The organism is Halomonas cupida, from assembly GCF_900142755.1.
Taxonomy (GTDB): domain Bacteria; phylum Pseudomonadota; class Gammaproteobacteria; order Pseudomonadales; family Halomonadaceae; genus Halomonas; species Halomonas cupida.
Genome location: NZ_FRCA01000014.1, coordinates 1 through 57,671 on the forward strand (window position 1 = coordinate 1; position 57,671 = coordinate 57,671).

Sequence of the window (57,671 nt, forward strand, 5' to 3'; positions counted from 1 at the left end):
CAGTAGCGACTCCGCCCATTGCTGATCGATGCCATTGCGGAATCTTTCCCATTCGGCAGGCAGAATCAAATGACCATAGCCGATCGTTGCACCGCGCCGCCATTCCTCAACAGGTTGCCCGGTGCCATCATCGTAGGGCATCAGCCGCAGTCCTTCGATCGCCTTCAGCCATTTCCTGCCGGAAGCGCTGAGACGATGCGCCAGCGGCCTGGGCTCCGTCGCGACCTCGTTCAGAAGGTGAAATTCCTGATTACCCAGTTTCCCATCATCATCCATGACCCACTCCTCTAGACCGCAGAAAACAGCCTTGAGTCCTGAGCACTGACCCGATACCACTCAGGGCTCTCATCAATCACCAGGATGACAGGACTCGACGAGGGACGTCACGATCCAGGACAAGGTATGGCACAGTGAAGCCAACGATACTCACCACGACATTACCTATCCTGGCATTGCCCACCTTGGCATTACCTTCCCTGGCACTGTACGTAAGCCGGTCCGGGTACATGTCCCACATCACAGGTCCCTATTCGCACGTCCGCAACAGAAACGGCACCCGCAGGTGCCGTTCGTCGATTCGTACAGTGGCTTCAGGTCAGGACCGATCCACGGAAAGCCAGGTCAGGGCCCCTGCTGCCATCGCCTTGATTCCCGTCGCCATGGTGACCGGGTTACCAGGGAAATAGTACGGCGAATGGGGCATCTCGAGATGGGCCATCTTCTCCGCCACACTGGCACCCGGGGTATCACCCCAGCGCTCGGCAGGCGTGGCACCGATAAACCAGTACACGCAGGGAATGTCTTCACCACCGAAGCCTCCTGCCTCGGCATTGCCGAAGTAGGGAAAATCCTCGCTGCCGTTGAGCGGTCGCATATCGAACAGCGCCGACTCCTCCAGCCACTGCGCATGACCGGCACGCACCCGCGCCACACTGGCCGGGTCATTGTGCAAGGCAATCGTCTGGGACAACACCTCGAACTCCGCGGGCTTCGGCGAACGCCCCGCCTCACATTCCGCATTCACGACACGCTTGATCGCCTCGATGACTTGCTGGTGCAAGGCATCGTCGAAGGTACGTATATTGATCTCCATATCCGAATGATGAGGAATGATGTTGCCCTGAGTACCGGCATGCAGTTTGCCTACAGTGACAACAGCAGTCTGCTCCGGTGGGACTTCCCGGGAAACGATGGTCTGGAGGCGTGTGACGATATGCGCGGCAATGACAACCGGATCGACCGTTTGCGCCGGCATCGAGCCGTGGCCACCTGCGCCATGCACGCGTACCGCCAGCGTCGTGGCCGCCGCCATCGCCTTGCCATCGAGATGGCCAACGGTTCCCGCCAGAGCGGGCATATTATGCTGACCAAGCACTACATCAGGACGCCCGAATCGTTGATAGAGGCCATCGTTGAGCATGGCCTGGGCTCCGCCGAAGATCTCCTCCGCCGGCTGGGCAATCAGCACTGCCGTGCCACGCCAATGCTCTCTCAGCGCCACCAGTACACCAGCCGCTCCCACCAGACAGCTCGAATGCAGGTCATGTCCACAGGCATGCATCACCGGGACCTGGCGGCCATCCGCGGTCTTCCCGGTGTCATCACTGGCAAAGGCCAGCCCGGTTTCCTCCTTGATCGGCAAGGCATCCAGATCGCTGCGCATCATGACCTGTGGGCCTTCACCATTTCGAAGCACCGCCACAACACCGGTTCCTCCGACACCACGCGTCACCTCGAGGCCGAGCTCCTCCAGCGCATCCGCCACAGCCGCACTGGTCTCGAACTCCTGAAACGGCAACTCCGGATGTTGATGCAGCCGCTGGTAGAGCGCACCTACCCGTTCCATCTGCCGAGTCGTTGCCTCCTCCAGCAATGACTGCAGATCTGTCTGATCAATGGCTGCCTGATGGGTCGCTTGTGTCACGATGACATCTCCTGTATCTGGCTTCTCTTCTTGTCTGTCGAAACGGGTCTGTCAAAACGGCCTGTCGAAACGTCTTGCCTACTGGAACGCCTCCTGCCTGGGCCCGGTCTGCTCATGTCACACTCCGAGAGTGCGTCACCGCCCGGCCCTCGCCGTAGCGTTGCCACACCATCAGCACCACGGCATTCACCAGTAGTCCCCAGAAGCCCGGGTGCCAGCCCAGTGGGCTCTCGACCGCGAACTGGAAGGCCAGGAACACCGTGCTGCCCGCCAGAGCGCCCAGCGATACCGCTCGCCGCGTCCAGCCAGGGATGAACAGAGCTCCGATCACCATCGGCAACAGCTGTACGATCAGACCATAGGCTCCAAGCAGCAGCGTCACCAATGACGACGGATTGATCAGTGCGACCAGATAGGCCACCAGCGAAATCACCAGTACGCAGATGCGTGTGGCCATCACGGCCTGCTGCTCACTGGCCTTGCGCATCATGGTCGGGCCGAGGACATCGCGGGTCAGCACCACCGCCGCGGTATGGGCCAGGTTGGCGCCAGTGGACATGGCAGCAGCCAGCGCACCGGACAACATCAGCCCCACCACCCAGGGCGGAAAGTCCGACACATTGATCACCAGCTCGAGCAGAACTCGATCCGCGCTTGCCAACGGTGACTCGGCAAACGTCAGAATGCCGGCGAAACCAATCAGCATCAGCGGCACGAGAAGGTACGCATACAGGGGATAGAAGACACTGACCTTACGCAGACTGCGGCCGCTGTCCGCGCTGTAGAATTTCATGAACAGATGAGGCCACATGGCACCACCGAAGGCACTGACCAGTACAGCGGTACTGAAGGCGCCCCATCCCATGCCGCCTCCTGCCCCAGGCATGGTCAAATATTCCGGTGCCTGGCTGGCAATCTCGGTGAACATCTCCTGTACGCCGCCATAGATATGTTCAGGGATCGCCAGGCCCAGAAACCAGGCGATCGCGATCATCATGATGCCCTGCACCAGGTTGGTCCAACCGATGCCGTTGAGCCCACTGGTGAAGACATAGGCCGCCACCACGATGAAAGCCAGCAAGGCACCCAGCCAGAATGGCACCAGCGAATTGGTCGCCGCCTGAAACAGCATGCCTGCCCCGGCAATCTGCACCGTCAGATACGGCACCATAGCCAGCACACCGATCAGTCCGGCCAGCAACCCCAGAGGAGTACTACGGTAATGATCGGAGATCAGGTCACCCTGAGTGAGATAACCGCGTTCGCGGCCGACTCGTGCCACCTTCGGCCCCAGCACCCATATCGTGACCGGTACCAGTCCCAGATAGGCAATGATGTAGAACGCCGGCGCGCCCCTGGAGTAGGCCCAACCCGGGCCACCGAGAAAGGAGAACGCCGAGAATATTTCAGCGCCGAGGATGAAGAACAGGATCAGCACTCCGATATGGCGCCCACCAGCGACATAATTCTCCAGTGTCGAGGGGCCATCGCCACGGGCCCGTATCCCGACCCACAGCACCACCGCCAGATACGCGAGGGTGATTACCGTCACCAGCACGGAATCATTCATCGCGCTGTCTCCCGTGGCGAATGGCGTAGGCAATCCATAGTCCCAGGAACAGCACCGCCATCCACAGCACATACCAGAAGAACAGGAAGGGAAGCCCCATCACATAGGGCTCGATACGGTTGGCAATCAGCGCGCCAGGCCAGATCATCGCCAGCACACAGACAGCGAAATGGGCGGCCACCCCATAGTGATACGTCTTGCTCATGGCTAACCTCGGTTTGGTGTTGTTGTCGGAGGTATCCATTTCACTATGGTCGGTAGCTCGCAATACCAAAAATATCTATATTGAATAGATCCACAAACATTTTGATATGGGTAGAACCGCGGAATCTGGCGCAGCACCGCGGTTCACGCAGAAACATCAACAGGTCCCTGGATGGAATTTCGACAGCTTCGTTACTTTCTCGCCATCGTTGATGCCGGCTCGGTGTCTGCTGCCAGCCGCCGCATCCACATTGCACAGCCCGCCCTCACTCGCCAGATGAAGCTGCTGGAACAAGACCTCGAGACCCAGCTGTTCGAGCGCCATTCACGGGGTATCTCGCTGACCATGACCGGACGTGCGCTGGTCGAATACGCCGAGGAGTTGCTCGGGCGGCACGATGAGCTCAAGGGAAGACTGACGGCACTGGGCCGAGGGATGACAGGCCGCCTGAGCCTGGCCGTGACGGTGACCCATCTATGGATGCCGCAAGTCAGTGCGCTGTTGCGAGACTTTCGCCAACGTTATCCATCAGTGGCGATGGAAGTGGCGCCACTGCTGTCAGGTCCACAGCTGGAGAGACTCCGGGAAGGAACGCTTGATGCCGGGCTGTTGTATCTGGATCACGATGACTCATCCGAGATTGCCAGCCTGAAGGTCCGCGATGATCGGCTTCTGCTGGCCCTTCCCACAGACTCACATTGGGTCAGGCATCCGCCAGAGCGGCTGTCCCAGATCGAGCAGACCGATTTCGTATGGGGTTTCCGTCACATCTCCCCAGAATACCATGATCGTGTCGCCCGACACTTCCGGCGACTGAACTTTCATCCACGGGTCGTGCAGTATGGTGCCGACAACATTGCCATTCTCAGCATGGTGTCAGCAGGGCTCGGCATTACCGTGGTTCCGGACTCGGCCTGCGCCAATCCCATGCCCGGTGTGGTATTCCAGCGAATGGAGGAGCTCGAGCACTGTGTAATGCCTCTGCACCTGGCATGGCGAGCAGACAATGACTCCCCTACCGTGGCCAACCTGGCAGCGCTGGTGAGAGATCATCTCTCGTCGGCGTCGTTCGAGGCACTGCCATCATGATAGCTTCCTGCCGACTTTGGGCCTGTCTGTCCTGCAGTTCCCTTCCCGCCATGCAGCAGTCACGCATCGGTACATGCAGCAACCACTGCTGGCTGCTCCTTTTGTCGCAAAACCCGATACAGCGTACTCTGGACTGCCAATAGTGGACTGCCAATAGAAAGCACCCAGCGACAAGCTGCCGTTGATAGCGTCAAACCTACCAAAGGAGTCGTCATGCCCCGTTACGCCGACCATCTCTACACGCCTGGTCCCGATAACCCCTTTCCGGGTATCTGGGTATTGAAGAGACGCCTGGGGCGCGACCTTCCCCATCGGCTCGGCTCCAACGAAGGCCTCGATATGCCCCACTCGGCACTGCGGCGCCATTTCGGCGATGCCATGGCCGAGCACGCCTACTGCTATGGCGATGCAGAAGCACACGGGGTCCGCGAACGCTTGTGCCGCGAGCATGGCTTCGACTTCGATACCCTGCTGGTCGATGCCGGCTGCGACAGCCTGTTGGCCCTGGCATTGCGTGCTACGGCTCCTGCCGGTTGCTGCGTGGTCAGTTCCGCCGGCACCTACCCCACCTTTGGTTACTTTGCGCGTGGTCAGGGTTGCCGTTTGATCGAGGTGGATTACCGGGAATCCGAGCACCAACTAGCTCCGGATATTGACGCCCTGATCGCAGCAGCCCACGAGCACAAGGCCCGCCTGGTGTACCTGGCCAACCCGGACAATCCCACCGGCCATCGCCATGATCCAGCTACCGTGAACCGGCTACGCGAAGCGCTCCCCGAGGACTGCTGGCTACTGTTGGACGAGGCCTACCACGACTTCAGGGACGACGCCGACGCCCCTGAGTACCAGCAAGCCCTGGCCGGCGTGATCCGTTGTCGCACAATGTCGAAAGCCCATGGCCTGGCGGGCCTGCGTATCGGTTATGCCATCGTTGAACCAGAGACACTGGCCATGCTGATGAAGGTGCGGATTCACTATGCAGTGTCCAGCCTGACCCTGGCCGCAGCAGAGATCGTGCTCGACCACCCGCAGGAGACGACGCAGCATATCCGCGATGTCATCAAGCGCCGTGAGCAACTCGCTAGCCATTTCCGCGAGTTGGGGGCGGATGTCCTGCCCAGTGCCACCAACTTCATCTGCGTTCGCCTCCCCAGCGCCGAACTCGCCGCCAGAGTCCATGCCGACCTGCTCGACGAAGGCAAGCTTATCGCCCGTGCCGCCCACCCTTCCCTGGGTCATATACTGCGCATCACTGCCGTGGCGGACGCCCTGGTCCCGGGCAGGCTGGCCCGTCTCGAGCAGGCCGTTCAGCAGGGAGCGTGACCCCCTTCTCAACCGGTTTCCTGATACTTCTTGTGCGAACTCGTTGTACAAATGCGCCAGACCATGACCGGAGTCAAGTCCGACTCCGGTCCATCGGTCAGAATGCCTGCCACTCTCGACACTTCTCATATGCTGACCAGCTCTCAAGAAAATCCGGTGCAGAGAGTCCTGTGCAATGCCGGTGCTCTGCTTAGCCCCGGATATATCTGGTCGGGACGGGACACACTTCAACGCCCATCTATATTAGTGACCAACATTATTAGCGATCTGCATTATCAGCGATCTACATTTGAGGGTACGGCTCCTGGATAGCCGTTGCCTCCACTATCGTTCCGAATGAGACCTGGAAATGAGAATACTCGGCCTGCTCGCCATGACATCTCTTGTCGTCACGCCCCCTGCCCTGGCTCAGGCCGACGCCACCGAACCTGCCCAGGCAGCGACCAGCTCTCCATGGATTCTGGTCCCCAAGGTAAGCAGTAACCCCAAGATCGGTACATCAGCCGGCTTCATTGCCAGTTACCTATTCCATACCGATCCAGAATCAACGTCGTCCATGGCGGGCATCACGGGCACATACAGCACAACGGATTCCATCGTAGGCGGAGTCTTCCTGCGCACTTACTGGGATGCGGACAGCAAGCGCCTGACCGCCGGCCTTGGTGGTGGCAGAATCCGCAATGACTACGAAGATTTTCTGGGCACCAGCACGGAAGCTGAAACCACTGACGAGATGAAGGCGGTTTTCGCCCGCTATCTGCAGGAATTTACCCCGAACTGGTTCATCGGCGGTCAGGCGGTCTATACCAACTACACCACCTATGGCGACAGCTTCGATGCCCAACAGGTCCTGGACACTGTGGGCCTGACCGGCGTGGAATCAGGCGCCATCGGTGCAGTGCTGCAATACGACACCCGTAATACCCAGAATGCCCCGACCTCCGGCATCCACCTCAATATCAACAACCTTGCCTATCGGGAGGCCCTCGGAGGAGACGACAACTTTGATACGCTGAAGGTCGAGTTCGATCACTACATTCCCCATGGCGACGGTCATGTTCTGGCCTGGCGAGCCTTCGGCAGGGCTACCCATGATGCTCCGGCCAGCGGCTACTCCAGTGTCGAACTACGCGGCTATACACGTGGTCAGTATCTGGCGCCCAACTCCTTCTCGCTGGAAGCCGAAGAGCGCTGGCATGTTCGAGGCCGCTTTGGCATCAATGCCTTTGCCGGCGTGACCTGCCTGTTCGGCGACGGAGAGCATTGTGGAGACAGCGACAATCTCTACCCGGCCGCGGGCATCGGCGCCCAGTACACCATCAAGCCCGAGGAGCACATGGTCATCACCGTCGACTATGCCGTAGGCAAGGACGATAACGAAGGGCTGTACGTCAGGCTGGGGCAGGCGTTCTAACGGTGCATCGACCCCCACGATGGCTGTGGTAACATCATGTAAACGGCGCCCGCCAAGCCCACGACCAGATAGATAGCGATAGACAATGGAAAAGCCCAACGCAGGGAACCACCAGCAGCTCGACCGCCTCGCCGACGCCAGACACGGCGATATCGTGATCATCTTTCTTTCCGGGCCAACTTCTCTCAACACACCCCTGTCGGCGTTGCAGGAGCACGACACCATCTGTGTCAATGGCTCTGCCAATCACCTGATCGAGAATGGCATCAGCCCATTCCTGTACCTGGTGACCGACCATAACTACTTCATTCGCAATACGGACGCTTTCTTCCATCAAGCCAGTGCATCCCAGCATGTCGTGATATCAAAAGAGCTATTTGACGTAGCAACGCCGCAACACGCGGAGCAACTAGCCAGCCTGAATCCCACCGTTATTCACCGGGCGTGCAAGAGTAAGAAAGGCAGCCTGAAGAACTACCTGTACCTCAAGCTGAAATACTGGAACTGCGATCAGGTGACCTACACTGCCCCCCTCACCAGGCGGCAAGTCATCCATGGGTACAGCCGCAATACACGGCGAGGGTACTTCCACACGCGAACCGTCGCCTATGCCGCTCTGCAACTGGCAGAAACTCTCGGCTACAGAACCGCCTACTTTTCAGGACTGGATATGACCGGCGCGGTGGGCCGTTTCTACGAGAAGGATGGTAGTCCTCGAGAAAAAACCACCCTCGACAAGGATCTGGATAATATCCTGCAGGGCCTTGAGTACATGAAGGGCAGATCAAGAATGCGCGTATATAACCTGTCCAACAACACCAGAGTACCCTACAGCCTCGTGCCCTTTGCAGAAACCATCGAAGCATCGACAGAATAGGTGCAATGAGATGACCGGCGGGCGTCAGGACACCCGCCAGAGGCAACAGCAGGATAGCTCAGCGAAACAGGCGCTTGACGCGCTCAATCAGTGTCTTGCGACGTCGCGGCTTGTATCTCTGCCCTTCTGAGTGAGAGTTTCCCTCGAAAGCCGGTACCCAGGGTTCCCCACTCGCCCAGGGACGCGGCTCACCGTGAAAGCAGACAACATCCGCCTTATCAGGCAGCCCACTCAGGCAGTCCAGCTTGTAACTGACAATACGCCCCGGCAGCACATCCTGCCAACGCTGAGGAGACAGCACGCTTCCCAGGAATCCTTGATCCCCCCAGCACTCCCGTGTGCGGCACCGATCCATATGCTTGTCCGGAGACTTTTTCCACGCATTCCAGACGGCTTCCTTGTCGGCAGAAGCAATATACATCAAGCTGCTGCAGGCCAGTTCCGGGTTGAAGAAGTCCGACAGCATCGTAGTGAACCCGGTATCAAAACCTTTCAGGCTCCCCACTACCACCGTATCCAGATCGAAGAACAGAATGTCACCTTCAATCAAGTTCGGGTCGAAAAGGTGCATCTTGGCCCACCAGCCCGGCCACTGATCAGGTAGCGCAATGGTTGGCACTCCTTCAACGGGGACATCTGCCAGGCAGACAAGCCCCGGAATCTGTTTCGCCAACCATTGGACATGCTGCGGCCCAAAGTCCCCACCACTACGCAGCACACAAACTCGAGTAGCCCTGTGCTCCTGCTGCTCAAGGGTGGTGTGACCTGCATTCGTCATCTTGATTTCCCCGCGCCATTCCCGGACACCTGTTATATCGAAGGTGTCTTCTTCGGCAAGCTGAATGTGCCTACCTCTTCCCTGGATTGTACGGCACCTCATCAGACATCACGATAGTACGACTTGCCATTCAGCGTACGGCAAGGGCCTACAGAAAAGGCCCGGAAGTCTCCTCCCGGGCCTTTCTACCTACTGCCACTTGCTGGATGCCACATCAAGCGATCAGTGAATCTCCCCGCCCAACGGCGTAATACATCAATCCAGCCTCGCGAACGGATTCGGGGTCATAGAGGTTGCGGCCATCGACGATGACCGGCATCGACAACTGGCCTTTCAACCAGGCAAAGTCCAGCGAGCGGAACTCCTTCCACTCGGTACAGATCACCAGAGCATCCGCGCCCTTCACGGCCTGCACTCGATCACCGGCCAGCACCAGATCATCGCGCTCCCCATAGAGGCGACGACACTCCTTCATGGCTTCCGGATCATAGGCCTGCACACTGGCACCCGCCTCCCACAAGGCTTCCATCAGCGTACGGCTGGGCGCATCACGCATATCATCGGTATTGGGCTTGAAGGACAGTCCCCACAAGGCGATGGTGCGCCCCTTGAGACCACCATCGAAGGCGTTGGCCAGCTTGGTGAACAGGGTCTGCTTCTGGCGGTTGTTGACTGACTCCACAGCGGCCAGCAATTCGGCGTCATAGCTTACGTCACGAGCGGTACGCTCGAGTGCCTGCACATCCTTGGGGAAACAAGAGCCGCCATAACCGCAGCCGGGGTAGATGAAGTGATAGCCGATACGCGGATCACTGCCGATGCCACGTCGCACCTGTTCAACATCCGCGCCGAGACGCTCGGCCAGATTGGCAATCTCGTTCATGAAGCTGATCTTGGTGGCGAGCATGGCGTTGGCTGCGTACTTGGTCAGCTCCGCGGCCCGTACGTCCATGAACATCAGCTTTTCCTGGAGACGGATATAGGGCGCATAGCACTCGCGCATCAAGCGTTTGACGCGATCGGAATCCGTGCCCACGATGATCCGCGCGCCATGGGTAAAGTCCTCGATGGCGGCACCTTCCTTCAGAAACTCAGGGTTGGAGCAGACCTCCACACCCAGCTTGACACCCCGGCTGGCCAGACGCTTGCCTACCGCCTCCTTGACCTTGTCGGCCGTACCCACCGGTACCGTGGACTTGTCGACCACCACCTTGTCTTCCTGCATGTACTCGCCAATGGTGTCGGCCACCGCCAGCACATACTTGAGGTCGGCACTGCCGTCCTCATCCGGCGGCGTGCCCACCGCGATGAACTGCAACACACCGAAGCTGACCGCCTCCTTCGCGTCGGTCGTGAAGCGCAGGCGACCGGTAGCCACGTTGTGTTTGACCATGCTCTCAAGGCCCGGCTCGTAGATCGGAATCTCGCCGGCCTTCAGCCGAGCGATCTTGTCCGAATCCACGTCCACACACATTACGTCGTGTCCGACATCCGCCAGACAGGTGCCAGTCACCAGCCCCACATATCCGGTACCAAATATGGTGATCTTCATTCCCTGTCTCCTTCATTCATGCCCACTATCCTTCTTCATACCCACCATGTTCCGTACCCATCACCTTGCATAACCATCAGCAATGAAAACGTGTCACAGCTGCTCGGCATGAACTCCGTAGTAGGCCCGATACCACTCGACGAACCGCGCCACCCCATCCTCTACCGAGACTGACGGCCGATAGCCGGTAGCCGCATAGAGCGCTTCGGTATCCGCCCAGGTTCGTGGTACATCGCCCGGTTGCATGGACTTGAAATCGCAGTTTGCCCGCCTGCCGGTGGCCTTCTCGATGGCACGAATGAAGTCCATCAGCGCCACCGGGCTACCATGGCCAATATTGTAGAGCGCATAGGGCGCCGTGCGAGTGTCGGTTGTCACCTCGCGGGTGCCACGCTTTTGAGGCACCACATTCAGCACGCGCACGATGCCCTCGACGATGTCGTCGATGTAGGTGAAATCCCGGGACATATCGCCGTGGTTGAAGACCTCCAACGGCTGGCCTTGAAGGATGGAGCGAGTGAACTTGAACATCGCCATGTCCGGACGGCCCCAGGGACCATAGACAGTAAAGAACCTCAGCCCGGTCGTCGGCAGATCATAGAGATGCGAATAGGTGTGTGACATCAGCTCGTTGGCCTTCTTGGTGGCCGCATACAGGCTGATGGGATGATCGACATTATCGTCAGTGGCAAACGGGACCTTGTCGTTGGCACCGTAGACCGAGCTCGAGGACGCATAGACCAGGTGCTCGACCGCATGGTGACGACAGCCTTCCAGCACATTCATATGGCCAACCAGGTTGGCATCCACGTAGGCATGAGGATTTTCCAGCGAATACCGCACCCCGGGTTGAGCGGCCAGGTGAATCACCCGCTCGAAGCCTTCCCTCTCGAACAGCTCCGCCATCGCCTCACGGTCTGACAGATCCACCCGCACAAAACGCACATCCTCACAACCCGCCAGATCATCGAGTCGCGCCTGCTTGAGCGAAACATCGTAGTAGGCATTGAGGTTATCGATGCCCACGATGTCATGGCCTTCGCCGGACAATCGCCGCGCTACGGCGTGGCCAATAAAGCCCGCCATTCCGGTGATCAGCAATTTCATTACGGGGTCCTTGAATCGGGTCAAAAACAAGCGCTGCTTCATTGTAACGCGACCAGCTCAGTACCGGGCGACAATTTCCCGGTCAGAGTGCGCCCTATCAGTGCTACCGCACGGAGTGCGCAAGCGCCCCACTGCCCCCAGACAGAGTAGGCTATGGTAATCTTGCGCCGCTTCGTCACCTCAAGGGGCCCGAAGCAATGAACCGGAGTCCACAAGCTGGAGTCCAGATATCGGAGCCGATAAACCAGGGAGCCAGCCGTGAATCAACAGCGTATTGCCTTTGTCATCGAGGACCTCTACGGCGGTGGCGCTCAGAAATCGTTGCTGTACACCGCGGACCAACTGCGCCAGCGTGGCCATGCAGTGAAGGTCTTCACCCTCAGGGACAAGGTAGAACATCGGCTCCCGCCAGGACTGGAAATCGAGAACCTGGCCGTGGTGACTCAGTTCACCAAGGCGACATCCACGGTGCTGACCGAAAAATGGCAGGCCCACCGGATCAACAAGGCGCTGAAGGCCTGGCGTCCGGAAGTGGTCATTTCCTGCTCCTGCGACAAGATCACCCGTCATCTCGACTTCCCCAACCTGTACTTCTGGATCAAGTCTGACGTCTCAGCCAAGTTCAGTGATCCCGCCCAGCGCGAAAAGGCCTTTGCCAAGGTGCGGCGCTTCTACACTGGCCGCAAGGTGATTGCCGTCTCCCACGGGGTGAAGGAGAACCTGGAAAAGGTTGTGGGTCTCAAGGCTGAAACCATTATCCCGATCTACAACCCCTACGAGCGCGAGCCCTTTGTCGAAATGGCCGATGAAGCGCTACAGCTCCCGCCGGGGGTGACCAGCGGACACTACTTCCTGAGCGTTGCCGCCATCGAGCCTCGCAAGCGCCAGGATCGACTGCTGCGCGCCTACCGTCACGCCCTGGATCACCATGGCCTGAGCGCCCCGCTGCTGATCATGGGCAAGGGCAAGCCGGAACATGAGCAGCGCCTGCACGCCCTGATCGAAGAGCTCAAGCTGCAGGATCACGTTCATGTGCTGGGGTACCATCGCAACCCCTATCCGTACATCCAGTCGGCGCTGGCCATGGTATTGACCTCCGAAGCCGAGGGCCTGCCCCGCGTACTCATCGAGGCACTGCTGCTGCATACTCCGGTGATCAGTGTCGATTGCCCCAGCGGGCCGAAGGAAATCCTCTCCCAGGAGCTTCAGGAGTTTCTGCTCGAGCCCGACGACGAGGAAGGCCTGGCAAGCGCCCTTGCTCGCATGGAAGCCAACCCGGTCACCATCGAGCCACGCCACTATCAGCAGTTCCTCAGGGAGAATGTGCTGCCTCATTTCGAAGCGCTTTCATGAAACTACTCGACATTCCCTTCAACGATCGACGCCGGCGCTACCTGATCTTTCACCCTCGTCGGCTTCCGGATCGGCTCGCCCTGGCGAGCACCTCCACGACTGAAGCCTTCGAGGAAGTCGGGTCGAGTCGCTTCTACACCTCGACGGATGGCGCCATCCTCGCCAAGGTCGTGCCGGATAAGTTCTCTCGACGTCGTGAGCCGCTCAAATGGCTGACCCGGGATTACCTGGAGAAGCGCTGCCTGGCCCAGTCCGATGCCCGCAAGGAGTACATGAGCTTGCGGACACTACAGCGGGCAGGTCTGCGCACACCGCGCTGCCACGGCTGGGGGTTGAGTCTCAACCCGGCCAACCGCAATGCCTCATTACTGTTGATGGAGCACATTCAGGGCGCTCGGATGGGAGGCGATGTGGTGTTTCTACAGGCTGACGAGGCCAGCCGGGAACGACTGCTCGACCAGGTCGCCGATGAGGTGCTGAAACTGGCTCAGGCGGGTTATCTGCATCGCGATCTGCATCTCAACAACCTGTTGGTGACTGCTGAACACGAACTGGTCTGGGTCGATGCCCATCTCAAGCCCATGCCCAGGGCCAACAACAAGCGCTGGCCTGCTCTGAAGGCGACTCTCTCGGCCAACAAGTTCTACGGCGAGCAGTATCGCCAGAGAGTCGAGGACCGACTCAAGGATGCCTGGCGCTAGCGTTGCTCCGAATGCGGTTCAGCCAACGCCAGGTAGCGCTCCACAACCGTTGCCAGTCGAAAGCGATCACAGATCTCGGTCGGAACCCGTGGAGGGTGCTCGACAGCCCATTGGATAGTACGGGCGAAAGCCGCATCGTCATCCAGCGGTACAATACAGTCGGCCAGTCCCTCGCAAAGAATTTCCGCCGGACCACTGGGACAATCGACACTGATCGTCGGCGTCCCCAGTGCCAGCGCTTCGGCCAGCACAAGAGCAAACCCCTCATAATCCGAACTCAGTAACAAGGCTCGAGCATGTTGCATATAAGGATAGGGGTTGGTTCGGCTTCCCAGGAAATGAACCCTGTCCGCAACTCCCCGACTTTCGGCCATGGCCTTTACGGCGGGAAGATCCCCACCAGCTCCCACGACAACAAGCGGCAGTTGAACGCCACTGTCACGATAGGCATCGAACAGGCGATCAAAGCGTTTCTGGCGCTGGTTGATGCGACCTACGAAGACCAGGTAATCCGGCGGGACATCATCTATCCGCTCAGCGGCAAGCTCACGAATACGCGCCATGTCGATAGGGTTATGGACAGCGACCTGGCGAGCCATACGAATCCGTAGTCGCGAGGCCATACTGTCGAGAATGCCCTGTGATACCGCCAGCACTCGCCGGTCGCCATACAGGGCCTGCACCTTGCGCTGCTTGAGCCAGCGTCCCAGCCCCCGCTTGTTTCCCAACAACTCGACCACAGGGTCAGTATGCAGGCAGTACCAGGCCGTACTGGCCAGACAACTGCGCGATACCACCTGGTGCGCGTGGTGCAGGTGGGCCACCACCAGATTGAAACCGGATGTCTGGCCCTCCTGCCTATCGCTCAACCAGCCACTCAGCCAGTCATTCAGCAACGCCGCATGACGCGCATAACGTTGCCGACGCTCGGCCCGGGTATTCATTGCCAGAGGCAGTGTTACCAATGCCACGCCCTCCAGCAACTCATGGCTGACTCGTTCGCTGAGCACCACCAGAGTGACCTGAGCGCCGGCTTGATGCATGCCCTTGATCAGGTCACGGACCACAACCGGTGCTCCGCCAGTATCGAGGTGGTCAACGACAAAGAGCACCGAAGTGCCGGTATGGCAAGTGGACTTGGACAATGCAGTTTCCTGTTACATCAGCCGAATATGTTGCCTATGGTGCCAGAAAACGGGATGGCGGAAATCAGGACGCCAGAAATGCCCCAGCAACACGCCTGGGCAGAAAGTCATCCAGCCACTCCTCGCGAATCCGCGGCTTGGGGCCCTCGACGGCAAGGCGTATGCCCTCGGCCAGCGCCTCGACCTCACGTGCCACGATCGACGACTCCAGCTCCCCCTTGAGTATCTGGCGGATACCTCCGGGGCAATCAACCGCCAGCACCGGTGTATCACAGGCCAGCGCCTCGAACAGCACGATTCCCATGCCCTCGAAGCGGGAGCTCAACACGAACAACCGCGCATGATGCATCCACGGATAGGGGTTCTGCTGGGATCCGGTAAAGATCACTCGCTCCTCGATACCCAACTCCTGCGCCAATCGCTGCAGGGCATCTCGCTGCTGCCCTTCACCGACCACCACCATGGGCATCTCTACCCCACTCATTGCATAGGCTCGCAACAGCAGCTCGTGATCCTTGGCCGGCACCAGCCGCGCCACATTGACCAGATAAGGCCCCTCTGGCAGCTCAGGCACTCGTTCCTGCATCCTGGACCTGATGCTGTCGACCGGGCAGGGGTTGGGAATTACCTCAAGAGAGCAAGGGGTAAAACGCCACAACGGCAGAGCCTGACGAACGCTCTGGGCCACTCCTTCGGAAACCGCCACCAGATGGCGGCCATGGTAAAGACAGCCTGAGAAGAGGCGCCGCCGCCAGGAGGCACCCTCGACATGAAAGATATTCTCCAGCACATAGCGCGCACGGTGGTCACGAAAGCTCCAGACCTGCTCGAATGTCCCCTGACCACGAAAGACAATGCGATCCACCTTGCCATGCTGGCGCTCGAAAGCCCTCAGCCAGCATCTGAATACCACTCCGCCCATCACACCGCTACCCAGAAACAACGAGCGCTCCACAAACGGGTTGAGAAACAGCCGTGCCGCCATCTCCAGTAGATACCCTACCCCAGTGAGACGGGCGTACTTCATCAACGGAAGTTTGTGCGCCTGTACATCATCATGCTCAGGTGCCAAGGGTCGTTTGACATCACGAAAGCTGACCAGATGACTCTCATGACCTGCAGCAGCAAACGCATCGGCGAGATTGACCGCCACACGTTCCATTCCTCCCATCTTGAGGGAGCGTACAACAACCAGCGTTCTCAACGTTTCACCATCATGGTTTGAGTTATTGTCTCGGCAGCCTCCTGCTGCACCACTGCTTCGAGCCGGCTATAGCCCATTGAGTTCAGCCCTGATATCCCCGCAGGCCGGGCAGCAGAGCTTGTCCTAAGTCAGATTGTCTCCAATACCGAGAAAACCTTACACCCGGCATGCGTCAGTCGGCAGCAGATGGGCCGAACCAGCACAAATCGCGTCTTCTATGAGACAATGCATAAAACACGCATAAATGGAGTTCAGCGCCAGGACTCGCAGCGGCCCCCACCGGATCATGCGGCCGTTCCTTGACCACCTGACCGCCGAATCCAGCCCTTCAATTCCCTGGGTTGGCAAGATATGAAGGATCAACGACGTTTTCTGCTGGTGCTGCGCCGCATGGATGTCGGCGGCATCGAGCAGGCCACACAGACGCTGGCCGAAGCGCTGGCCGACGTCGGCCACGAAGTGCATGTTCTGGTGCTGAAAGGCTCCTCTCGACGCCGTCTGTCCAGCAACGTCCACGTCCATCACCTTGACGTCGACCGCGCCAGTCGCCGCGGCACCGGGCTGGCCCAGCATCTACTGGACCGTCTGGTGCTCAGCCCATTGATCAAGGGATCCGGTTTCGTCTGGCGTGGCAAGCGCTGCACCAGAGTCTTCTCCGCTTTTGTTGCCGAGCTGGAAGCCACTCATGGCGACTTCGACATGATCCTGATTCGTGGCCAGGGCGCCTTCGAGAATCTGTGGGCCTTTGATGATCCGCGAGCGTGGCGCGTGGTCGAAGCCATTACCGGACGTTTTGCTGATTCGCGCCGTGGACGTTGGCTGACTCGCGTATTGTACCGCGACAAGCAGGTGATCAGCGTCTCCCACGGCGTCGAACAGGCGCTCAATACCTATCTCGAGACAAGAGACGTACCACTGGCAGCGCATGAAGTGATCTACAATGCCGTGCCAACAGGCAAACTCGAACGTCTGGCCTGTGCTCCCATCAGCCCGACCCTCCCCCGTCCCTACCTGGTACACGTCGGCCGCCTGGTGCCGGTCAAGAACCAGGCCCGGCTATTACGCGCCTTTGACCTGGCCATCCAGCAGGGACTGGACCATGATCTGGCCATTATTGGCGATGGCTCACAGCGCTCGGCACTGGAAGCCCTGGCGGGAGAGCTCTCACTGGAGGGTCGTGTGCACTTTCTGGGGCATCAGGCGAACCCCTACCCCTGGGTCAAGCACGCCGATGCGCTGGTACTCAGCTCCGATTTCGAAGGACTGGGAGTGGTACTGATCGAAGCCCTTGCCCTGAATACGCCCTGCATTGCCTGCGACGTTCCTGGCGGCATCAGTGAAGTCCTCATCGACGAACAACGTCGGCTACTATGTGTTCCCGATGATCAGGCGCTGGCGGATACCATGCTCGACGCCGTTCAACACCCGCTGGAGGTCAAGCCGGAATGGCTGAAACGCTTCAGCGAAGATAGCGTGGTCCAGCAGTTGCTCGAGATCACTGACAGGTCCAGCTCGCACCGTCGACAACGGAAGTTCCCAGATGCCTCAACACATTGATCACCATCTGCCGCTGGAAGCGGACCTCAGTTGCCCGGCACGTATTGCCCCCAGCGGTAAACTTGTGATCGAGGATGCCACCTACACCAGGCTCATCAACGAGCTGCCGGATCTTGCCGGCATGACCTGGATGCTGCAGCTGCGCTACCGTTCGACCAGCCGCTTCAAGCTGCCCGCGGTCACGACTCTTGCCGACGACGAGCCGCAATTCACTCAGTACTTCGAAGCCAACCAGGCTGGAGAACGCCTGCTCAACCTGACAGGCCCTTTTGCCCCTCACAGCGTGCAGCTCGACACCCGCCATTGCCAACTGGACGAACAGGTAACGCTGCTCGGCTTCACCAGGCCGAACCTGGATGATGGCCCGCTGCTGATTATCGCGCCACACCCGGATGATGCCGAACTCGCGGCCTACGGCCTCTATCAGCAACACGCCCGCGATACCTGGATTCTGACGCTGACCGCAGGTGAAACACTGAAGCGCCTGGATCGACAGTACCTTCCCGGCCTCGACGCGGATCAACAGCAAGGCAGCCAGCGCAAGGGATTCATCCGCGCCTGGAACAGCGCCACCACACCACTTCTGGCAGGTGTGCCGCAAGCTCAACTGGTCATGCTGGGGTATTTCAACGACACCCTGAGCCGAATGCTGGATAACCCTGCTGAAACCGTGCCATCGGTTGGTGGGCCAGAGGTGAGCATCGCCCCATTCCGACAGTGGAACAAGGCGCCGTTACCCAGCGACGTCAAGCGCAAGCAGGATCCCATTGCCAACAGTGGCGAGAACCTGCTTCATGACCTCGTCTCGACGCTGGACCTGATCAGCCCCACCACCATCATCGTCACCCATCCGGATATCGACCCGCACCAGGATCATCGAGCCGCCGCCATCTGGCTGGGCAAGGCCCTGCAGCAGTGCCAAGAGAAACCCAAACGCATCTTGATGTACGCCAACCACCTCAAGGGCTGCCGCAATTTCCCGCGCGGGCCTGCCTACGCAGCAGCCGGTATCTGGCCCACCACCGCCAGGCCCCATGGCGACCTGTCAGTACGCTTGCTCAGCCACTACCTCGCCCCGGAAACCATTCGCCAGAAAGCCGTGGCGATGGACAGCATGCATGACCTCAGGGGCAAACCGCGGTTGGAGAAGAGCCTGAAGCGCAAGCTGGCCACCCGCCTGCAGGGGCTCCCCCCCGCTGCCGCATCCCCACTTGGTGAACACGACTACTTTGTCACCCACCTCAAGGCCCACGAGACCTTCACCTCAGCCACGCCTGATGCGTTTATTGCGCATGTCCTGACTACGTCAGACTGAAGATTCCACCCTGCTTCCGTGTGTCTCTCAGTTTCCGAGGCACGCGGAAAGAAACATGCACCTTCCCGCTTGAAGTTCTGTGCTCAAACAAGCACAACATAATTGATGCAGATCAAGTTTCTGTATGTAAGTGGACGCTTACGAAATAGCCCTTGTGTCATCAGAAGCCCACCCTATCCCTGTTTCGTTCAGAGATGCCTGGCACCGCCTACCTAGCGCGAGACGGGCCAATATCAGGCATCAAGGGCTCCACAATCCAGCATGCCGCTGGTATCATGACTGAAAAACATTCGTTTACATAAAAACACGTACGGAAGATCAGTTCGAAAGATCTCCGTAATGATAAAGAACGATGAAAAGGTAATAAAAAAGCATGGACCACATGCGGGACAAGCATGGGCCATGCGAATACGCACAGGGATCTCACATGTTTCAATTTAAAGCGACCGAATTCTCAGGGTCGACTGATTATATAGCCCCGAGACACCTCACTGACTACGACTCCACTGAGTACAGCGAGGAGTGCTACAACAAGCTGAGAAGAGCCGTCGTTCACAAGAAGGTCAGCCTCGATTCAACTGGTGAGCAGCATATCGATCTGCTTTCCTTTGACTGGAGCCTCAGCAACAGTAAAGAAGCTTGGTGGAGCAATATCCAGGAGCTCCCCTTTCTCCACTGGTACGTAGACAGTTTTCACCTGCAATCCGATAGCGAAAAAGAACGTTGGTATGCTTTCTGCTACCAAGTTCTTGAGAGATGGCAGATTCAATGTGCTGAAAAATTCAGTTCAGGTGAAAGTAAGAAAACTGTCATATCCCGGGCCGAAAATATCAGATCTTGGCATTTAATCGTATCCAAGGAGCTTGGGCTTCTAGAATCTGTTGAGAAAAATATAAACACCACATATGCAAACACTCTAACAAGCGGGTCTTTATTAAACCCACCTGCTAAAACAACCCATTCCAACAACGTATAGACCAGTCACAGAGCAATATTATACTTCAACACATTGAAACACAGTTTACTGCGACATAGCTCTGTCAAATCTCGCCTCAAAGGGACTGCTATAGTAGCTATATTCCTTTCTTTTCCTCCCCAAAAACAAAACTGCAAACATAATATTCATGGAAAGAAAAAGGAACGCCAGAATAAAAACAATAACCACATACAACCCAGCCTCACGTCAAGACTCGAAAAAAGAAGAAAGCAGCCCTTTAAAAGGGCTGCCAAAACTTCACCTTAAGATATCCGGCAACAATCTAGCAACCAGAAGAGAGCCATACCCATTGAGGTGGTCATCATCAGAATATAAAGGAGTGCTCTCAAGACTCGCCACGCACCTTCCCACGACGTAAGTATTACAGAGAACTTTTTCAGGGTAGATCCGTGACACACCCTGCACAGCTATGGAGTCAAGGAAATCGTAACTCCTGTCATTCCTCTCCTCAAAAACTTCATATGAAGTAGTAATCTGAGGGTCCAGCCCATTTTCTATTCTGTGGTGCATAGCTCTTGGAACATTCCAACCCACCTCTGGGACCGGGTATATAAGCACAACCTTTTTTCCTGAGGAAACCAGCATTTCAATGGATTTCCTGAACGAAGAAAGGACAAGTCCCATATCTCGAGTCCATACTCCATCACTGTCCTTTCCCAAGAGTATAGCGTCTCCTCCTCTCTCTACTCCGCCCTCTCTATTATCAAACCTATTGGATTCAATTTGAAGCGTCCACCTTGAAGCAAGGATGACAGTATTTATACCGGCACTATCAACAATCTCTCTCATTACAAAGTCGTTGAATTCAGCGCAGTCAGAATTAACAACACCATCAATCTCCCTAGTCACCCCGACTATTGGAGCACAGCCCACCTCAGTTAGCTTGATTCCAGATAACTGGCTCTCTTCCAATATCTGGTCGATGCCTAGGGAAAGAGCAGACGCATGACTATCTCCCCACACCGCTACAGATGGAGCCACCTCTGGATCACCCATCTTGCAGAAATCTAAAATACTTTCCGCACTTGAAATGGCTATCCCACATCCCGAAAAGCGCTTCTCAAGCACGGCCTTTGGCTGCTCCAGAGGCACACCCTCCAAGCCTGAATAATCATCTTCTTTCATATAACTATACGAGGCTACGCTAACAGCAAAAACCAAGGGAGCGGCTCCAAAATAGCACCATCTTTTTTTAGCCCAAAAACCCTGCCTGCGCATTGGATTTTCAATCAACTTATACAAAACAACAGCGCTAAAAAAGGTTACGATAACCAGCGCTATTTTTTCGACAACACCTACCTCTCGATAAATATAGTATGTATAAAAAACATACAAAGGCCAATGCACGAGATACATGGAATAGCTTATCTTCCCCACATAGACAGAGACCCTATTATTCAACAGAGAAGACACAACCCCGGCATTCTTAAAATAAATACACAACGCAGCGCCAACGCATGGAATCAAAGCCAAAAGGCCAGGAAACGAAGTCTCTTCACTAAACAAAAAAGCGGAAAGCACAACAAGGAAAATCCCAAGAAAAACCCCTCCCTTTGACCATATATCATTTCTGCTGTATGTCTTTCCATATAGTGCCAACCCTGCACCGATACCGAACTCATAAACTCTAAACGGCGTCAAATAAAATGCAGTGCTGGGCGAAATTCTCATAATCACTTCACAAGCAAGAAAACTCACCAACGAAAGAAAAATCACAGCAAAAATAGCCCGTTTTCGCATCCAAATTAACATTGCAAATATAGTAGAAGGCCATAACAAGTAGAACTGCTCTTCTACGCTTAGCGACCACGTGTGAAGCAATGGTTTTATTGAAGATTCCGAATCAAAATACCCGCTTTCATTCCAAAAAAACAGATTCGATACGGAAAAAACTGCGGAAATAGATGCCCCTCCAAGCCTTGCATAATCCTCACTTGAGAATATCATTGACGCTACAACATAGGTCGCAGAAATCGTGACGAACAGCGCTGGAAACAGGCGCCTAATCCTTCTTAAATAAAAGTTTAAGAAAGAAAATGATCCTGTTGAAAAATACTCTTGACAAATAATAGAAGTTATAAGATATCCACTTATAACAAAAAACACATCCACACCAATATACCCACCAGGGATCCAAGAGAATCCAGCGTGGAATAAGACAACGCTAAGAACAGCTATTGCCCTCAGGCCGTCTATTTCCGGCCTGTATGAAAATTTTTTCATCCCCAGCAACCCCTTTGATTGTTATGCAGCGACATTGTGCCACAGCTTTCTGTTCATCGGCAGATGCTGCAACTGCGCTACCGTTCGACCAGTCGCTTCAAGCTGCTCGCGGTCACGACTCTTTCCGACGATGAACCGCAATTCACACAGTACTTCGAAGCCAACCAGGCTGGAGAAAGCCTGCTCACCCTTCTGCCCCCCCACACAGCGTGCGGCTCGACACTTGCCATTGCCAACTGGACGAACAGGTAACGCTGCTCGGCTTCACCCGGCCGAACCTGGATGATGGCCCGCTGCTGATTATCGCGCCACACCCGGATGATGCCGAACTCGCGGCCTACGGCCTCTATCAGCAACACGCCCGCGATACCTGGATTCTGACGCTGACCGCAGGTGAAACACTGAAGCGCCTGGATCGACAGTACCTTCCCGGCCTCGACGCGGATCAACAGCAAGGCAGCCAGCGCAAGGGATTCATCCGCGCCTGGAACAGCGCCACCACACCACTTCTGGCAGGTGTGCCGCAAGCTCAACTGGTCATGCTGGGGTATTTCAACGACACCCTGAGCCGAATGCTGGATAACCCCGCAGAAACCGTACCATCGGTTGGTGGGCCAGAGGTGAGCATCACCCCATTCCGACAGTGGAACAAGGCGCCGTTACCCAGCGACGTCAAGCGCAAGCAGAATCCCATTGCCAACAGTGGCGAGAACCTGCTCCATGATCTCGTCTCGACGCTGGACCTGATCAGCCCCACCACCATCATTGTCACCCATCCGGATATCGATCCGCACCAGGATCATCGAGCCGCCGCCATCTGGCTGGGCAAGGCCCTGCAGCAGTGCGCCGAGAAACCCAAGCGCATTCTGATGTACGCCAACCACCTCAAGGCCCACGAGAACTTCACCTCGGCAACGCCTGATGCGTTTATTGGGCATATAGCCACTGAGTCATCTTGATAAAAGCGAACAAGAAAGAAAAAGGCCAGCTTGATAGCTGGCCTTTTTGTATCAGATTGCTTGTGAACTAGGTTTCTGCCTGCTGCCTGATCAATCGCCAATAATGCGTCACCAGCCCACCGACGATGATGTTATGAACATACACCCCGCTCCAGAAGGATAGGTAAGCCTCGAACTGATTGATGATGACCCAGTAGATAAAGAAGGCCGCGCTGAAAAACGCCATGTCCCCCGGCATGATGCCTGCTCGCCAGGCACGCAAGGTACCTCGGCCTATCCACCAGGCCAGTGCCGCTGCCAGAACGATGCCCATCAGACCGTAGGAGACGAATACTTCCAGAAAGGTGTTGTGCAGGTGGCCATAGTTCTCACGGGTATACTCGGGAAGCCAGTCCGTTTCCTTCACCGCCAGACTTCTGCCGTTCTCTCCCCAACCGACAAGCGGGCGCTCTTCGATCCATTGTGCTGCCGCAATCCAGGTATGGATACGGTTGCCGATGGAGCTCTGGTACGGCACGGCATCGATATTGCCTTCCATTAGGTCGGCAATGATCTGATTCTCATCCCCTAGCCGGCGTTCCACCACATCGTGGAATTCCAGCCCGGCGAGAACCACCGCCACAAAGCCACCGAACAGCACCACAGCAGACAGTCTGGCCGCTTGCCGACGATGCTGGCGGGAGTAATTCCACAACAGCGCGACCACTGCCATCACCGGCAGTACCACGGCCAATGCCAACCAGATAGCACGTGTCTGGGTAATCAGTACTCCCGTCAGACACATCATCAAGGCAATCAACCAGCCAATGCGTCGTGCAATGGCCCAGGGCCCCGATGCCAGCATGCGTCGTGAGAACGCCAGAATGCCGAGGAGCCCGGAACCGAAGAACATTGCTGTGTGCTGGGCGTTCTGGAGATCAAAATCAACACGCTTGCCCTCTAGTATGCCCATCAGCCACTGATCGATGCCCCCATCGGTTACCAGGGTTGTCGCCAACAGCCCGGCCAATGCCAGCGCCCAGAGCGCCAGCGTGGTACGAGTGCTGCCCCCAAGCCACCAGGCAACACCGATGAACAGAAACCACTTTGCCAATCGATCCAACTGAGGGTTGTCGGGCATCCATTCAGGGTGGTGCCAATAACCCAGCGTCCAGGAGATCAACTGGACGATAACGGCGGCCAGCAGCAGCCATAGCGCCCCGGAGGAACGGAGATGCTTGCCACAGGCAAGCACACACCCCAACCCCAGAACGCCCATCAGAGTACCGCCGACCTCACCGATTTGCGGCCACAACAGACGCAAGGAGCCATAAAGAGCCAGGCTGGTGAACCCCACCCACCACATCAGCCAGGGCGAAGGCCACGGCATTGCCGGTTGCCCGGTCACCCATTGCTGTATTTCTATCGTTCTTTTCATCGCTACCATGGCCATCGAATAGAATGCCGGGCCTTGTTCTGAACCCACCAGACGGGTTTACCCGGTCAAAAACGCCGCAGGCGCCTCAAGGGCGCCCGCGTGACTATACCATTCGACTCCGGCGACTACCTTGCGCCAAAGCCGGTAAAGATCGTCTTCAATGTCTTGAAGGCAATCAACACATCGATCCAGAGCGAAAAGTGCTTGATGTAGTAGAAGTCATACTGCAGCTTCTTGCCCATCCCATCGGCTTCCGCCGCATAGCCCTGCTCCACCTGGGCCCAGCCGGAAATTCCCGGGCGCACCACGTGTCGATAGCTGAAGAAGGGAACCTCTTCCTCATACTTCTCCGACAGAGCCACGGACTCCGGGCGGGGACCAATGAAGCTCATCTCGCCACGCAACACGTTGAGTACCTGTGGCAGCTCGTCGACCCGATACTTGCGAATAAACCGCCCTACACGAGTGATACGCGGGTCATCATCGGCGAGCGTGTAATCCTCTCCGCCCGGCTCATGGTACATGCTACGGAACTTGTACATCTTGAACGGCCTTGCCCGAAAGCCCATCCGCGGCTGCAGGAAGAGTGCCGGGCCAGGACTATCCAGCCGGACGAGCACAGCCACCAGGGCCAGTACAGGCAGCAGCACCGGCAGGGACAGCAACGCAGCGAACAGATCGATGCCGCGCTTGAACACGCCGTACATCGAGGAAGGCATCAGGCTACCGAACTCGTTCTCGGACAGCCGGTCGACTCGAACCCTGCCGCTGATCGACTCGTGGATCTGCTTGATGTGATAGACGGGAATGCGGCACAACGTACAGGCGGCCAGAAACCGCTCCCACTCGGCGGGCAGATCGTCTGCTCGCAGATCCGCCACCACGCCGTCGACACGCACTCCATCCAGATCCGGCGTGTCCAGCCAACGCAAGTCGACCTGTGTCGTTCCACGCAGCTTTTTGGCATCACCAAAGGGTACTACCGCCAGCTTCAGGCACCGATAACGTCGGCCGACAAAATAACCAACGAAGCACCACAGCAAAGCGACACAATAACCGGCAAACAAGACCTGGCGGGTATATTCCTCACGGGTGAAGAAGAGAATGGCCACGGCCAGAAGAAACATCACCGACACTGTCGGCGCAATATAGGCCGCCACCTGGGCGCCAGGAAACCGCGCCATGCGCCTGAGTGTCAGCACGGTCGCAATAAAGGCTCCAACAATGGCAATGATGGTATTGGTGCGCACATCCGGTAGATAGTGCCAGAAGCCCCACTCCCAGCGCTCCAGAGAAGGTAGCCCAACCACCAGTGGTAACCCGACCACCAACTGGAATGGCAGCCCCAGCAGGATCTTTTCGTACCATCTGGAATGACGACGCTCGTAATCGCGAGTCACAAATGATTCCCTATCCATATCGTGCTGTCATCAGAACAGCAGCGAAAGCAATTATATAACATATGGTTAGGTTGCATGGCGAGTCTCCAGAATATCGTCCGCCATATCCTCCATCAGTCGAGTTCTGCGGTAGCGCTCCACAAAATCGTCGCGACGACATACGTTGAGATCCAGTTGTTCCAGGGCCTGGAGCGCAGCCAGAGCATCACAGGGCGGGAACACCACCGCGTTGTTGATTTCCTTGCCGACAAAGTCCGCCGCATGGCCTGCCAGTCCAGCCCAGATCGGCTTGCCTGTGGCAGCGTACTCGAACAGCTTGGACGGCAAGACGCGCAGAAACGCGGGCATATCATTGAGATGCAGAAAGAGAATGTCGGCGGACCGGTACTCATCCATCAACTTGTCGCGAGACAGCGGGTCAAGCAGTTGCACATTGCTTACCCTCTCCGTTTGAAGTGCTTCCTGCAACGCATCCTTTCCACCGCCATCGCCAATCACGACGAAATCCAACCGGTTTGCCGTGTGCTTCGCCAACTCCGGCAGGATTCGATCCAGCCCTTGACCGGTACCCATGTTGCCCGCGTAAACCACGCGCAGCCGACTCTCACACCCTGAGACGTCACGCCCGGACACATTACCTTCCGGCAGGTCACGTTCCGGTACATCACCGCCCGACACGTCACAGCCGGTACCCATGCCACTACTGAAAGCAAATAGCTCGTCCACACCATTGGTGAACCAGGAAAAACGCCGCGAAGGATATCGCTCCTCGAAATAGCCAGCAAAGCCTGGCGACACCAGGTTGATCTTGTCCGCCTGGCCAATAGTCCAGCGCTCGATGGGGCTGAACGCTGTACTCCCCAGTCTCCGCGCTCCTTTCGGCAGGATGTAGCGAAGGTTTTCGACAAAGATATCGCGGATATCCAGGTACAAGGTCGCCGACTGGCGTCGGGCGATACAGGCCCCAAGAGTCGCCGTCATCAAACGGGAGGAAGTGGCCACCACAAGGTCATACTGCTGACCTTTCACCAACCGGTTGACGGCTCGGGCGTAGGTAATGAAAGCCCGAGCCTGATCTACCATACCGCTCTGGTGAGACGGCAGCGCTACGCGATATACGCTCAGTTGCTGCTCATGCTCGATCTCCGGCGCAGCAGCAGAGAACGAGGCGTAACGATTGGGCAGTGTCGTAATAACATCAATGCGTGCGTCACCCGCCAGCCTGGGCAACATGGCCTTGACCAGTGCCTGAGTGCGGAATGAGCACGCACTCAGGTCCGGGGGATAATAGAAACTCAACAACAGGATATTCAAATAATGCCTCACTCAAGCTCATGACTAACCAGCCAACACCCTCTCGTAGAGCTTGACCAACGCCTGCTCCTGCTCTTCCCAATTGAGATGGAGCGAGGCGATTCCAGCATTTTCTGCATAGCGCATCCGTAGCGCCGGATCCTGAACCAGGGTATTCAGTGCCTCGGCCAACGACTCGCTGTCGCCGGGCGTCGTAAGTATACCGAGATCGTACCTTCGCACGACCTTGCTGATTTCCGGCAGGCTGGACGCCACCACCGGCAACCCTGCCACAACATACTCAAACAGCTTATTCGAATCCGTCGTGAAATGATTGAGACAGGTATTCTCGATGGGCTGAACACCGATATCCGCCGAAGCTGTGTAATACGGTAACTCGCTCAACGCCACCGTAGGGATGAAACGCACACGCTCGGCCAGCCCCAGCTGTTCAGCGAGGTGACGCAACTCCCCTTCCTGGCGCCCGCCACCGATGAACACGAACCAGGCATTCGGAACGCTGGCTGCGACTTCCACCAACCGGGGCAACCCCCGCCCCTGCTGGAGTCCTCCCTGGTACAGGATGATCGGCCATGGCTTATCGAGCTGTAACTCGTCGCGAATTCTGGTGGACTGCTCGACTTGTGTCAGTCTGGGGCGATTCTGCAGCACCAATGGGCGCGGTATGCCATAGGCTCGCGCGAAGAACTTCGCCCGCGCATCGGTGGTGGTGATGGTGCCCACGGCACGCGGCATCAGAGTCTTTTCCACCCAGCCCACGACACGGCGAAAACTCTTGTAACCTTCCCGGTCGGTGCTGATCTCATGGGCATCATAGACCAACGGTACACGAGCAAGCACTGCGGCCAGCCAGGCAGTCGGCAACACGTTCACGTCATGGGCATGAATCACCGAGGGGCGGGAACGAACCAGTTGGTAAGTCAGCTCAATATGCGCCCAGGTTCGCGCAGCGATGCTCAGTAATTGCCCAATCAGGCGCCTCGAGCCAGACCTATCCGCCACCGCGGGCTCTGCTGCTGACTCAACCGCATCCGGGTTGGCATGCTGCCGCTTGCGAAACTTCCAGAGCGGGCTGCGCGCCACACGCACAACCTTGACGCCTGACTCCAGCGTTTCCCGCTCTGAAGTCTTTCCCGGAGCATGCAGCGCATGGACCACAACCTGATGACCTGCCGCCTGGAGAGTCTGTGCTTCCTTCAGGACACGAGCGTCGTTAAGAAAGTCGTTCCATACAATCATGGAAATAGTAAACAAATTGAGATCCTTGGGATGAACATTACTCTCAAGCGGTTGTCTGAGGTTCCTCTAACGGAACTTCCAGGCAGCTTAGAATATCCGGTATCAGCTCAAGTGCTTGTAAAAATTTTTGACGTGAGCAAAGCGCCTCCATCTCAAACATTAAAGCCGCTAAAGCGACATCCTTAAGGCATACATTTGTCATTGATGTCCGGACCTTCTTTGCCTCGCTCAACGCCTCACCCAGGAGCTCCAGCTGATTGGTGGCCACAGGCCATCCTGCCCCTATTGGTTCCAAACTCCAGCGTCCCCAATGAAGCATCTTTATTCCCCCGTCATCATCTTCTATTACAGTACCTTTCGTAACATCCGGGTTAAATACAGAAACTGGCAAGGCTTTTAACTTAGATACAATCAGGCCATATTGACAATGCAACTCCTTAACATTAACTGACACTTCCCCACCAGTTAACTCTGCTACCATTCTAAGCCTTTCGACCATCTTTCCATCTACACGCTGCCACAGTGGAGGCTTTGACCGAGAAAAACGTGAGACTAATTCTATACTTGGCTCAACAGTCATAAGTAAGCCAAGAGACTTAATCTTGGCCGAATTGGCTCCATGTTGATAAATACAAAAATTATCGCTCATCTTATATATATTACATTTCAACCCATTAATTTGCGCTGCATTGACAAACCCCAATGAAGGAAGGGCGTCATCATCCGCCAAAAGAGTTGCTTCGTGTATTGCTTGCCCCCCTCTATTTGCTGCAAACACTTTCACTAAATAGGATTCATGCTCTCCATCTGCAACGAAAACTTTAACAACAATTGCACCAACATCCTGAACTCCCAAATGGTACCATTTTAGCTCAATTTCTTTCTCCTGAAAAGAAGAGGAGACTTCTTCCAAAACATTCCGTACCCACGCCTCTCTATGAGGGTCGTCAAAAAGTGCCCAAAACCCCTTTTCATGCCTCTTCGACTCATCAAGCAATACATGACCATGGAAGAATAATGCGTTTAATTTCAGCTTCCTGTCTTTCAACCACTTAAAATCACCAACTAGGGCAGTGATGCGAGAAAATCCTTGCCTAATTAAAATAATGGAGACGACAGCAACTAACAAGCCTGGAGGACTCCCCCATAAAAAGTCCCAGACCATAAACATGAAAGCAAGTAGAAATCCAATATTTGCTGCAAATCCGACAATCTTCGAGGGAGCTTCATCTAGTCCTTTGCGCACCGCCCCCCTACCGAGATAAAGCGCGGAGAAGATAAAAACTAGCAGAACAATATATAGAAAAAGAAACAATGAAAGGTGTGAATATGTCCAAGACAAGCCTGTCGATATAACTAACACCAAAATAATACTGGCCATACTCCGAGAATAACGTTGATATCCTTGAGTAGCAACTTCGTCTTGGCTTTCAAAAAGAATCGTTTTTTGGCTTCTTCTCAAAAGAAAACCAGCCCCTACACCAACACCATAAGTGATTATCTTTTCGGAAATCAGGTGAAAGAGATAAAAAACAATCGCCAGCATACCAAGCGACAATACCAGCACATCTCGATCTACACTCTCAAAAAAAGAAGGAAAATAACGAGGTATCCCTGTAGACCCCAACAGCATGATCACTTTCAGAGGAAGCAGTGAAGCAAGAAGAACTGAAAACTGAGAAATCAATGTAGCTACTACAACTATTAATGTCGCCCCGGGGACAACACGAAACATTTTATTCCCAAGAGAAAAAAACCACCTTAAAGAGGTTAAATTTCTTTTTATCAATGGATAGCTCCCAAACAGCACAACCAAAAACTCATTTAAAAATCACACAACAGTGCAGGGCAGACATCTAATCTTAGTCTTTCTCAAGCCCTACCATGGACTCCATAGATCTTTTAAAATAATACTGAAAAAATAAAAACAACGCCCCCCAACTCTGGCTCTAAAATTCAAAAGGTCAGAAAGATGCCAAAAAGTTTCTCATCCAAACTTCACCAAACTTTCCATTCATATGGAACAGGTCACTCTTGTCATGATTTTCTCCATCATGCCTATCTCCAACCTCAACCTTTACGGAGCCGTTACAGTAAACAGGGGAAGTTTTATAACCACCTTCAATTGTTTCTTCTGGTTGCGGAATGACTTCATCACCTTCTCTAAACACTCCACAATCATTCAGCAAGCGAATTCCATCATAATAATACTCTAGTGGCTTATTCACAAAAGGCTCATTATACGACCTCAAAGGATTGTGCGAAAGAAAGATTTTTTTATTAGTTATGGACGTAAGCTTAGCGTACGTCGCATACAAAATCGTTTTCTTAACATAATCATCAACAGCCTCTTTAAGAAACTCCTCTGAGTATCCATTAATGTTATTTGTAATTGGCTGAAGCCCCAATCCATATATTAAGAACACATCATATTCTTTCGGATCAACTAGATCTTTTCCCTTTGACGTGAACTTTATTGCAGAGCCTAGTTTCTTATTTCCGGGAAGAAGCTTGTCATCCACGACCTCTAGATCTTTCATACCATGTGAGCGCTGTGCAAAAAAAGTCACTTCAATACTTGGGTGATTTTTGCACATTCTGTCCCAACCCTGTTTTAGAGAGCCAGCATGACTATTACTTAACACACAAATATTAAGCCTATCTTTCATCGGAGAATGCCTCCAGCAATTGCTCATCACAGAAGGCATCCTGAACCGCTCCAGACTTCTCTAAGAAAGCATCCTGTTTTGTTATTTCTAGCGACTTAAAAAAGTGTTCCATGACATAGGAAACACCACGCGGATTAACACTGCGACGATTAGGTTCAAAAAACATCCCATTAAACACTGGGCTGTTTATGATTTCATACGAGGGAAAATAATCAACGAAACGTTTATCCTCTGCAGCCATCCCAGCCACGCTCCGCAAAACGGACTTAGATTTCATTGTGGCCACGATAACATGCTGAGAAGTGTACGTTGCAGTAAGAGGAACAGGAGAAACGGTAAGTATGATCTTTATTTTTGGATTCAACTCCCGCAAAATGTCCAACACACAATACAGATCATTCTTTACTTTAGGAACTCTCTGATTCTCAAAAACATGCTCATCAGGATTAAACTCGCCAGCCACCGTTCCAGGGCACATCGGATACTCATACCCACCATGTTTATGTACCCAGCTCTCGGTCAAGCCAAGAGTAAAAACAAAGTAGTCACTCTTCACAACAGATTCTCTGAAACATTCTATTGTTATATTTCTAGACTCGATAGCCTCTTTTTTACTTTTAAACCCTCTAGGCTCTACCCTAGGCCTAAACGGGTCAAAGAACCTCCCATTCTTCTCCCAAACTTCGTCAGGTTGCTCTTTTTTCCTCGTAGCCCATAGCAACCACTGCTTAAGCAATGAAACAGTATATATATTCCCAGTACGGGAACTAAATATATCATAAGAGTATTTTCTTCTTACACTTTCATCTACAAAAGATGGAGCTTTTTCAGTGATATACCAGCACCCGCCCCTCTCTCTCAATGCCTGACCTATATGTTGGGCAAAGCAGGAACCATAACAAGCAACCTTGTCACTGTTTTTAATTTTAAATTTCGATTCCCATAGATCATCGATATCAAGTGGATGTCTATTTGCAACAGAAGGGCGCCAAAAATTTTTTTGTGGTAAATCTTCATAAGGATTCATAAATTACACCCATGTGGCCTATGGAACTTAAATAACTGTAATGCCCCCTGGTTTCTGCACACTCTACGCAGCTAATTCGGGATGTGCTCGGAGTGCTACATAGTCCAGAGACTGATGTGGAAGCTCTTCGTTGTAGTACCGGATCCAGCGATCGATCACGACTCTGGCTTGGCCCAGAGACTCGAAGCGATGAAGCCAGATGCACTCCTCCTTCAAAGAGCGAAAGAAGCGCTTCACGAGCCCGTTCCGTTCCGGTGTATACGGCGTCGTGAACTCCTGCGTGAGACCATAGGCCTTCACTGTGCCCGTATATATAGTGGCGACTGCTGAAAACGAGCCCGTTATCTGACCGAAGGGCTAGCGGTTGCTGAACGCGCTCGCGCCCCCAGTCGATAGATCAGCGCTTCCTCCAGCGCGGCCTCTGCGTTCTTGCTGCTGCCATTGTCCGATAACCGCCAGCCGAGGATCTCTCGTGTGCAGCAGCCGATGATCACCGCCAGGCTGGCTCGCCGATCCTTTCCACACCACACGTGGGTGAGATCGGCCTCGAGGCAACGGATGGCAGACTCTTGGCACGAGGGCGGAAGCCCTGATGCCGTTTCCGCACCTGCCAGCCCTTGAGCTGCAGGATGCTCTGAACCGGCTTGCGGTTCTCACCCAGGACACACGCCAGTCGGCAATAGCCATAGGTGGGGAACCGTTCCGAAGCCAGTTTCACCCGCGCCGCCAAGTCGCCATTGATGACACGCTTCCGCGACTGGGGCCGGTAATACAGGCTTCGCCGGGGGGAATCCCAGCCAGCGGCAGAGCTTGACGAGCGACACCACATGGCCTTCCTCGACCAGTTGCGACTGCAGCGACCTTACGAGCTCTCCTCCTCGTCGAGCAGGCGCTTGAATTTTTTTACGCATAGATCAGCAGATGAGCCTCGCCCAGTGCCTCCTTGGTCTCACGGAGCTCACTCACGGATGCCCTTCCGGCGGGCCTTGAACCCGTTCTCCATGCTGCGCTGGGCTTCATCAATCCAGCCCTCGACCTCGGAGACGGTGAGATCGTACTGGCGAGCCACCTCAGCGGCCGTGATCTTGCCCTTGAAGATGTCCCCTTGCGCTTGGCAGTCCACCGCTTGATGGGGTTGTCGTCGCTCATCCTGTCCTCCTGATGGCTGCACTATACCCTGTGCAGCTCTGGAGGGGGTCGCTTCATAGATCGGTGTCCACGATTGCTGGGTAAGATCAATCTAGCCATTACACCAATTAATAGCCGGAAACTAACCTCTATGCAAAACCGGAATAAACGGAGATTCTGATATTTGTTTAGACGAGACTCTACGTGCAGTTTGCGAGCATGTCTCAACTATGAAACCTGATGAGGCTACATAGTCAACAAAATCAACAAAATCATTATAGACATCTTCATTAAACCCACTAAGAGCTACACGCCTTCCCTTAAGATTTTCTGGACTAACTTTAAATTCCGTGGAATCAAAAATTTGCCCCGGCTTCAAACTTTTCTTTTTAAAAAAAGAAAAAGAGTGCATCATAAAATTGCAATGAGCCGGCACACCAGCACCACTCAACACCCCCTTAATCTCGCTTCCTTTCAACCAGTTAATATCAAGCTTCGATTCCTTAGCTCCACCATATTTTCCAGACACAATAACAGGCGTTACAGGGATTCGTGTAATACAACCACTCTCCCCAAGGTGTGGATGAAGAAACTTAACCTTGTCATCATTATCACCATATTTAGGAAACAGGATAGAAGAGTCCACAAAAATACCAACATCCCTTAATGCTCTCAAGGTGTCATCATTATGTTGGTAACCACCGGCACGAAAAGAAGTTATATTTACGCCACAAATATCTTCTAACTTCTTCTTTCCATACTCCAGTATTTCACGCTGTTGCTCATAATTATATTCAGTGATCAATTTATTATAAAAAGGAAGCTTGGGATGCTGATGACAATGTAACCCGACCTCATGCCCGCAATCAGACAGATCTTTAATAACTCCCCTTATTTTTTCAGAATTAACAGAGAAATCTATTTCATACACATTGACAAAGAACGTCCCCGCCAAACCTCTGTCCGACAAGATTTTTGATATAGCACTTGTCGTAGGAATTCCCGAAGAACTTTCAAGCATTTCAAGCGAAGAAAAATAACAATCTTCGACATCCACTGTAATATTTAATGACTTCTCAAGTATTTCATCACCTGAATTGGATTTGTAATCTTCAATGAGCATTCTTTGGATCGGAAAGTCACTGATTGAACCACCAGCCTCTCCAGCTTTATTAATATCTACGCAAGCCGGTGACTGGACCTTTTTTAAATAGAGCAAGATTGAATCTTCTTGAAACTCACTATCACTCCCTACCGAAAAAATAATCGACACTTCGGAAGTACGTGGCAAAACAAGTAGCTCTCGAACACTTTTATCAAAGTACTGACAACCTCTAACTCCTGACCTGCTTCCTTGGAACACCCTCATCTTTTCAAAAAAAACTGGCCCACCATTTGGCGAAAAAATTTCAATATTACAATATTTAGCTTCCATCTTACGGAATAGCTTTACAAGCCCTGCCCCCTGCAACTCAAACTCAGAATCATTAATTTTTTTTACTTTAAGAAAAGCTTTATTTTTCACAAGAAAACCCCTGTTATTTCTTAAAGCTCATATTCATTCAGGAATAACAATTAAACCTATGTATTATAGTCATCCTTATTTATATGAGATCTAATAAATGAAACCTGTTCGGATGATGCAATCGCATAGCCACTCATGCTATCGACACTAAAATTTTCAACCAAAAACTTTTCAAAGTGACGAGCCTCACTTTTCTCAAGGAGAGGAGAGCATCTGCGCATCATTTCTATTGCCTTTTTTGAAAAGGATCGATTTTTACGCTCACTTATATCTATCTCAGAAAACTTCATTTTCTCCCAAGAAATTTTCGAAAAATAGTTTTGCATATTCCCCTTTGAAACTGAGTAAGGAATAACACGAAGCGAATCACCCAAACCAGCTTCAAAAAAAGGAGCAACCACCCTTGACCAACTAACATCAAGAGGCATCTTGTCATGCAAAAATTCAGAAAAATCCCCTGTGTACCTTCCTTTCCTCACCTCTTGAGCGTACATTGACTGGATTAGCTCAACTTGGTCTCGAATAACAAGAGAAAGTTTAACTTCTGCTATATTATTCAAGGCTGAAAACCAGGTGGCAGTTGCTTCCGGATGATAAAGAGTTTCTCTAGAGGGGTTTAATGGGTTACCAAGGGCCGCTTCCCAAGATATAATTAAATCATCTTCAAACCCTACCTTTCTTTCAAAAACATCAATTGAACCTTCAAGAGACTCTGCATAATTTCTATTACTTTCGTAACGCTTAACAAAATTCCTAAAGAGAGGCAAAAATTCTTCAGAAAACCACTTTTCTCGAGTATCGACAAACCGAATTCTATTTCTCTCAAGCTCGACCTTGGACTTCCTGAGGGCATATTGAAAGGCCGTTGTACCTGTTTTCCACGAGCCGATATGCGCAATAATCATAAGGTACACTCCCCCTGCCAGTTAAAAAATAAAGCACTACAAAGCCAATATTTCAAACTTAAAAACTCACGATTCATGATATAACTTTGGCTGCATCTTTTCCTAAACCACCTTGGCCGAAAATTCTGAGTGCAATACCTGATCACATCGGTAAAGTGTTGTATCCAGTTCATATTCTGAATTTTGCATTAAAGGACGAGCTACGATCCAAGTCAGCCTCGAGCAAGGCTTGAGCATCAGGAAAGTGGCGGCTCTGCTCGAACGGTCCCCGTCGGCAATCAGTCGTTCGGCGCAATGGATCACCCGACGGCGCCACAGCGCCATCTGGAACGCGTCTCCGACCAGGTCGGTGGTCATTCCGCTCGCTCATCGCCCAGCCGATCACCTTGCGTGAGAACAGGTCGATCAGTACCGCCAAGTAGAGCCATCCTTCACGTGTCGCCAGATAGGTGATGTCGCCGACCCATTTCTGGTTAGGCGCCATGACGGTGAAGTCCTGCTCTAGCAGGTTGGGCGCCACCGGCAGTGAGTGCCGCGAGTTCGTCGTCGCCTTGAACTTGCGCGCTGCCCTGGCGTCGTAGGCGGGCAGCAACGGTCTTGCGATTCATTACTAGGCCATCTTCTATCAGGTCCAGTGCCAATCTGGAGGCGCCTGAACGCCCTTTCCGGCGCTGGAAAGCCTGGGCCACTCGTTTGTCGAGAACTGCCTGCCGGAGGTGCCTCGGGGACGGTTCGCCGCCATACTGTCGCCAAGCGTATTAGCCGCTGTGAGCGACTCCGAGAACCATGCACATGCACTGGATGCTGGATGCCTGACGATGTCGATGGATGAAGGCGTACTTCACTTCAGGCTCTTGGCAAAGTACACCGCGGTTTTTTTGCGATTTCAAGCTCTTCTGACTTCTCGGCCAGTTGGCGCTTGAGCCGGGCATTCTGGTCGGCCAGAGCCTGCTCGCGATCTGAGGCGCTTTGCTTCTGTTGGGTCTTTTGGCTCGCCATTGGTAGAGCTGGCTGGGTTGAAGGCCAAGCTCTCGAGCCGCGGCACTGATGCCAACATGGCCGGCGAGTGCGAGGGCCTCGGTCTTGTAGTCCTGGGAGTAGCGGGTACGGGTCTTCTTTATAGAAGCTTCTTGCCTTGCCATGGGTCACCTCGTCTCAGTCTACTGTCTTAATGAGGTGTCAACTGCTGTTGGGCAAGATCACTTCCACTTATATCCACCCACGATTTGGCAAGCTATCTCACTCAAAAACTCGCTGTAATTACCATTCGGAAAATGGGAAAGATAACCTCCCTCATAACTGTCCAATCCATGAGCATTACCAACTACAGCATCTGCACTGGATAGCAAAAGGTCTTTTTCTTGCCCATTCCACTCAGACACCAGATACTTATAATCTTCGGGAACCTTTATCTTCGTTCCTCTTTTTCTCTCTGCAATCGGGAAAACATATCTATTAAGATAATTTCTTCTAAACCGTTCAACTTCCTCCTTAGCAACATCAGGCTTTCGACGTGCTATTTCTACGTTAATACTACGAAGAATTTCAGCAGCCTCGTAATTTAAAGAAATATTAGACCTACTGTCATTTATGATAACGTCACTTAGGTCTGGCAAACCAACGACACCTGAAAAGTCTTCCCACAACTGGTTCTTCGAGATAGTTTTTTCCGGAATTATTACTACTTTTACGGAAGAAAACTCAGACCATATGCTAACTGTATTTCCATACGAGTAGGTCCTCCACATCCCGCTTCCAGCTGCTCTATTCTTATCCAGCCGGTCAAAAAATTCGGCTATGGATACTTCTCCGCCTCCCTTTATATACTGCTGCCAAGCAGATGGAAGGGTTGTAAATAGTGAGCGTACCGTAACCACTACTTCATCGACACCTCCAATCCTATCAACAAAATCAGCAACGCCATCTCTTGACAAAGAAGAAAGTGCCTCTGAAGATATCAAGACATTTCCTTCATGATCACCAACTTCATCCAGCATGTTTTTTCCAAGGTCACGTAATTTTTTACTATCACCAGCCCAATAAATATTACTCCCACATAGACCATAGCACGCATGCTGCTGATTCATTAGCTTACCAGGATATAACCATCCTTTTTTCTTCAGCAACTTCCTATTCTCAAAAAGAATATTTTGAATATAAGTAGTCCCTGATTTCATCTGCCCAACATGAAGTACTTTTTTCATATCAACGCCAGTTAACTTATGAATAAAAACCGAAGACCAATTCTTCCCAGCGCTCTGCGACACTCTCTAAAATATAAGAAGAAGGAAACTTTAAGCTATGATCCACTTCTCCCTTTATCACTAGATCTCGAGCCTCCGAGCAATCACGTACAACAGAAGGCTCTCCCCAGATATCTGCGGCCCCTTCCCAATTCCAGACAACAGGGGTAGCTCCGGCGGCAATGCCCTCACCCACAGCCATATGAAATGATTCATGGTCAGATGGTGAAAAAACATATCCAACCATAGAGAGCCACTGTGGAACATCATCGCCAGGCGGGTCAAAAATCACCTTAAATCTCAACCGGGGATCACTATTAACCCTGTTCATCAAATCCTTGTAGTACTGAACCTCATCCGGACGTGACAAGAGCCACCCATAATCTAATGGGTGTTTCCCCTTTATTCTCAATACGTATCTCTCATCCTCATCAAGAAGCTTTTCTAAAGTATCAATTGCCCTGTCCAACCGCTTACTTCTAGGAACAACGCCAATCATCCCTAAAGTAAATTCTGCACCACCATGCTTTTTGACTCTGCAAAATCTTTCAATATCAATTCCATTTGGGATGACAGAGGTTAAATTCTCTTCAAGGCCAAAAACACCTAATGCATTCTTTCGTGTATGCTCACTGACAAACGCTATATGATCGATAGCATCCCACTTGGCATCAGCCATATACGGTAATTTAGCTTCCTGAGCGTGGAACCGTGCAACCAGCCGCTGATGTGGCAGTCGATGATGTGAATACCACTTGAGATTGCCCAGGCACCACTCACAAAAAATCACGTCAGCTTGAGGTAACAGTTCCAGGCTTTTCTTCTCATCATGAGAGTTGTGACCAGTCCACTGATCAACGAGGAATTCAAACTTTCCTGTTTCCTCAAGCCGTTTTTGCAGGGGAGTGAAGAACTTCAGGTCATGCCCTGCCACTAGCACACGGATTTTCCGAGTTTCTTCTGAGCGGGTAATTTTACCTCTATCAGGAAGCAGGCGCAGCCACTCGCTTGCCTCCCCCACACGAGTGCCGAAGGTATGCAATTTTGCAACCGCCATAAGCTGGTCAGCGGCAATCTGTGCGAGTTCATCGTCAGCCAGAGCAGCATCCAGGGCATTGATGTACTGCTCCTGAGTATTTGCAAAGAGAGGGTAATCCTCGCCCAGTAGCTCTTCATGCAGCGGGTTACGGTTGAGGATGGCGCCACACCCCGCTCCACCGTATTCGAGAATCTTGGTGGAGTACTCCAACGTCTCGTTCATCGCCTCGTCACGCCAGGAGAGTCCCACACGGGCCTGGTGAAGCTCTGCCTGAACGCCCTCCCGGGACATTGCTCCCAACCACTTCAGCCCGGGCGTATGCTCCAGCGCAATTTTCATGCGGTGCTGGAAACCTTCGGAGTCAAAGTGAATCTTGTCGCCGATCATGCGGAGTTCCGCATCTGGATGATTGCTGTAGAGCTCCGGCCATGTTTCAGCCATCTCCAACGTCATCCAGTCAGGCTTGAACTTGCCCGCGTAGACAACCTGCTTCTGTCGCGAGGCCACTGGAAGAGGCTCGCCTGCAATGTCTGGAATAACAGGTGGGTACAGCTTGCACTTTTCATCGGGCAAGCTAGGCACAAGTGCCTTCCACAGGTCCCGGAAGCCCGAGGTCTGACAGAGGAGCTGGGCGCATCTTTGGCCAATCTCGGAGATTTCCTCACGCTCGGCTTCGCTATAGGCTTCAACAGATTGAGGAATGTCTGTCAGATAGATCCAGCACTTCCGGAAAACCTCAGGGCTATCCAGCAATTCTTTTGCAATGGCGTAGCCACGTACAATGATGACGTCATAATCATTCTTCTTTTCGAGCTTGACGGCGACTTCGGCCATTTCACTATGGGTCAGCCGCTTGGCAAGCATGCTACTGGCACTGCCGATCTCGCGAATGCCATTGACAACATTGATATTCCGGTGCTTGCAAAGAGGCTGATATAGCTCGTCCCTACGCGGAGTACTCTTGGCCAGAAAATCGACTGTTGCCAGTCCGGTTTCGGCGAACACCAGGGCTATGGTCTGTGCCCAGATGGATGAGCCATCAATGTAGTTGAGATCTGGATTGGCACAGACAAGAACACGTTTCAACTCAGGCATCTTGCAGCTTCCCCCGGTTTCCTTGTGATTGATCGGCGGAGAACTCATCTGTATCCGTACAGAACAGGTTACTTGACGATAGCGAACGATCTTCCGAACTCAGCCATTCCCGCTGAAATGCTTTCGGTCGCCAGATCGTCGCGGCGAGCCTGGTTTCGACGTCGTAGGCAAATGCATCCTCGTTGCAGGCCTTCGCCCATCCATCGGCCTCAGGCTGATAGCTCATGGCATTCACCAGATCCTGAAGGAAGTACGTGCCATAGCCGTGGCTGGAGGAAACCCTGCCTACTGCCTGATAGCCATTCTGCTCACTCTGCTCAACAGCCTCTGCCAGTTGCTCAGCTGTCACCAGCTCCACCTTTTCCGGAGTAGTCCCCATGCCACTGGAACTAACGGCGGAACTCTCGATCAGCAGGCGGAAGTTTCTGTAGTGCTGCCCTCCTGCAAAGCTCAACAACTGGTCTACTTCAGTACGATGATCGGCACGGGCTACCAGCAGCAACTCAGGTGCCGTCTCGATGCGCTCATCTGAACCAATGGTCTCGAACACGCTATTGAGGCGGTGGGCATAAGTATGGCCAGAGAACACCTCACGAATACCGGCAAGGCTTCTGCGTCGCCACTCAGCATCATCGTTGAGCAGGGTATGAATAGCCTCTTCCGCTTCCTTCTCACTATTCACCATCCATACGGCATCGGATTCAAACAGCTCGTCAATACCACGAGCATAGGTACTCACCACCGGCGTACCACAAGCCATCAGCTCGAATACTCTTCGCGAGAACATCGTCGGAGAATCGGTGACCGAGTTGACGTTGAGGAATACTCGGTAACGGGGGTATTCCTTGCAGAGCTCCAGGTAAGGAAGGCTTCCACGGATGCCATCCTGATACTCCGCGGGGAACGGGAAAATGCCGGTACCGTGGTTACGATCAAAGATATCCAGGCCATGCTTGTTTGCGCTGGCAAGCAGCCACTTCATGGCCTCGCCACGCTCGGCATGTCGATTTCCGTACCAACTTCCGGCGAAGCAGGACCTGGCCAAGCGGCCACTCAAGGGAGCGGGTTTGTGCAGTGCTGGTTGAGCAGCAAACGGCAAGGCATGGACTGATTGATTGCCTGTCCGCTTGCGGTAGGAGTCGACCATGTTCTGGTCGGTGGTGAAGATGTGGTCCGCAAGACCAGCGGCTTCCATGAACTTGTCATGATGCACTGGGTCTTCCTTGTTCCAGAAAACCGTTGGAACCTTCTCCTGTCGCGCCCAACCTGCCATTTGCTGGAGTTCCTGGCCAGGCTTGGAGCTGTAGGTACCGACTCGGTACTGCCAACTTCCACCATTCCCCTTCCAGGCGCTCTCGATGAATACCATGGTTGGGGGATATTTTCTTGCCAGCCCATACCAGTTATCGGGACGAGGCTGAAGCAACCGCAGGTCACTGCCGAAACAGCCTTCCGTGAACTCATCCATCACCGCCAGAACGAATGGTTTGCCATTGTCGGGAGGGACAGGCCAACCCAGTATGCTGATCTCCTGTGCGGCCGCAGATGGTGGAGTGAACAGCACTTCAGGGGCGCTGGCCGATCCCGCGCTGGCCTTGACGCTGCGGCTCTGCTGCGCAGGTCCCGGCGTAGCCCGATCGAGATGACGCTGAGCAGCTTGCGGTAGCGTCAGATGGGCAACCCGATGATACGGAACCCCCAGTCGCGTCGCGGCAGGGACTACTATGTTCCACTTGATGTAGCGTAGCCCCTGGCGCACATTGATCCGCCAATTCGAGGAAGTCTTGTTCGGCCTCTTGAGACGCCACAGCCGTGCAGGCAATTTTACCGCGTCAACCACAGATCCAGATGCGTCTTTTACGTGCAACCCCGCCTTATATGCATGACTGGATTTCAGGGTATAAAGCTGTTGGCAAACAGCACGATACTTTGCGTTGGCAGCACGATACCTTGCGGCAATATCATCATGCTGTGCACTCAACTGCTGGTACTGTTCGCTCAACTCTTGATGGTCAGCCTCAGCAGCCCTCAGTTTATCTTCCAGCTCACCAACATATTGCTGGGTCTCACTGTACTGGACGTTGGCCTGGTTCAGCTTTTCTTCCAGTTCTGAAGCCTGTTGCTGGGCACCGGTATACTGTGACTCGAGCTCGTTGTATTTTTTTTGCTCAGTGCCAAGCTCTTTCTGCAGTGCCGAGATCTTCTCGTTCGCCTGGTTCAGGCTATCCTGTAGCTTGTTAGCGCTATCCAGCTTGCGAACTTCCTTTGCCAACGCATCTATCTTCTTGTTGGCCGAGGTCACGTCATCGGCAAGACTCTTGGCATTTTCATCAAACACCATCAGTGTATTGATGATCTTGTTAGAGCCAAACCGGTCGAAGTCAGCCGTCTTGCTTTCGGTCAGCTTCTCATCAGACGATTTCTCAAAGACAAAGAAGTCTGCGAAAGATGTGTTGTTCGGATTTATCGCTGAGAACGGGTAGCTATTGGGCACAGCTTCCACCAGGCTCCAGCCTGGATACCACTCCTCAATATCGCCCAGCACATCCCGAAAGCGGACGTATCCAGCAGACTCGTTTATTCCTGTACGATTCCCCTGCTCGCTACTGGCATTGCTGTAAATGATGACAAATCTTGTTGAAGCAGCGAAAAGATGCTTCAAATAGTGTTCATACACCTCATCATTGGAGAGGTGATAGATCACATCCAGAGACAGCGCCAGTTCCGACTGCACGGAGGCAGGATCGAAACTCTCGGGCTTGTAGACATGGAAGCGCTTCGAGGAGTCGTGGGCAAATGCCTGAGAGCAGTGCTCAATGATCGTTGGACTGATGTCCAATCCCGTATAATGAGGGTATTCAGCCAGAGAGAGCTGGGCCCCATCACCGCAGCCGATCTCCAACACTGACTGAATTTCGTTCTTCCTGACAAAATGATTGAGAAAGTGAGCCTTGAACCGGGCCAGACGTCCGTATGAACCAGCGCCACTATTTCTCCCCGATGCATACCGACTTTCCCAGTATCCGGCGACATCGAAGTACTTCTTGTGGCTTAGCTCAATACTCTCGACAACGTAGAACGGCCGTTGCTTCGGCTGTACTGGTGGTAACTTATAGCCAATAGTGTGCAGTCTATCCTGTACCGACTCGGGCAGTAATCCGTCATCCAGTAGAATGATGATTGGGCGTGCATCACTGCCTTCCAACTGGTCGAGGAATTCCTTGTTCAGCTCGCTCTGGCTGGAACTCAGAATAAACACACTGCACTGGCCAAGTACGTCACTCGTATCGGGGACGCCTGTGTGAAGAGCTTCGGGTGACATTCGCGCAGACAAGGCCTGCATCAGAGATTCGTTGTCTCCGACAAGCCAGTAGTGCCCGCCCAACCCGAGCTCATCAAGGAAATCACACAGTTCGTGTTCCAGGTTCACCTTCTCCATTACAACCCTGCTCAATTATGATTTATATGTCAGGCAGCCCAGATGCCACGGCTGTCGATGAGGTAGCACCCTTCAAGCTGTTGCGGATCGATGCTCTTGAATGGCTTGTGATCCACCAACAGGACAACGACGTCAGCACTTTCAAGTGCATCGTCTGCAGTCACCAGTGTGCACCCTTCCAGCTTGCCAGCAGGCAACGCTTCGATGTTGGGTTCAACAATCAGCGTCTGGCCCGGGTTGGAGGCAGCGATTTTCTGGGTAATGGCAAGGGCCGGGCTTTCACGCAGGTCATCGATATCCGGCTTGAAGGCCAGACCGAAGCAGGCGATGGAGACCTCCTTCGCGGTTTTCTCGGGGTTGGCCGACAGGAACTTGCCCACGGCTTCATTGACCTTGTCGATCACCCACTGAGGCTTGCCATCGTTCACCTCACGAGCAGCGCGAATCAATCGCGCCTCATCGGGGGTCTCGCTGACGATAAACCAGGGGTCAACGGCGATGCAGTGCCCACCCACACCCGGACCAGGCTGCAGGATATTGACGCGCGGGTGACGATTGGAGAGTCGAATCAGCTCCCAGACATTGATATCCAGCTTGTCACAGATGATGGAAAGCTCATTGGCAAAGGCGATGTTCACATCACGGAAGCTGTTCTCCGTGAGTTTGGCCATCTCCGCGGTGCGCGCCGTGGTGGTGATGCACTCCCCTTCAACGAAGATCTTGTACAGCGCAGTGGCGGCCTTCGAGCAACGCTCGGTCATGCCACCGATGACGCGGTCATTTTCCACCAGCTCGCGAATGACATGACCGGGCAATACCCGCTCCGGGCAGTGTGCGATGCGGATATCGGAATCTTCGCCATGGCTCTGTGGGAACGTCAGGTCCGGGCGAGCCTCCGCCAGGACCTCTGCCACCCGCTCTGTCGCCCCAACCGGGGAGGTGGACTCAAGAATGACCAGATTGCCCTTGTTCAACACTGGAGCAATCGCCTTGCTGGCCGCTTCGATATAGCTCAGGTCCGGCACATGGTCATTACCGCCCTCAGCCTTGAAGGGAGTAGGCACGGCAATGAGGAATGCATCCGCCGGCTCGGGGCTGGTGGTCGCGCGCAGATGGCCTTCCTTGACGGCCGCATGCACGATCATGTCCAGCTCGGGCTCGACAATATGAATCTCGCCCTTGTTGATGGTATCCACGGCGTGCTGGTTGACGTCTACACCGACTACCTTCTTGCGACGTGATGCGATCACAGCAGCAGTTGGCAAGCCGATATACCCCAGGCCAATAACGGAGATAGTGTTGAATTCCATAAGATATCAATCCAGATAAGCAGGAAAGTGACTGTACAGGCGCACGGTGTCGCGCAGTTGAGATGCGCTCTTGTTATTGGGTAGCGAGAATGTCGAGAATACGGGCGCAGGCTTTGCCATCCCCATAGGGGTTATGGGCATAGCTCATGGCTTCGTAGGCTTGATGGTCGGTCAATAAGGTGTCGAGCTCGCCAACAATCCTGGCCACGTCGGTACCTACCAGTTTGACCGTACCGGCCTGCACAGCCTCGGGTCGCTCTGTGGTTTCACGCATGACCAGAACGGGCTTGCCGAGTGAGGGAGCTTCTTCCTGAATGCCACCGGAGTCGGTCAGGATGATATGCGACCGGTTCATCAGGTAGACAAAGGGCAGGTAGTCCAGTGGTTCGATCAGGTGCACGTTATCGACATCGCTGAGCAGACGGTTCACCGGCTCGCGTACATTGGGATTGAGGTGCACCGGATAGACGATCTGCACCTCGGGATGCTGAGCCGCCGTATCATGCAGTGCACGACAGATGCGCTCGAAGCCCTCGCCAAAGCTTTCGCGACGATGCCCGGTGACAAGGATCAGCTTGCGATCGCTGTCCAGAAAGTCGAAATGCTCGCCGAACTGCTTCTGATAGCTATCGTTGTCTTCCAGCTTGGCAACCACATCCAGCAACGCATCGACGACGGTGTTGCCGGTCACGTGTACCTTGTCCTGAGATACCCCTTCTGCCAGCAGGTTTTCCTGCGAGCGGTCGGTCGGGGCAAAGTGCAGCTGGGCCAGTGCGCCGGTCAACTTGCGGTTGGCCTCTTCCGGCCAGGGGGAATAGATATTGCCCGTACGCAGGCCGGCTTCCACATGGGCGACCGGGATCTGCTGGTAGTAGGCAGCCAATGTTACGGCGAAGGTTGTCGCGGTATCACCGTGCACGAGAACGATGTCGGGTTTGACCTCGCTGAGGACGTCCCTCATCCCCTGCAGAATCGCGGCGGTCACATCGGTGAGATCCTGCCCCGGACGCATCACGGCGAGGTCGTAGTCCGGTACCAGAGCAAACAGGTCAAGTACCTGATCCAGCATTTCGCGATGCTGGCCAGTGACACAGACCTTGGCATCAAACCGCTCATCGGCTTGCAGGGCCAGTGCCAGTGGAGCCATCTTGATGGCTTCCGGGCGTGTACCGAAGGCACACAGCGTCTTCACCCGTTTAGACTTGGTATCCATGGTCATTGAAAATCCTGAAAATTCATCCTGCGAATTGAGATTCTACAAGTCTGCCGAAGTGGCACAGCATCGTCACTATGCCAAATCGCGCACCTGTGGCCCTTGACGAGCCTGGTTGGAGACTGCCTGCAACTTAGCCAGGCAACCTCAACCTACCAGGTAATCTTCTTTATGATCTGGCTCACCAGCTCGTGCTGCTCGTAATCCGTGGTCTTCAGCGTCAATTCCGCGTTCTGCGGCACTTCATAAGGGCTATTGATACCGGTGAAGTCCTTGATCTTGCCTTCACGAGCCTTTTGATACAGCCCCTTCGGGTCACGCTGCTCACAGACATCCAGCGGAGTGTCGACAAACGCCTCCACAAAGCCATCGTCACTAAACAGCGCACGCGCAGCCTCTCGGTCGGCACGGAACGGTGAGATAAAGGCGGTGATGACGATGATGCCTGCTTCCGCGAACAGTCGCGCGACCTCGCCTACCCGGCGGATGTTCTCGGCACGGTCACCCTCGCTCATGCCGAGGTCCTTGCACAGACCGTGACGAATGTTGTCACCATCCAGCAGCATGGTGTGGTAACCACGGCGATTCAGCTCGACCTCGAGGGCGTTGGCCAGGGTTGACTTGCCCGAGCCGGAGAAACCGGTGAACCAGACACAGCGGCCCTTGTGGCCATTGATCTGCTCGCGCATCGCCTGAGTCACACTGGTGCGATTCCACACCACATTGGCCTTGCTGTCGTGCTCACGGAACTCGTAGGGAAGTTCGCTATCGATCGGGCGGTGGACCATACCGGCGCCAACCGTGATGTTGGTCAGGCGATCGATGATGATGAAGCTGCCAGTGCCCGGGCTGGTGCGGTAATCGTCCAGCGGCACCGGTGCAGTCAGCTCGACCTGGCAACGTGCAATGGTGTTGAGATCCAGGTGGTCGGCGTGACGGTGCTCGAGAGTATTGACGTCGACCTGGAAGTCGATGGCGGTTACCTTGCCCGCCAGGTCACGAGTGGCCAGCTTGATATCGTAGAGTTTGCCGGTTTCCAGAGCCGTCTCGTGCATCCACACGATATCGGCCTCGAAGGCAGAGGTCAGTGCGACTTCATCATCAGCCGCCACAATCCAGTCGCCGCGTGAGATGTCGATCTGATCCGCCAGCGTTACGGTGATCGCCTGTCCCGGATAGGCTGCCTGCAGGTCGCCATCAAAAGTGACGATGCGTTCGACAGACGAGGTCTTGCCCGAGGGTAACGCCATGACGCGTTGGCCCGGCTGCAATACGCCGGAGGCCAGAGTTCCGCAGTAACCACGGAAGTCCAGATTGGGGCGGTTGACATACTGGACGGGCAGACGCAGGTCGCGCAGGTTCTGATCGTGGGCGATCTCTACGCTTTCCAGCAGCTCGAGCAGCGCCGGCCCCTCGTACCAGCCCATCGACTCGCTCCTGTTGACGACGTTGTCGCCCTTGAGCGCCGACATCGGCACGAAGCGAATATCCGGGGCATTGAGCTTTTCGGAGACAGAGCGGTACTCCTCGACGATCTCCTTGAAACGATCCTCGGAGAACTCGACGAGATCCATCTTGTTGACCGCGACCACCAGGTGCTGAATCCCCAGCAGATCGGCAATGAAGCTGTGGCGACGCGTCTGGGTCTGCACCCCGTAGCGCGCATCAATCAGGATCACCGCCAGGCTGGCGGTGGAAGCCCCCGTCGCCATGTTACGGGTGTACTGCTCATGCCCGGGGGTGTCGGCGATGATGAACTTGCGCTTGTCGGTGGAGAAGAAACGGTAGGCCACATCGATGGTGATGCCCTGCTCCCGCTCGGACTGCAGGCCATCAACCAGCAGCGCCAGGTCGACTTCTTCACCGGTGGTGCCGCTGGTCTTCGAGGCCTGGGTGATCGCCGCCAGCTGATCCTCGTAGATCATCTTCGAGTCATGCAGCAGACGCCCGATCAGGGTCGACTTGCCATCATCCACACTGCCGCAGGTAATGAACCGCAGCAGGTCCTTGTTCTCATGTTCCTTCAGATACGCTTCGATATCTTCGGAGATCAGATTTGATTGATGGGACATTGCCAACATCCTTAGCTGTAAGCTGTAAGCCGCAAGCTGTAAGCTGCTGGTAGAACCTCCCAGCCTACAGTGCCAACTTCCAGCTCTAGATTCATTCGCAGTTCAGCGTATCGATCAAACTGTGGAGCATCGCGGATAGTTCCCTCGTCTCCACCAGCCACTGCCGCCCCTGTTTCTGCTCGATGTAGCCAATTTCAATGCCTATGTAGACCTGGGTTCGTAGCTCAGCACATGATCCTCGTGCAATGTCCAGGAAGCGGCGCTTTTCCTTGTTGGATGAGCGACTCATGCCTTCTGCGATATTGCTGGGAATCGAGAGTCCTGAGCGGGTGATCTGATCTCGGAAGCCAAAATCTCGAGAGTCACGGAACGACTTGTACAGATCTGCGGATAGTCGCGCTGCACGCTTCCATACTTGCAATTTCTCGAAATTCAAATGGCTCCTCCTGAGCAATTCACCATGATCCCTGGCGGCATCTATTACTTATGGCTTACAGCTTATAACTTATAGCTTTCTGGCGCGCCTTCGGCGCGTCAGAAGTAGCCTTCTCGCTTCTTCTTCTCCATGGAGCCGGCCTGGTCGTGGTCGATGGCGCGGCCGCTGCGTTCGCTGGTACGGGTCAGCAGCATTTCCTGGATGATTTCCGGAAGCGTTGCGGCTTTGGATTCGACGGCGCCGGTCAGCGGATAGCAGCCCAGGGTACGGAAGCGTACCCACTTCTCTTCGGGCACTTCGCCGGGCTCCAGCGGGAGGCGTTCGTCATCGACCATGATCAACATGCCATCGCGCTCAACCACCGGACGCGGGGCGGCGTGGTACAGCGGGACAATGGGGATCGATTCGAGGTAGATGTACTGCCAGATATCCAGCTCGGTCCAGTTGGAGAGCGGGAAGACGCGAATCGATTCGCCCTTGTTGACCTTGGCGTTGTAGGTATTCCACAACTCCGGACGCTGGCTCTTGGGCTCCCAGCGGTGGTTCTTGTCGCGGAACGAGAACACCCGCTCCTTGGCGCGGCTGGCCTCCTCATCACGGCGCGCCCCGCCAAACGCGGCATCGAAGCCATACTTGTCCAGCGCCTGCTTGAGCGCCGAGGTCTTCATGATGTCGGTGTACTTGCTGCTACCGTGGTCGAAGGGGTTGATGTTGGCTTCCACCCCTTCCTGGTTGATGTGCTCGATCAACTCCATGCCTGACTCGGCGGCCATGCGGTCACGGAACTCGATCATCTCCCGGAACTTCCAGGTGGTGTTGACGTGCATCAGCGGGAACGGGGGCGTCCCGGGATAGAAGGCCTTGCGGGCCAGATGCAGCATTACCGAGGAGTCCTTGCCGACGGAGTACATCATTACCGGATTACGAAACTCTGCAGCCACTTCACGAATGATGTGAATGGATTCGGCTTCAAGCTGCTTGAGGTGGGTCTGACGATCTGGGGTTATTTCCATATCCGTTGTCCAGGAAGTGAGTTGCGGCGACTACTATCCCGAAGCGTTACGCCGGGAGAGCCGACAGCCACGAGACCTATGGCAACCAGAAGATCTATGGCGACCAGAAGACCTGTGGTGATCAAGAGAGCTGTGGTGATCAAGAGCCCTGTGGCGATGAAATTGACCGTGCGATCAGCGGTTGGATAGCGCTACCTGCAAGGCATCGATCCAACGCTCGTTACGCTGGCCACAGACGATGAAGAAGGGATTGAGCACACTCTCCTGCTGATTGCAGAGAAGTGGCTCGAGCGTCTCGGCATTGAGGACCTCGCCGCCAGCGGCAGTCACAACCGCCTGGGCGGCCGCAGTATCCCACTCGCTGGTCGGTGCCAGACGCGGATAGAGGTCGGCCTTGCCTTCAGCGACCAGGCAGAGCTTGATCGAGCTGCCCATGGAAACACGTTCGTGCTCGGGCAAGCCCTCGCAGAAGGTTTCGAATTCACTGGAGCCATGAGAGCGGCTACCGACAATCTTCCAGGCTTCGCTACCCTCTTCAGGCAAGGCGCGCACTCGAATCTCGGTGGTTTCGCCACCTTCCTGTTTGAAAGCGCCCTTTCCCTGCTGGCCGTACCAGGTGATACCAAGCACCGGTGCATGCACGATGCCAAACACCGGAACACCCTGGTCGATCAAGGCGACATTGACGGTGAACTCGCCATTACGCTTGATGAATTCCTTGGTGCCATCCAGTGGGTCAAGCAACCAGTAACGCTGCCACTCGCGACGTTCAGCGTAAGAGATATCGCCGGACTCCTCGGACAGGATGGGTACATCGGGAGTCAGGCGCTGAAGCATGGCCACCAGCGAGCGATGAGACGCCAGATCTGCCTGAGTCAGTGGGCTGTCGTCGTCTTTGGTCTCGACACGAATATCCCCTTCATAGACCGCGAGAATGGCATTACCCGCTTCGACGGCACCGTTGATCAAGGCCTCACACAACGGCGCGTCAATAAAGCTCTTTGAATCGTTCAATATTGGGCTCCAGAAAAAAGCTCAGCTTCGAGCTGCGAGGCCCGAGATTCGAGCTGCTCGCGACTCGAGGCTCGTCGCTCGTGGCCTGGTTTCAGAACGGCCACACTTGCGGGATGATAGTGACGGCGATGGCGCAGACCAGCAGGCTCAGCGGAGCGCCAACTCGCAGATAATCGGTGAAGCGGTATCCCCCCGGGCCCAGCACCATCAGGTTGGTCTGGTACCCCAGCGGGGTCATGAAGCTGGCCGAGGCGGCAATGGTGACCGCGATGACAAAGGGCATGAAATCAACCCCCAGGCCTTCGGCGACAGCAACGGCGATGGGAAACATCAATACCGCCGCGGCATTGTTGGTGATCAGCTCGGTGAATATCACGGTAAGCAGGTAGATCAACACCAGCGCCAGCCAGGGAGACAGTCCATCGATCATGGTGATGGTCTCGGCGATGGCCGCGGCGGCGCCTGTCTTGGTCAAGGCTGCGCCCAGGGCGAAAGAGGCTGCAATCACCACCAGCACGGATAGATCAATATAGCGACGCGCTTTGCTGGCGGGTACACAGCGCAGCGCCAGCATCATGCCGCCCGCTACCAGAGCGGCTTCGAGAATGCTGACCAGTCCGCTGGCACTTGCCACGACCATGGCGCCCAGTACTCCCAACGCCCACGGCGCCTTGCGGAAATTTGGCGGCGTGGAATCATTGAGTGCACTGACCAGCAGAAAGTCCTTGCGATAGCGATACTGGTCGACAAAGTCCTGAGCCGTTTCCATCAGCAGCGTGTCACCGACCTGCAGTTGAATACTGCCCAGCTTGCCCGGCAGACGGCGCCCATCACGCGATATCGACAGAATCACCGCCTGATAGCGCGAGCGGAATCGCGACTCCTTGACGGTCTGATTGAGGCCGGCAAAGTCCGGACCGATCACCGCCTCCACCAGGCAGCGGTGATGATGCGCAATATCCAGCTTGTGGACATCACCACCTGCCGGCTTGAGCCCGTTGAATTCACGCAGCTCACGCGCGCACTCCGGCGCGCCAATGAACACCAACACATCCCCTTGAAGGAGCTCGGTCTCCGGAGGAACTGCCGTCAACAGTCGGCCTTTTCTTTCGATATCCGCAAGATAGCCATGGGCCAGGCTACGCAGCCCCGCATCGGCAATGGTCTTGCCAACCAAGGGGCCACTGGGATCGACGAGCACCTCCACCGCATATTCACGTGCCAGCTCGAGTTGTTCGAGCACACCCTGACGATTGGGCAACAGGCGATCAGCAAACAGGTAAAGGAAGAGTGCACCAGCCGCCACCAGAGGCACCCCGACCCAGGCCAGTGCGAACATGCTCAGATGGATATCCTTCTGAGTCTGCAGCAGGCCATCGATCACCAGATTGGTACTAGTGCCGATCAACGTGCAGGTGCCCCCGAGAATGGCGGCATAACTGAGGGGCAACAGCAGCTTGGACGGAGGGAGTTTGAGCCTGGCAGCCCAATCCTGAATGGCCGGGATGAACATCGCCACTACCGTGGTGTTGTTCATGAAGGCACTCAGCGACGATGCGGGAAGGAGGACGCGTAACAGAGCGAGACCGATGGTACCCGGTTGGCCCAACACGCGCATGGCCAACCATTTGATGGCGCCGGTCTCCTTGAGACCTGCCGCCACCACATAAAGGCTGGCAATGGTCATGACACCAGGGTTGGCAAACCCAGCGAGTGCTTCTCCAGGGGTAAGGATGCCGGCTACCAGCAGCGCTGCCAGCGCCGCCATCACAATAACGTCCGCGGCAATACGGGTGAACGCCAACGCTCCCAGCACCGCAGCGACCGACACCAGTGCGTATACCGCCTGCCATGTCATGACGACGACAACCCCGAACTGGTCACACTGCAGGCTCCGTCGCTGTAAAGAGGTGCTGCATCATCCAAAGGGAAAAATACGCCCTGTTTGCCTGTATTCAGACACGCTACCGCCCATGGATTAACCGGGTGCATCCCTATCCCTTAATGACTGTCTGATGTGGCGCGCAGCCCCTGCGCGCGTTGCTGCAACATTCTACGTGACTGTTGTGACCTACTCTACGCAGATTCGATCACCCCACGGCAAAGCGCAAGCCGAGGCCAAAGTATGATTGGGGACAGTAGCATACATCTATAGACGTGTAACAATATTGTATCAGAGGGATGATTCCCCCAATAAATCATTCGGTTAACAGTTATTCTGGCGAATATCAAACTCAGCGGAACAGGATGGTGTAACGGTCTGGTGGGTAACTTTGGTGCGGTCAAGTCGCGATAGGTTCCCCGTGCGCCAGGACAGCACAGGTTTTACTGAGCTGGATCATCATTTGTCGCCTATCTGGTTGAAAATTTCTTCTCGATCGTGGCAACGACACCCTGCCACTCGATGTTCGGTTCAGTAGCCCTCGACGAGCCGTCATAAGCACTTCAAGACGGAACGGCCCTGCTGTCTGCCAGATGTCCAGATATGAAAAAGCGGCCACTTCGGTGACCGCTTCTCCTGGCTCAATCTCCTGGATCGCCAAACCAGCTTCACTCAACCACCGCCAGGCTCGGCCCCAGCTGTCAGCGAAACACCGGCCTCGCAGGCCCCTGCTCCGGGCAGAAATTCAGCCTTCTCCGTGGTGCGACACACCCAGCCCCCCTGCGCCTGAGACGCAAGGCTAACGATGCCCGCCTCGCCGTCCACTATGCCGTCGCCATAGGTCAGAAACATCGCTGGATCACTGCCGCTTCCCCCGGAAACGGTAAGTCGCTTGCCATTCAGCGACTCCGGGCTGATACCGAGGTCCCGGTAGCGGATATCTGACCAGTCACCGCCGCTGCTCAGATAGATTTCAGCATTGGTCTCCAGGCCACGTAATGAACCGAGCGCCGCGTTGAATTCGCTGCGGCGCACATAATCCTGATAGCGAGGGATGGCGACAGCGGCAAGAATGCCGATGATAGCCACCACCACCATCAGCTCGACCAGGGTGAAGCCCGCCTGACAAGCGTACCCGCCACATCGGCGAGGTCCTCCCTTCCCGGCGGCCTGCTGAGCATCCCGACCTCGATGGTGATGATTCTGCTCGCGATACTCCTGCCCCGGAGCGTACAGACGGTATTGCTGATGCATTCCATGCTTCATGAGACATCTCCCTATGTCACAGTTCGCTGCTCACCGCTCACTGCATGACAGCTCATGGTGTGCAAGCCCCTGCTTGTGAGCACGCCCTGTGCCTGTTTGCTGGAGTCGATAAAGAAGTCGATAAACCCGTCCCGCGCCTTCCAGCGTAGGCACTCATGCCTGCCACCTTTCCGCCCGTGCGCGCAGAGTCTGTAACCATTTGACGGGAAAGCTCTTTTAAATGTGCCTGAACAGTACTCCGGCGCGAAAAAGGCCCAACTGGCAGCCAAACTGAACCCGAGCGTCTGGATTCATGAAAGTCCGAGTTCATGAAAGACCGAACTCATGAAAGAACGGTGATGCCCTGGACCAGCTTGGCCTGACCGGGTCTGGTCTGGATCGGATTCAACTGAAACGAACTGGATTGACCTGAAACCTGAGACTTGAGGCCTGAGAACCGAGAACCGAGAACAAAGAGGAAGCCATGGACGCGCTGACTCATGACCTGCAGAAAAGCTTCGAGCACCGACTGCTGAAGGATCACTTGCTGACAGCATCACAACTCGAGGACGCGATACGCTCTGCGGAGCAGGCCGGAATACCACTGCTCGACCATCTCGTGACATGCGAGCAGATCAGCCCCCTGGCACTGGCTAGTGCTGCCGCGGAGACCTATGGTCTGCCACTCGCCGACCTTGAACATGTGGCGACGGAGGATCTACCGGCGCCTGGTCAGTTTCCGGAAGCCCTGCTGCGCGAGCACAACCTCCTGCCGCTGGCTTATGACGGCTATTGGCTACAACTCGCCATGTCCTCGCCCTCCTGCCTGATGCACGTCGCTCAGCTCGAGTTCGTCACCGGGCATGGCATCGCCCCCTGTCTGGCCCCCATGGATCGTCTACAGGCACGATTGGATGAATGGCTCAGCAACGACGCAGCTCAACCGACAACCGATGCCAGCATTGCTGAGGCACTGGATTCTCTTGCTCGGCACGCCATCGACGGTGAGTTGAATGATCTCTCATCCAACCTGGTCGACCATCAGGACGATGCTCCGGTGGTCAAGTTCGTCAACTCGATACTGCGCGACGCCGTACGGCGGGAGGCGTCGGATATTCACTTCGAGTCATTCGAGGACAGCTATCGGGTGCGCATGCGCATCGACGGAATGCTCCATGAAATCGCTCAACCGCCCAATGCCCTGCAGGCGCGAATTGCGTCACGTCTCAAGGTCATGGCCGAGTTGGATATCGCCGAACGTCGGCTACCACAGGATGGGACGATCAAGGTCAACGTCAGCGACGTGCAGCCGGTAGATTTTCGAGTCAGCACCTTGCCGACCATCAATGGCGAAAAGATCGTACTGCGCCTGCTGGATTCCGTAGCCAATCATATGCACATCGATGAGCTCGGTCTGGCTGACGATCAGCAGCAATGGCTGAACGAAGCTCTTGCTCGCCCTCAGGGCATGATTCTGGTCACCGGCCCGACGGGCAGCGGCAAGACGGTCACCCTGTACTCGGGAATACGCCGGCTCAACCTGGTTGAGCGCAACATCTGTACCGCCGAGGATCCTGTCGAGATCAAGGTAGCCGGCATCAATCAGCTCAATGTACAGCCACGCATCGGCCTGGATTTCGCTCAGGCTCTACGCGCCTTCCTGCGTCAGGACCCGGACGTGGTGATGGTGGGGGAAATCCGCGACAGAGAAACCGCCGAGATCGCCATCAAGGCTGCCCAGACCGGTCATCTGGTACTGTCCTCGCTGCACACCAATTCAGCGGCCGATACCCTTTCACGGTTAAGCAACATGGGGGTTGCCCCCTTCAACGTCGCCAGTGCAATCAGCTTGATCATCGCCCAGCGCCTCGCTCGTCGGCTTTGCCCTCACTGTCGTCAACCAGCCGAGATTCCCCATGATACCCTTGCCGAGGCTGGCATCGACAATTCACGCCTTGGTGAAGCTGTCCTCTATGAGCCTCATGGCTGCCCGCGCTGTCACGATGGCTATCGCGGCCGAGTCGGCCTGTTCGAGGTGGTACCGGTCAGTCCTCGCATGCGCCAGTGCATTCTCGAGCATGCCAGTACTGCCGAGATGGATGACCTGGCGCGCAGCGAAGGCCATCGAAACCTCTGGCAAAGCGGGCTGGATCTGGTACTGGCAGGCATCACCAGTCTCAGTGAGTTGTACCGCGTCGCTCAGCCGCCCACCTCTCGCGGCGACTCTGTCACAGGAGGCGGCCAATGAAGCAAACTCTTTCACAGCACGCTTCACCACGCCACACTGCACCACGACAGTCTCCAGCACCACAGACACTCCCACCACAGGCTCTGCCAAAACATCTGCCGCTGAGATACTGGCGCTGGACGGGTATTGGCGCAGATGGCCAACGACGCTCCGGCGAGATCGCGGCGCATCACCGCAACGAAGTACTGCAGCAACTGCGTGCTCAGGGTATTGCCATGAAAGCTCTGCGCCGAGGACGTCGCTGGAACAGGCGCAAGGGACGAATCGCACCCCGCGACATCATGCTTTTCTCGCGGCAACTGGCGACTCTGCTTCAGGCCGGGATTCCCCTACTCCAGGCGCTGGACGTTCTGGCCGCTAGCCTCACTCATCCCGGAGTTCGTTCGCTGACCGTCAATCTGCATCAGCAGGTTGCCGACGGTGCTGGCTTCTCCCGAGCACTGGAGCGTTTTCCCCAGCACTTCGATGCACTGTACCGGAGCATGGTGGAAGCTGGGGAACAATCCGGCAGCCTTGATCGGATGCTGGAGCGACTGGCTTGCCATCTGGAGCGCCGCGAATCACTCAAGGGCCGCGTACACAAGGCGCTCTGGTACCCAGCCTGCGTCATACTGATCGGCCTGCTGGTAACGGCGCTACTGCTGATCAAGGTGGTTCCCCAGTTCGAGCAGATGTTCGCCAGCTTCGGTGCAGACCTTCCTCCGCTGACCCAACTGACGCTGTCGCTTTCCGAGTTGGCCCGGGACTGGTGGCTCGCCACCAGCGTGATGACACTTGCCAGCGCAGGACTGCTACATGTCGCCTTGCGACGCTCGCCACCTCTCTGCCGTATCGCTGAGCGCCTGATGATGCGCCTGCCGGTCATCGGAGTGGTGCTGGAACGAGCCATCGTGGCGCGCTTCTGCCGCACCCTGGCCACCACCCATGCCGCGGGCGTGCCACTGGTGGACGGTCTGCATACCGCGGGAGGAGCAACCGGCAGCCACATCTATCGTCAGGCGGTGAGCCGCATCAGCCGGGACGTCGCCAGCGGCCAGCAACTGTATTTTACCATGCTCAACAGCCGACGATTCCCGACCCTGGCGGTTCAACTGGTTCGCATTGGCGAGGAATCCGGGGCTCTTGGCGCCATGCTGGTGCGACTGGCGGAGTACTACGAGGAAGATGTTGAACAGCGCACCGATACCTTGACGACGCTTCTCGAGCCGCTGGTCATTGCAGTGCTGGGGTTACTGGTCGGCGGCCTGGTATTGTCGATGTACCTGCCGATCCTGGAACTGGGCAGTGTCGTGTGACAGGGTCGAAATCAATCATGCAACCACCATCAATCATGCAACCACCATCAATCATGCAACCACACGGGCGTACCGGGACGGGCTTCATCAAACAGCCGTAACAGGTCATCGTCACGCATGCGAATGCAGCCGTGGGATGCTGCCACGCCCATCGGGCGGTCCGCTGGAGCGCCATGAAAGTAGATATAGCGACGCTGGGTATCTACCTCA

General features: G+C 55.0%; 46 protein-coding genes and 1 pseudogene (1 of these 47 running past the window's edge). 12 read left to right on the top strand and 35 right to left on the bottom strand.

Annotation, left to right across the window (positions count from 1 at the left end; genetic code table 11):
* The 4 genes from BUE38_RS19480 to BUE38_RS19495 form a co-directional block, all read right to left on the bottom strand.
* On the bottom strand, window positions 1–276 hold a 276-nt coding region (locus tag BUE38_RS19480; RefSeq protein ID WP_143166405.1), incomplete at its 3' end, for a lysozyme family protein.
* Between the two features lie 319 nt (window positions 277–595).
* The gene (locus BUE38_RS19485; RefSeq protein WP_234987111.1) at window positions 596–1,924 is read right to left on the bottom strand and encodes an amidohydrolase; all 1,329 of its coding nucleotides are present in this window, start codon (window positions 1,922–1,924) and stop codon (window positions 596–598) included.
* A gap of 112 nt (window positions 1,925–2,036) precedes the next feature.
* Window positions 2,037–3,494, bottom strand: coding sequence for a sodium:solute symporter family protein (locus BUE38_RS19490; RefSeq protein WP_073436916.1), 1,458 nt, complete (start codon window positions 3,492–3,494; stop codon window positions 2,037–2,039).
* The gene (locus BUE38_RS19495; protein ID WP_073436917.1) at window positions 3,487–3,699 is read right to left on the bottom strand and encodes a DUF3311 domain-containing protein; all 213 of its coding nucleotides are present in this window, start codon (window positions 3,697–3,699) and stop codon (window positions 3,487–3,489) included. The genes BUE38_RS19490 and BUE38_RS19495 overlap by 8 nt, the downstream gene beginning before the upstream one ends.
* A 171-nt stretch (window positions 3,700–3,870) precedes the next feature.
* Here BUE38_RS19495 and BUE38_RS19500 point away from each other — a divergent pair, with 171 nt between their 5' ends.
* The 4 genes from BUE38_RS19500 to waaZ all read left to right on the top strand — a co-directional run bounded on the left by BUE38_RS19500 (window position 3,871) and on the right by waaZ (window position 8,402).
* Window positions 3,871–4,788, top strand: coding sequence for a LysR family transcriptional regulator (locus BUE38_RS19500; RefSeq protein WP_073436918.1), 918 nt, complete (start codon window positions 3,871–3,873; stop codon window positions 4,786–4,788).
* A 213-nt stretch (window positions 4,789–5,001) separates the two neighbouring features.
* Window positions 5,002–6,111: a pyridoxal phosphate-dependent aminotransferase gene (locus tag BUE38_RS19505; RefSeq protein WP_073436919.1), complete on the top strand. Its 1,110-nt coding sequence runs from the start codon at window positions 5,002–5,004 to the stop codon at window positions 6,109–6,111.
* Window positions 6,112–6,460: 349 nt separating this feature from the next.
* Window positions 6,461–7,525, top strand: coding sequence for a BamA/TamA family outer membrane protein (locus BUE38_RS19510; protein WP_084542051.1), 1,065 nt, complete (start codon window positions 6,461–6,463; stop codon window positions 7,523–7,525).
* Between the two features lie 85 nt (window positions 7,526–7,610).
* Window positions 7,611–8,402 carry a 3-deoxy-D-manno-oct-2-ulosonate III transferase WaaZ gene (waaZ, locus tag BUE38_RS19515; protein WP_073436920.1) on the top strand — a complete coding sequence of 264 codons (792 nt, stop codon included), beginning with the start codon at window positions 7,611–7,613 and terminating at the stop codon, window positions 8,400–8,402.
* Window positions 8,403–8,460: 58 nt separating this feature from the next.
* Here the strand turns inward: waaZ and BUE38_RS19520 are convergent, their stop codons facing one another.
* The 3 genes from BUE38_RS19520 to BUE38_RS19530 all read right to left on the bottom strand — a co-directional run bounded on the left by BUE38_RS19520 (window position 8,461) and on the right by BUE38_RS19530 (window position 11,839).
* Complete coding sequence (locus tag BUE38_RS19520; RefSeq protein WP_174788057.1) at window positions 8,461–9,180, bottom strand: hypothetical protein; 720 nt, start codon at window positions 9,178–9,180, stop codon at window positions 8,461–8,463.
* Window positions 9,181–9,394: 214 nt separating this feature from the next.
* On the bottom strand, window positions 9,395–10,732 hold the full coding sequence (locus BUE38_RS19525) for a UDP-glucose dehydrogenase family protein (RefSeq protein ID WP_073436922.1): 1,338 nt from the start codon (window positions 10,730–10,732) through the stop codon (window positions 9,395–9,397).
* Window positions 10,733–10,825: 93 nt separating this feature from the next.
* Entirely contained in the window at window positions 10,826–11,839 is a 1,014-nt protein-coding gene (locus BUE38_RS19530) for an NAD-dependent epimerase (protein WP_073436923.1), read from the bottom strand.
* A gap of 258 nt (window positions 11,840–12,097) precedes the next feature.
* Between BUE38_RS19530 and BUE38_RS19535 the strand changes: the two genes are divergently transcribed.
* Both BUE38_RS19535 and BUE38_RS19540 read left to right on the top strand, forming a co-directional pair.
* The gene (locus BUE38_RS19535) at window positions 12,098–13,192 is read left to right on the top strand and encodes a glycosyltransferase (protein ID WP_073436924.1); all 1,095 of its coding nucleotides are present in this window, start codon (window positions 12,098–12,100) and stop codon (window positions 13,190–13,192) included.
* Window positions 13,189–13,893, top strand: coding sequence for a lipopolysaccharide kinase InaA family protein (locus BUE38_RS19540; protein WP_073436925.1), 705 nt, complete (start codon window positions 13,189–13,191; stop codon window positions 13,891–13,893). The genes BUE38_RS19535 and BUE38_RS19540 overlap by 4 nt, the downstream gene beginning before the upstream one ends.
* Here BUE38_RS19540 and BUE38_RS19545 read toward each other — a convergent pair.
* Together BUE38_RS19545 and BUE38_RS19550 are read right to left on the bottom strand one after the other, a co-directional pair.
* Window positions 13,890–15,038, bottom strand: a complete 1,149-nt coding sequence (locus BUE38_RS19545; RefSeq protein ID WP_073436926.1) for a glycosyltransferase — start codon at window positions 15,036–15,038, stop codon at window positions 13,890–13,892. The two genes, BUE38_RS19540 and BUE38_RS19545, sit on opposite strands and share 4 nt — an antisense overlap.
* 64 nt (window positions 15,039–15,102) lie before the next feature.
* Complete coding sequence (locus tag BUE38_RS19550) at window positions 15,103–16,200, bottom strand: glycosyltransferase (RefSeq protein WP_234987112.1); 1,098 nt, start codon at window positions 16,198–16,200, stop codon at window positions 15,103–15,105.
* Window positions 16,201–16,593: 393 nt separating this feature from the next.
* Here BUE38_RS19550 and BUE38_RS19555 point away from each other — a divergent pair, with 393 nt between their 5' ends.
* The 3 genes from BUE38_RS19555 to BUE38_RS19565 all read left to right on the top strand — a co-directional run bounded on the left by BUE38_RS19555 (window position 16,594) and on the right by BUE38_RS19565 (window position 20,090).
* Window positions 16,594–17,799 (top strand): glycosyltransferase, encoded by a 1,206-nt coding sequence (locus BUE38_RS19555; RefSeq protein WP_073436928.1) that lies wholly within the window; start codon window positions 16,594–16,596, stop codon window positions 17,797–17,799.
* Window positions 17,783–19,114 (top strand): PIG-L family deacetylase, encoded by a 1,332-nt coding sequence (locus BUE38_RS19560; RefSeq protein ID WP_073436929.1) that lies wholly within the window; start codon window positions 17,783–17,785, stop codon window positions 19,112–19,114. The genes BUE38_RS19555 and BUE38_RS19560 overlap by 17 nt, the downstream gene beginning before the upstream one ends.
* Window positions 19,115–19,541: 427 nt before the next feature.
* Window positions 19,542–20,090, top strand: coding sequence for a hypothetical protein (locus BUE38_RS19565; RefSeq protein WP_073436930.1), 549 nt, complete (start codon window positions 19,542–19,544; stop codon window positions 20,088–20,090).
* A gap of 258 nt (window positions 20,091–20,348) precedes the next feature.
* Here the strand turns inward: BUE38_RS19565 and BUE38_RS19570 are convergent, their stop codons facing one another.
* Window positions 20,349–22,334, bottom strand: coding sequence for an acyltransferase family protein (locus tag BUE38_RS19570; protein ID WP_073436931.1), 1,986 nt, complete (start codon window positions 22,332–22,334; stop codon window positions 20,349–20,351).
* A 209-nt stretch (window positions 22,335–22,543) separates the two neighbouring features.
* Between BUE38_RS19570 and BUE38_RS19580 the strand changes: the two genes are divergently transcribed.
* Window positions 22,544–23,293, top strand: coding sequence for a PIG-L deacetylase family protein (locus tag BUE38_RS19580; protein WP_073436933.1), 750 nt, complete (start codon window positions 22,544–22,546; stop codon window positions 23,291–23,293).
* A gap of 67 nt (window positions 23,294–23,360) precedes the next feature.
* On the opposite strand, the gene BUE38_RS19585 is transcribed toward BUE38_RS19580, so the two are convergent.
* The 24 genes and pseudogenes from BUE38_RS19585 to BUE38_RS23415 all read right to left on the bottom strand — a co-directional run bounded on the left by BUE38_RS19585 (window position 23,361) and on the right by BUE38_RS23415 (window position 53,939).
* Complete coding sequence (locus BUE38_RS19585; protein ID WP_234987113.1) at window positions 23,361–24,662, bottom strand: O-antigen ligase family protein; 1,302 nt, start codon at window positions 24,660–24,662, stop codon at window positions 23,361–23,363.
* Window positions 24,663–24,835: 173 nt separating this feature from the next.
* A complete protein-coding gene (locus tag BUE38_RS19590; protein WP_073436934.1) occupies window positions 24,836–26,128 on the bottom strand; it encodes a sugar transferase in 1,293 nt (430 codons plus the stop codon).
* Window positions 26,129–26,176: 48 nt separating this feature from the next.
* Entirely contained in the window at window positions 26,177–27,436 is a 1,260-nt protein-coding gene (locus BUE38_RS19595; RefSeq protein WP_234987114.1) for a glycosyltransferase family 4 protein, read from the bottom strand.
* Between the two features lie 12 nt (window positions 27,437–27,448).
* A complete protein-coding gene (locus tag BUE38_RS19600; protein ID WP_170234304.1) occupies window positions 27,449–28,678 on the bottom strand; it encodes a glycosyltransferase family 4 protein in 1,230 nt (409 codons plus the stop codon).
* Window positions 28,679–28,706: 28 nt separating this feature from the next.
* Window positions 28,707–30,452, bottom strand: a complete 1,746-nt coding sequence (locus BUE38_RS19605; RefSeq protein WP_143166406.1) for a hypothetical protein — start codon at window positions 30,450–30,452, stop codon at window positions 28,707–28,709.
* Window positions 30,453–30,627: 175 nt separating this feature from the next.
* Window positions 30,628–31,332 (bottom strand): hypothetical protein, encoded by a 705-nt coding sequence (locus BUE38_RS19610; protein WP_143166407.1) that lies wholly within the window; start codon window positions 31,330–31,332, stop codon window positions 30,628–30,630.
* A complete protein-coding gene (locus tag BUE38_RS19615; RefSeq protein ID WP_073436939.1) occupies window positions 31,322–32,359 on the bottom strand; it encodes a GSCFA domain-containing protein in 1,038 nt (345 codons plus the stop codon). The genes BUE38_RS19610 and BUE38_RS19615 overlap by 11 nt, the downstream gene beginning before the upstream one ends.
* Before the next feature lie 63 nt (window positions 32,360–32,422).
* On the bottom strand, window positions 32,423–32,659 hold the full coding sequence (locus BUE38_RS23540; protein WP_200802214.1) for an integrase core domain-containing protein: 237 nt from the start codon (window positions 32,657–32,659) through the stop codon (window positions 32,423–32,425).
* A 41-nt stretch (window positions 32,660–32,700) separates the two neighbouring features.
* Entirely contained in the window at window positions 32,701–32,973 is a 273-nt protein-coding gene (locus BUE38_RS23545) for an integrase catalytic domain-containing protein (protein WP_443093379.1), read from the bottom strand.
* A 344-nt stretch (window positions 32,974–33,317) separates the two neighbouring features.
* Window positions 33,318–33,530 (bottom strand): hypothetical protein, encoded by a 213-nt coding sequence (locus tag BUE38_RS19625; RefSeq protein ID WP_200802215.1) that lies wholly within the window; start codon window positions 33,528–33,530, stop codon window positions 33,318–33,320.
* Between the two features lie 99 nt (window positions 33,531–33,629).
* Window positions 33,630–35,012 (bottom strand): polysaccharide deacetylase family protein, encoded by a 1,383-nt coding sequence (locus tag BUE38_RS19630; protein ID WP_073436940.1) that lies wholly within the window; start codon window positions 35,010–35,012, stop codon window positions 33,630–33,632.
* A 56-nt stretch (window positions 35,013–35,068) separates the two neighbouring features.
* Window positions 35,069–35,917 (bottom strand): hypothetical protein, encoded by an 849-nt coding sequence (locus BUE38_RS19635; RefSeq protein WP_073436941.1) that lies wholly within the window; start codon window positions 35,915–35,917, stop codon window positions 35,069–35,071.
* 252 nt (window positions 35,918–36,169) lie between these two features.
* A pseudogene (locus BUE38_RS23315) lies at window positions 36,170–37,059 on the bottom strand (IS3 family transposase); the annotation flags it as partial.
* A gap of 57 nt (window positions 37,060–37,116) precedes the next feature.
* A complete protein-coding gene (locus BUE38_RS22765; protein WP_143166409.1) occupies window positions 37,117–38,121 on the bottom strand; it encodes a hypothetical protein in 1,005 nt (334 codons plus the stop codon).
* A 16-nt stretch (window positions 38,122–38,137) separates the two neighbouring features.
* Window positions 38,138–40,294: a glycosyltransferase gene (locus tag BUE38_RS19655; protein WP_073436942.1), complete on the bottom strand. Its 2,157-nt coding sequence runs from the start codon at window positions 40,292–40,294 to the stop codon at window positions 38,138–38,140.
* Entirely contained in the window at window positions 40,287–43,733 is a 3,447-nt protein-coding gene (locus BUE38_RS19660; RefSeq protein WP_073436943.1) for a glycosyltransferase family protein, read from the bottom strand. Before BUE38_RS19660 ends, BUE38_RS19655 begins: the two co-directional genes overlap by 8 nt.
* 29 nt (window positions 43,734–43,762) lie before the next feature.
* Window positions 43,763–45,043 carry a UDP-N-acetyl-D-mannosamine dehydrogenase gene (gene wecC / locus BUE38_RS19665; protein WP_073436944.1) on the bottom strand — a complete coding sequence of 427 codons (1,281 nt, stop codon included), beginning with the start codon at window positions 45,041–45,043 and terminating at the stop codon, window positions 43,763–43,765.
* A gap of 73 nt (window positions 45,044–45,116) precedes the next feature.
* Window positions 45,117–46,256 carry a non-hydrolyzing UDP-N-acetylglucosamine 2-epimerase gene (wecB, locus tag BUE38_RS19670; protein ID WP_073436985.1) on the bottom strand — a complete coding sequence of 380 codons (1,140 nt, stop codon included), beginning with the start codon at window positions 46,254–46,256 and terminating at the stop codon, window positions 45,117–45,119.
* Between the two features lie 152 nt (window positions 46,257–46,408).
* Window positions 46,409–48,328, bottom strand: coding sequence for a sulfate adenylyltransferase subunit CysN (gene cysN, locus BUE38_RS19675; protein ID WP_073436945.1), 1,920 nt, complete (start codon window positions 48,326–48,328; stop codon window positions 46,409–46,411).
* A gap of 91 nt (window positions 48,329–48,419) precedes the next feature.
* Window positions 48,420–48,764 carry a four helix bundle protein gene (locus BUE38_RS19680; protein ID WP_073436946.1) on the bottom strand — a complete coding sequence of 115 codons (345 nt, stop codon included), beginning with the start codon at window positions 48,762–48,764 and terminating at the stop codon, window positions 48,420–48,422.
* Window positions 48,765–48,862: 98 nt separating this feature from the next.
* Window positions 48,863–49,777: a sulfate adenylyltransferase subunit CysD gene (cysD, locus tag BUE38_RS19685; RefSeq protein ID WP_073436947.1), complete on the bottom strand. Its 915-nt coding sequence runs from the start codon at window positions 49,775–49,777 to the stop codon at window positions 48,863–48,865.
* A 174-nt stretch (window positions 49,778–49,951) separates the two neighbouring features.
* Window positions 49,952–50,791, bottom strand: a complete 840-nt coding sequence (gene cysQ, locus BUE38_RS19690; RefSeq protein WP_371860446.1) for a 3'(2'),5'-bisphosphate nucleotidase CysQ — start codon at window positions 50,789–50,791, stop codon at window positions 49,952–49,954.
* A gap of 91 nt (window positions 50,792–50,882) precedes the next feature.
* Window positions 50,883–52,649 (bottom strand): SLC13 family permease, encoded by a 1,767-nt coding sequence (locus BUE38_RS19695; RefSeq protein ID WP_073436948.1) that lies wholly within the window; start codon window positions 52,647–52,649, stop codon window positions 50,883–50,885.
* Between the two features lie 696 nt (window positions 52,650–53,345).
* Entirely contained in the window at window positions 53,346–53,939 is a 594-nt protein-coding gene (locus BUE38_RS23415) for a pilin (RefSeq protein WP_073436949.1), read from the bottom strand.
* 463 nt (window positions 53,940–54,402) lie between these two features.
* Between BUE38_RS23415 and pilB the strand changes: the two genes are divergently transcribed.
* Window positions 54,403–56,166: a type IV-A pilus assembly ATPase PilB gene (gene pilB / locus BUE38_RS19705; RefSeq protein WP_073436950.1), complete on the top strand. Its 1,764-nt coding sequence runs from the start codon at window positions 54,403–54,405 to the stop codon at window positions 56,164–56,166.
* Window positions 56,163–57,461 carry a type II secretion system F family protein gene (locus BUE38_RS19710; protein WP_084542055.1) on the top strand — a complete coding sequence of 433 codons (1,299 nt, stop codon included), beginning with the start codon at window positions 56,163–56,165 and terminating at the stop codon, window positions 57,459–57,461. Before pilB ends, BUE38_RS19710 begins: the two co-directional genes overlap by 4 nt.
* Before the next feature lie 47 nt (window positions 57,462–57,508).
* Here the strand turns inward: BUE38_RS19710 and BUE38_RS19715 are convergent, their stop codons facing one another.
* A protein-coding gene (locus tag BUE38_RS19715; RefSeq protein ID WP_073436951.1) for a L,D-transpeptidase crosses the window boundary here: on the bottom strand, window positions 57,509–57,671 show its end. Its footprint extends 356 nt past the window's final position; the window shows 163 of its 519 coding nt (coding positions 357–519); its start codon lies beyond the right edge, outside the window — the gene reads right to left on this strand; it ends in the stop codon at window positions 57,509–57,511.

Excerpts from the sequence above, each read along its gene's own strand:
- BUE38_RS19565 (WP_073436930.1), top strand. The coding sequence starts at position 19,542 with ATGTTTCAATTTAAAGCGACCGAATTCTCAGGGTCGACTGATTATATA.
- BUE38_RS19505 (WP_073436919.1), top strand. The coding sequence starts at position 5,002 with ATGCCCCGTTACGCCGACCATCTCTACACGCCTGGTCCCGATAACCCC.
- BUE38_RS19660 (WP_073436943.1), bottom strand. The coding sequence starts at position 43,733 with ATGGAGAAGGTGAACCTGGAACACGAACTGTGTGATTTCCTTGATGAG.
- BUE38_RS19550 (WP_234987112.1), bottom strand. The coding sequence starts at position 16,200 with ATGGAACGTGTGGCGGTCAATCTCGCCGATGCGTTTGCTGCTGCAGGT.
- BUE38_RS19495 (WP_073436917.1), bottom strand. The coding sequence starts at position 3,699 with ATGAGCAAGACGTATCACTATGGGGTGGCCGCCCATTTCGCTGTCTGT.
- BUE38_RS19510 (WP_084542051.1), top strand. The coding sequence starts at position 6,461 with ATGAGAATACTCGGCCTGCTCGCCATGACATCTCTTGTCGTCACGCCC.
- BUE38_RS19570 (WP_073436931.1), bottom strand. The coding sequence starts at position 22,334 with ATGAAAAAATTTTCATACAGGCCGGAAATAGACGGCCTGAGGGCAATA.
- BUE38_RS19500 (WP_073436918.1), top strand. The coding sequence starts at position 3,871 with ATGGAATTTCGACAGCTTCGTTACTTTCTCGCCATCGTTGATGCCGGC.
- BUE38_RS19590 (WP_073436934.1), bottom strand. The coding sequence starts at position 26,128 with ATGGATAGGGAATCATTTGTGACTCGCGATTACGAGCGTCGTCATTCC.
- BUE38_RS22765 (WP_143166409.1), bottom strand. The coding sequence starts at position 38,121 with ATGAAAAAAGTACTTCATGTTGGGCAGATGAAATCAGGGACTACTTAT.
- pilB (WP_073436950.1), top strand. The coding sequence starts at position 54,403 with ATGGACGCGCTGACTCATGACCTGCAGAAAAGCTTCGAGCACCGACTG.
- BUE38_RS19615 (WP_073436939.1), bottom strand. The coding sequence starts at position 32,359 with ATGAATCCTTATGAAGATTTACCACAAAAAAATTTTTGGCGCCCTTCT.
- BUE38_RS19655 (WP_073436942.1), bottom strand. The coding sequence starts at position 40,294 with ATGCCTGAGTTGAAACGTGTTCTTGTCTGTGCCAATCCAGATCTCAAC.
- BUE38_RS19555 (WP_073436928.1), top strand. The coding sequence starts at position 16,594 with ATGAAGGATCAACGACGTTTTCTGCTGGTGCTGCGCCGCATGGATGTC.
- BUE38_RS19710 (WP_084542055.1), top strand. The coding sequence starts at position 56,163 with ATGAAGCAAACTCTTTCACAGCACGCTTCACCACGCCACACTGCACCA.
- wecC (WP_073436944.1), bottom strand. The coding sequence starts at position 45,043 with ATGGAATTCAACACTATCTCCGTTATTGGCCTGGGGTATATCGGCTTG.
- wecB (WP_073436985.1), bottom strand. The coding sequence starts at position 46,256 with ATGGATACCAAGTCTAAACGGGTGAAGACGCTGTGTGCCTTCGGTACA.
- BUE38_RS23415 (WP_073436949.1), bottom strand. The coding sequence starts at position 53,939 with ATGAAGCATGGAATGCATCAGCAATACCGTCTGTACGCTCCGGGGCAG.
- BUE38_RS19695 (WP_073436948.1), bottom strand. The coding sequence starts at position 52,649 with ATGACATGGCAGGCGGTATACGCACTGGTGTCGGTCGCTGCGGTGCTG.
- BUE38_RS19610 (WP_143166407.1), bottom strand. The coding sequence starts at position 31,332 with ATGAAAGATAGGCTTAATATTTGTGTGTTAAGTAATAGTCATGCTGGC.
- cysN (WP_073436945.1), bottom strand. The coding sequence starts at position 48,328 with ATGTCCCATCAATCAAATCTGATCTCCGAAGATATCGAAGCGTATCTG.
- BUE38_RS19560 (WP_073436929.1), top strand. The coding sequence starts at position 17,783 with ATGCCTCAACACATTGATCACCATCTGCCGCTGGAAGCGGACCTCAGT.
- BUE38_RS19525 (WP_073436922.1), bottom strand. The coding sequence starts at position 10,732 with ATGAAGATCACCATATTTGGTACCGGATATGTGGGGCTGGTGACTGGC.
- BUE38_RS19520 (WP_174788057.1), bottom strand. The coding sequence starts at position 9,180 with ATGACGAATGCAGGTCACACCACCCTTGAGCAGCAGGAGCACAGGGCT.
- BUE38_RS19540 (WP_073436925.1), top strand. The coding sequence starts at position 13,189 with ATGAAACTACTCGACATTCCCTTCAACGATCGACGCCGGCGCTACCTG.
- waaZ (WP_073436920.1), top strand. The coding sequence starts at position 7,611 with ATGGAAAAGCCCAACGCAGGGAACCACCAGCAGCTCGACCGCCTCGCC.
- BUE38_RS19490 (WP_073436916.1), bottom strand. The coding sequence starts at position 3,494 with ATGAATGATTCCGTGCTGGTGACGGTAATCACCCTCGCGTATCTGGCG.
- BUE38_RS19530 (WP_073436923.1), bottom strand. The coding sequence starts at position 11,839 with ATGAAATTGCTGATCACCGGAATGGCGGGCTTTATTGGCCACGCCGTA.
- BUE38_RS19635 (WP_073436941.1), bottom strand. The coding sequence starts at position 35,917 with ATGATTATTGCGCATATCGGCTCGTGGAAAACAGGTACAACGGCCTTT.
- BUE38_RS19585 (WP_234987113.1), bottom strand. The coding sequence starts at position 24,662 with ATGCCGTGGCCTTCGCCCTGGCTGATGTGGTGGGTGGGGTTCACCAGC.
- cysD (WP_073436947.1), bottom strand. The coding sequence starts at position 49,777 with ATGGAAATAACCCCAGATCGTCAGACCCACCTCAAGCAGCTTGAAGCC.